Raw genomic sequence first — 57,671 nt, 5'->3', positions numbered from 1 at the left:
GCCTTCAACTTTGGCGTCATTCTCATCTTCCGCATCACGGGCATGACGGGAGGTTGTTACATGGTAGTCACTGTTGCTGTTGTCATTTACATCAGCATCGTTGGACCATTTATCCTTATTCTCTTCTGCCATGCGACGTGCTTCTTCTGCTACACGTTTTGCTTCTGCTTCAACTTTACGGCGCATCTCTTCTTCAGCTTTGCGTTTTAAATTTGCTGCTTCAGCTTCACGGCGCGCTTTTTCATTTTGCGCTGCTGCCTCAGTTTGCACTGATTTAGACTTGGTTTCGGTATGTTGCTTAGTAGTCACTTTTTCTTTTTCCGCTGCCTCACGCTGAGCCTTTTCAGCCTCTTCACGTTTGGCTTTTTCTTCTGCTTCACGTTTAGCTTGCTTTTCTGCTTCGCGTTTTGCCTGTTCTTCCGCTTCACGTTGAGCTTGCTCTTCCGCGAGTTTCTTCGCTTCAGTTTCAAGCCGCGCTTTCTCTTCTGCCTCGCGCCGAGCCTGCTCTTCCGCTTCACGCTGCGCCTGTTCTTCCGCTTTAGCCTGTTCAATCGCGTCACGGTTCACATATGTGCGTTTTTTGCGGACTTCAATCGCTACCGATTTACTTTTGCCACCGGTGCTAGGGACGTTCAGTGTACTGCGCGTTTTACGCTGTAGTGTCAATTTACCTGGCTGGCCACCAGTACCGCCTTGTTCGCGGTTCAGGTGGGCCAGCAAAGCTTCTTTTTCTTTCTGGGAAACAGAGTCAGTTGCGGTTTTCTGAATGCCAGCATCAGTGAATTGCTGGATCAGGCGTTCAACCGATGTCTGGATCTCTTCTGCCAGTAATTTTACGGTTACCTCTGTCATTCTGTTCCTTCCTGCTACAGTTTATTTATGCATCATCGCCAAACCAACAGATATTTCGGGCTGCCATAATGAGTTCTCCTGCTTGCTCATCACTCAGTCCTTCGATATCAGATAAGTCGTCGATACCCTGTTCGGCAAGATCTTCCAGAGTACAGATGCCACGGGCAGCCAGATTAAACGCTAAAGCACGTTCCATGCCAGGCAAATCCAGTAAATCTTGGGCTGGCTGCTGATCACCAAGACTCTCTTTCTGAGCCAGTTCCAGCGTTGTCAAGGCCGCTTTCGCACGTTCACGGAGAACTTCAACGGTTTCTTCATCAAGACCTTCTACAGCCAGAAGTTCATTAACTGGTACATAGGCCAGTTCTTCCAGTGTAGAGAAACCTTCTTCGACCAATAAGGTGGCGAAATCTTCATCAATGTCGAGATGCTTGGTAAATGTATCAATAGAAGCGTGAGCTTCTGCCTGATGTTTTGCTTGCAACTCTTCCGCAGTCATGACATTCAGTTCCCACTTGTCATCACCACGATGTTTTTTCAGCAATTGTGCAGCCAGACGGACGTTTTGACCATTACGGCCAATCGCCTGAGCAAGATTACTGTTTTCCACGGCAACGTCCATCGTGCAGTTATCTTCATCAACAACGATAGAGGCAACATCCGCCGGAGCCATTGCATTAATGACAAATTGCGCCGGGTTATCATCCCACAACACAATATCAATTCTTTCACCGCCCAGCTCGCTGGAAACCGCCTGTACCCTTGCACCGCGCATGCCTACGCAAGCACCAACCGGGTCAATACGCTTGTCGTTAGTTTTCACTGCGATTTTAGCGCGGGAACCCGGATCACGGGCAGCAGCTTTGATCTCAATGATCTCTTCGCCAATTTCCGGCACTTCAATACGGAACAGTTCAACCAGCATTTCAGGGCGGGAGCGGGTGATAAATAGCTGTGCACCACGAGCTTCCGGACGTACGTCATATAAGACACCACGTACACGGTCACCAGGACGGAAGTTTTCACGTGGCAGCATATCTTCACGCAAAATAACCGCTTCAGCGTTATTACCCAGATCAAGCGTAATGTTTTCACGGTTTACTTTTTTAACCTGACCGGTCACGATCTCACCCTGCTGTTCGCGGAATTGATCAACGACCATTGCGCGCTCAGCTTCACGTACTTTCTGTACGATAACCTGTTTTGCGGTCTGAGTTGTGATACGGTCAAAAGTTACCGATTCAATCTGGTCTTCAATATAACCACCCAGTTCAACTTCCGGGTCGTCAAATTTTGCCGCTTCCAGTGTGATTTCGCGAGTAGGCTGGGTGACTTCTTCTACCGCAACCCAGCGGCGGAAGGTATCAAAATCACCGGATTTACGATCGATGCAGACACGAACATCGATTTCTTGCTCATATTTTTTCTTGGTGGCTGTCGCCAGTGCAATCTCTAATGCTTCGAAGATTTTTTCGCGAGGGAGAGATTTTTCATTAGAAACCGCTTCAACAACAGCCAGAATTTCTTTATTCATCCTAGTTGCCTCATCCGAACTTTAAAAGTGGGGTACCAGGTTCGCTTTCTGGATGTTGCTCAGTGCGAACACTTCGTCTTTTCCATCCACCGTAACCGTAATCATTTCACCATCAACGGCTTTGATAATACCTTGCCATTTACGACGATTCTGCATTGCCATGCGTAACATCAGGCTGATTTCTTCCCCCATGAAACGCTGGTAGTGTTCAGCCTTAAACAGTGGACGCTCAAGCCCCGGAGAAGATATTTCCAGGTTGTAAAGCCCTGGGATCGGATCTTCGACGTCGAGTACTGCACTGACCTGATGGCTAACATCAGCACAATCATCAACAGTGATACCCTCCTCACTATCGATATAGACTCGCAGTGTCGATACGCGTGCGCGAATAAACTCCAGGCCCACTAATTCATAACCTAAAGCTTCAACTGGTGCTGAAATCATCGCTGTTAATTTTTGCTCTAATGTGGACAAGCCCACCCCCAAGACATAAAAAAAGGGCTATATTAGCCCAGTAGTTCTGCTGTCAAATAACAAAAAACCCCGATACGCGGGGCTTTATGTAACTGGACCCTGTTTACTGCCAGTGGTCTCAACCAACTTCTTGTAATACCTATCAAAGCTATACCTCATGAAGCAACCTGTCAAATCAGGGTTAATACCTCTATGGTTGCTAAGCTTATAACTGTTTGAAAAGGTACATAGTTGTTAAGAAGTGGTTGCGGGAGCCGGATTTGAACCGACGACCTTCGGGTTATGAGCCCGACGAGCTACCATGCTGCTCCATCCCGCGTTCGAAAACGTGGCAAATCTTACGCTGATAATACTAAAAACGCAAGTTTCTAGATTAATGGTGCCGAGGACGGGACTTGAACCCGTACGCCCGTTGTTTAGGCACTACCACCTCAAGGTAGCGTGTATACCAATTTCACCACCTCGGCACTGATTATAGGACTGTTATCTTAAGCGGCTAATAATAACTGTTTAAATAAACAACCCTACTTCAATTCTTTTACTGACTATTTCTGACAGAAAACTTTCTATCAAAAATTACTGAGGGATATCACTATTTGGTTTAGCTGGAGCTGCCGGTATTGCCGGAGTCTCTACCTGTTTTTCAGTTTTTACAGGCTCACTAAGGTTTTCCCATTTGCCGCTTGAACCAGTTCTATTCGTGGTCATATTTCCCAGAATCAGACTGATAACAAAAAACAATGTTGCAAAAACCGCTGTCATACGGGTCATAAAATTCGCAGAACCCGATGAACCAAATATTGTTGCAGACGCACCCGCACCAAAGGAAGCACCCATATCAGCACCTTTCCCCTGCTGCAACAGAACCAGAGCAATTAGCCCGATACCGACCAGCAAGAATATACCTAAAAGAGCTTCATACATATGTTGTACCCGTTTCCTCGTGGGATTTACCATAACTGTGACGTTATACTACGGTAACGTTATTCTGCATCACCCACTCAATTAGAAAAATTAACTGATTGAGCGGGTGTGAATACTAACCAAAGCGTCTCAGACAAGCAAGGTTAATTTTAAATACTGACGCTGATTGAGGAAAAAATCAACAAATCAGCTCATCCCTTTCACTGAATCAGCGATACGATGCGCCAATGTAGTGACCTGTTCTTCATCTTCCCCTTCCACCATAACGCGGATCAGAGGTTCAGTGCCTGATTTACGCAGCAGAACACGACCTCGGCCATTTAACTCGTTTTCAACCTCTTTAACTACTTCCAGTACCTGTTCTGATTGAAGTGGATCGTTATTGCCCGCAAAACGCACATTAACCAGTACCTGGGGCAACAGCTTCATGCCACTACACAAATCATGCAGGGTCATGTCATTACGTACCATTGCGCTCAAAACCTGCAAACCAGCAACAACACCATCACCTGTAGTGGTCTTATCCAGCAAGATGATATGGCCTGAGTTTTCTGCACCCAGACGCCAGCCTTTTTCCTGTAATTTTTCCAGTACATAGCGGTCACCCACTTTTGCACGTTCAAATGGAATGCCAAGCTGCTTCAATGCCAGCTCCAGTCCCATATTGCTCATCAAAGTACCAACAGCTCCGCCACGCAGCTGCCCTTGGCGTAATGCTTCACGTGCAATGATGTAAAGTATCTGGTCTCCGTCCACTTTATGGCCCAGGTGATCAACCATGATAATGCGATCACCATCGCCATCAAATGCCAGACCGACATCAGCCTGTTCTTCCAGTACCCTCTTCTGTAATAGACGGACATCCGTTGCACCGCATTCTTCATTAATGTTAATGCCGTTTGGCTCGCAGCCAATGGCGATCACCTCAGCACCCAGTTCTCTGAGAACATTTGGCGCAATATGGTAAGTCGCGCCATTAGCGCAATCCAGTACAATTTTCAATCCATTCAGGCTTTGTTCACTAGGAAATGTACCTTTACAGAATTCAATATAACGACCAGCCGCATCAACAATCCGATTAGCACGCCCTAACTCAGCGGATTCTACGCAAGTCAGTGGTTTTTCCATTTCAGCTTCAATCGCTTCTTCCACATCATCAGGAAGTTTGGTGCCATCAATGGAAAAAAATTTAATTCCGTTATCATAGTAAGGGTTATGGGAAGCAGAAATCACAATTCCGGCTTCAGCACGAAAAGTGCGTGTCAGATATGCCACGGCAGGTGTTGGCATAGGACCGGTAAATGAGGCGGATAACCCGGCAGCTGCAAGGCCTGCTTCCAGAGCAGATTCCAGCATATAACCAGAAATACGGGTATCTTTACCAATAATAATTTTGCGAGAACCATGGCGCGCCAGTACTTTCCCCGCAGCCCAGCCAAGTTTTAAGACAAAATCAGGGGTAATCGGACTGTTACCGACTTTGCCACGGATACCATCGGTACCAAAATATTTACGGTTACTCATAAACTTCTTTCTTCCTTTGCTGAACGTATTCGTTGTTCACAGATCGTTATTTGTTCAAAAATTGTCTGTTGCTGACAGCGTATTTTTCTCTGACAAGGTTGCCTGAACAATCTGCATTGCCTGCACAGTTTCTTTTACATCATGCACACGAATAATCTGAGCGCCTTGCATTGCTGCAATGACAGCACAGGCAACACTTCCCGTGACTCTTTCCTGAGGGGGTACATGAAGTAACTGCCCAATCATTGACTTACGCGACATGCCAGCCAAGATGGGTACACCAAGATGATGAAATGCTTTCAACTGAGCCAATAACTGATAATTATGCGATAAATTCTTACCAAAACCGAAGCCCGGATCGATTATTAGGTTATTTTTTGCAATACCAGCCGCGATACAGCGCTCAATCTGAGCTTCCAAAAATGCTTTTACTTCCGCTATAACATCAGTGTAATGGGGTTCTGCCTGCATCGTTCCGGGCTGTCCCTGCATATGCATCAAGCAAACGGGTAAGCCTGTTTTGGCTGCCTCTTCCAGAGCATTCGGCTCCTGTAATGAGCGAATATCATTGATAATGTGAGCGCCGGCTTTTGCAGATTCCTGTATCACGATAGCTTTTGAAGTATCAACCGATATCCAGACATCAAAACGCCGGGACAAAGCCTCGATTACGGGCACAACACGATCCAGTTCTTCCTGTTCACTGACCTCATCTGCACCGGGGCGTGTCGATTCCCCGCCGACATCAATAATAGTGGCACCTTCTCCAATCATACTGACAGCATGGCGTAAGGCTGTATCTAGGGTATTGTGTGTACCACCATCTGAGAAGGAGTCAGGGGTGACATTCAAAATCCCCATAACCTGTGGATGGGAAAGATCAAGGATACTTCCTCTGGCTGTCAGTTTCATTGCTAGGGAGCCTTAATGTTAAAAACCCCAGGTTTACCCCGGGGTTTAATCAGTACGGTCTGTCAAAACCAGAGGCAACCTGTGTTACTTATAGTTGCCTTTGGTTTGAGTAGATTATGCGGTTGGGTTACCATCCGCAGGTTTCGCAGACTGCTGCTGAGACGATGTATCCTGACGGTTATTACTATTATTGCTATTACCGCCATTTCTGTTATCGCCTTCCCAGCCTGCCGGTGGACGAACGGTAGTACGGTTCATCAGGTCATCAATCTGAGGCGCATCAATGGTTTCATACTTCATCAACGCATCTTTCATCGAGTGCAGGATGTCCAGATTATCCATCAGAATCTGACGTGCACGCTGGTAGTTGCGGTCAACGAGAACCTTAACTTCCTGATCAATTAAGCGAGCAGTATCTTCCGACATGTGTTTCGCTTTAGCGACTGAACGACCAAGGAAAACCTCACCCTCTTCTTCCGCATACAGTAATGGCCCCAGTTTTTCTGAGAAGCCCCACTGCGTGACCATGTTGCGGGCAATGGATGTTGCTACTTTGATATCGTTCGATGCACCGGTAGAAACATTCTCTGGGCCGTAGATGATCTCTTCTGCAAGACGTCCGCCGTATAAAGTAGAAATCTGGCTTTCCAGTTTCTGGCGGCTGGCGCTGATTTGATCACCCTCTGGCAGGAAGAAAGTCACGCCCAACGCACGACCACGTGGGATAATCGTCACTTTATGAACCGGATCATGCTCAGGAACCAGACGACCAATAATGGCATGCCCTGCTTCATGATAAGCAGTAGATTCTTTCTGCTCTTCCGTCATGACCATTGAGCGACGTTCTGCGCCCATCATGATCTTATCTTTGGCTTTCTCAAATTCCACCATTGAAACAACACGTTTGTTGCCACGGGCAGCAAACAGAGCAGCTTCGTTCACCAGGTTCGCCAAATCGGCACCCGAGAATCCAGGTGTACCACGGGCAATGATGGAAGCATCAATGTCGGTATCCAGCGGGATACGACGCATGTGAACTTTCAGAATTTGTTCACGACCACGTACATCAGGCAAGCCAACAACCACCTGACGGTCAAAACGGCCAGGACGCAGCAGCGCAGGGTCCAGTACATCAGGACGGTTGGTTGCAGCGATAACGATGATACCTTCATTACCTTCGAAGCCATCCATCTCAACCAGCATCTGGTTCAGTGTCTGTTCACGTTCATCGTGTCCACCACCCAGACCAGCACCGCGCTGACGGCCTACCGCGTCGATTTCATCGATAAAGATAATACAAGGAGCGGCTTTTTTCGCCTGTTCGAACATATCACGAACACGGGAAGCACCAACACCAACAAACATTTCAACGAAGTCAGAACCAGAAATGGTAAAGAATGGTACTTTAGCCTCACCTGCAATTGCTTTCGCCAACAGGGTTTTACCTGTACCCGGAGGCCCAACCATCAGGATGCCTTTCGGGATCTTACCACCCAGTTTCTGGAAACGGCCGGGTTCACGCAGGTATTCCACCAGCTCACCCACTTCTTCTTTTGCTTCGTCACAACCAGCAACGTCTGCAAATGTCGTTTTGATCTGATCTTCCGTCAGCATACGGGCTTTGCTTTTACCGAAAGACATCGCCCCTTTACCGCCACCACCTTGCATTTGACGCATAAAGAAGATCCAAACGCCAATCAGCAGCAGCATTGGGAACCATGAAATAAAGATAGACGCTAACAGGCCCTGTTGTTCTGGTGGTTCACCAACAACTTTTACCTGTTTGTTTAGCAGTGTATCCAGCAGCTTCTCATCTGGAACTGGCATATACGTGCTGTATTTTCCACCGTTGTCTTTCTTAGTGAAATCAATGTCACGACCAGAAATACGTACTTCACTTATTTGATTCTGTGATAACTCACTGATGAAGTTAGAGTAATCCACCCTACGACCACTAGAATCGCCGGGACCAAAACTCTGGAACAATAACATCAAGACAACTGCGATGACTAACCAGAGAATCAGGTTTTTCGCCATGTCACTCAAGGGATTAACCTCTTATTACAACTGTGTTAACAAATAGCAGCAGGGTACTATACTTTCCGCCCCGTCGCTACAATGTATACTTCACGCGAACGTGCCCGCGAAGCGTCCGGTTTACGAATTTTAACCTTCGTAAAAAGGGAGCGTATTTCCCTCAGGTATTCATCAAAGCCTTCTCCCTGAAACACTTTGACAATAAAACTGCCCCCAGGGGCCAGCACATCACGACACATATCCAATGCTAATTCAATCAGATACATGGATCGAGGAATATCGACCGCGGGGGTTCCACTCATATTGGGAGCCATATCCGACATGACGACCTGGACTTTATTATCACCAACTCTCTCAAGTAATGTTTTCAATACCTGCTCATCACGAAAATCCCCTTGCAGAAAATCAACGCCGACAATGGGATCCATTGGCAAAAGATCGCAGGCAATGACCCGCCCACGCCCACCAATCTGACTGACTACGTATTGAGACCACCCACCTGGAGCAGCGCCTAAATCAACAACGGTCATGCCCGGTTTAAATATTTTGTCGCTTTGCTGTATCTCATCAAGTTTAAACCAAGCGCGGGAGCGAAGCCCTTTTTTCTGCGCCTTAAGAACATATTTATCACTAAAATGTTCTTGTAACCAGCGACTTGAGCTTGCTGAGCGTTTTTTATTGGCCATTGTTCTTTCCAACTGTTACTAACAGAGAGTCTTATTTTTTCACTCTCTTATCAAACCACACCACACACTTATGGTGATAGATAAGAGATGGCGGTAGAATAGGTCGTTTTCAATCCCAACTAAGCAAAAAAACGATGACTCTTAACAAGAAACAAGTGCAATACCTGAAAAGTCTCGCTCATTCATTAAAGCCTGTTGTCATGATCGGTAACAACGGACTGACTGAAGGCGTATTGGCCGAAATCGAACAAACCCTTTCGCATCACGAGCTTATCAAAGTCAAAGTTGCAGGCGAAGACCGTGAAATCAAAACTTTGATCGCGGAAGCTATTGTTCGTGAAACTGGTGCATATAATGTGCAAATTATTGGAAAAATGCTAGTTCTCTATCGCCCTTCTGAAGAGCGTAAGATTAGTTTACCGAAATAATCTCAATATCTTTATACAAAAGTGCCATTTTATCATGACAAAAAAAGACCTCCTCGGGCCTTTTCATTATCATTACCGGTATTATGACCACTTACCATTTTCCCTCCCGCACACATCGTGTGGGAAGGAAAACTTAGCTTTTAAGCTGAATATCAAACATACTCGACGTTCAGAACTTCATATTCCACTTTACCGCCAGGTGTTTCAATCACAGCTACATCATCCACTTCTTTGCCAATTAAGCCACGAGCAATAGGTGAATTAACCGAAAGCAGATTTTCTTTGATATTCGCTTCATCGTCACCCACAATGCGATAAGTCTGTTCTTCATCAGAATCAACATTCAGCACCGTTACCGTCGCACCAAAAATCACACGGCCATTGTTGGTCATCTTCGTGATATCTATCACCTGCGCATTAGAAAGTTTAGCTTCAATTTCTTGAATACGGCCTTCACAAAACCCCTGTTGCTCACGGGCAGCATGATATTCGGCATTTTCTTTCAAATCACCGTGTTCACGTGCCTCAGCGATTGCAGCAATAATTTGAGGGCGACGTACATTTTTCAAATGTTCTAATTCTTCGCGCAATTTATCCGCGCCACGTACCGTCATCGGAATTTGTTTCATTTATTAAACCTCTAAATCAATCCTAAGCCCAGACAACATCTTCCTGATTTTTGCAAAAAGGTAACTTATTTTGCAATAACAGTAGATTGCAATATATTGCAACACAATGAGCACACCCTATCAGGTGGGCTTCCAGACAATAAAAGGGGCGTAAACTACAGAATAGTCTGATAGTTCACATACACATTCTACCTGCTAATCTATCATTTTAACGTAGAGTTGGTGATGGATCATCGTTTACTTTTTCCTGAATTGCGTCTTAGTATTATTAATACAAATTTTATTGAAATACACCCACATTATATATGCGAGATCTATGGCTCTTTTAAAAGTTACCAGCAAAATAGCTTGTATGCTCAGTTTGAGCCTGAGCGTTTTTGGTGCAAATGCTTCTTCAATTGAGAAGAATATTGAATATTTGCCAGCAGGGGCCAATGTTTCATTTATCGCCCAAAAAATCGGTGAAAAAGCACCAATTATTGATTATCGTGGGCAACAACTGGCATTACCGGCCAGTACTCAGAAAATAGTGACAGCATTAGCTGCCTTATTACAGCTTGGCAAAGATTTTCGTTTTGTCACAACGCTGGAGAGCAATGCCAATATTGAAGATGGCAAATTAAAGGGTAACCTTATTGCCCGCTTTGTCGGCGATCCATCACTGACGCGCACGCAACTACGCAATATGGTTGAGAAGCTGAAACAGTCGGGTATACAACAGATTAACGGCGATCTCATCATCGACATTTCTATTTTTTCCAGCCACGATAAAGCGCCAGGATGGGTATGGAATGATATGACCCAATGTTTCAGCGCGCCGCCCGGCGCTGCCATTGTCGATAAAAATTGCTTTTCTGTCCTACTCTATAGCGCAGAACAGGCAAATGAACCAGCTATTGTTCACACGCCTTCTTATTATCCCGTCAACGTCTTCAGCGAAGTTAAAACACTCGCTAAAGGCTCATCGGAAGCAAAATACTGTGAACTTGATGTAACCACAGGCGAATTAAACCGATATACCCTGACTGGCTGCCTGTCCCAGCGCGATGAACCATTGCCACTGGCATTTGCTGTCCAGAATGGGGCAAGCTATGCTGGAACTATACTGAAAAATGAATTACGTCTCGCCGGAATTGAACTGAAAGGCCATCTACGGCGCCAATCATTTCCTCAGCAGCCCGAAAAAACGCTGGCAATGAATCAATCGGCACCTTTACCTGATTTGCTCAAGGTGATGCTAAAAAAATCAGATAACATGATAGCAGATACGGTTTATCGCACTCTGGGCCATTATTACTTTAATGTTCCCGGTACATGGCGTTCCGGGTCTGATGCTATCCGCCAAATTCTAAAACAAAAAGCCGGTATTGATATCGATAATGCGGTCATCGTTGATGGTTCTGGTCTTTCACGTCACGATCTCATCACTCCTTCAACAATGATGGAAATCCTGCAATTCATTGCGCAACACAACAATGAGCTGGATATCATCTCGATGTTGCCTAAAGCAGGTTTTGACGGCACGTTAGCCTATCGTCCGGGACTCCATACTGCGGGTGTGGATGGTAAAGTATTTGCAAAAACAGGTTCACTGCAAGGGGTGTATAATCTTGCTGGCTTTATGACAGCCGCCAGTGGGCAACAGATTGCTTTCGTCCAATTTATTTCATCTTACTCTGTTACTCCAGAAAATCTACGGAATCGTCGAGCTCCTCTGGTCCGTTTCGAGCATCATTTATATAAATCTCTCTATCAGAATAATTGATATACCTGTCGTCTTTCAAGTTGCCTCGTTGTTGGCTACGCTCACTCACCCCGGTCACATAGTTATCTATGCTCCCGGGGATTCATTCCCTTGCCGCCGTGAAGCAACTCGAAATCCATAAGGTATAAGTAATTCATAAAAAGAAATTCCAGAAAAAAAGGGCGCCTTAACAGCACCCTTTTCATCATTAAAGCATCTGAAATAAGCGATTAGCGTTTATAAATAAACTCAATGCCTTCTTCATCTTCTTCGTCCCAGTCGTCATCCAGATCATCTTCCTCAGATACCTGTTGCAACTGTTCCTTATGATAGTCATCCCACATGAATTCAACTTTTTCCGGCTGAGCGTCTTCTTCAGCATTCATCTGGCGAGGCTGAACTTTAATGAAGTCCATGATATCCCAGCAGAGTTCTTTCACCCCCTGACGATTCACGGCTGAAATCATGTAGTAATCGCCTTCCCAACCCAGTTCATCCGCAATTGCTTTTGCTTTCAGCTTAGCTTCTTCTGGATCAGTCAGATCAACTTTATTGAATACCAGCCAACGTGGTTTTTCAGCCAGTTTCTCACTGTACTTATGCAGCTCGTTGATAATGATACGGGCATTTTCTACTGGATCAGATTCATCGATCGGGCACAGATCAATGAGATGCAACAGAACACGGCAACGCTCCAGATGTTTCAGGAAACGGATACCTAAGCCTGCACCTTCTGATGCACCTTCAATCAGACCCGGGATATCAGCGACTACGAAGCTCTGCTCATTATCCATACGTACAACGCCAAGGCTTGGTACCAGCGTCGTAAATGGATAATCAGCCACTTTAGGTTTGGCTGCTGAAACCGCTCGAATGAAGGTGGATTTACCCGCATTCGGCATACCAAGCATACCGACATCAGCCAGCAGCATCAGCTCCAGCATCAGGTCACGAGTTTCTCCCGGTGTTCCCATTGTTCTTTGACGAGGAGCACGGTTAACCGAGGATTTAAAGCGGGTATTGCCCAGCCCGTGGAAGCCGCCTTTGGCAACCATCAGACGTTGCTCATGACGCACCATATCACCCAGAATCTCTCCTGTAGCGATATCGCGGATACGGGTTCCTACCGGAACTTTAATGGTAATATCCTGACCACGTTTGCCGGTGCAATCACGGCTCTGACCGTTTTGCCCACGTTCAGCACGGAAGGATTTTTCAAAACGGTAGTCAATCAGGGTATTAAGGTTTTCATCTGCCAGCAGATAGACGTCACCGCCGTCACCGCCGTCACCGCCGTCCGGCCCACCTTTTGGAATATATTTTTCACGACGGAAGCTGACACAGCCATTGCCACCATCTCCCGCTGCAACCAGTATTCTGGCTTCATCTACAAATTTCATCACTTTTCTCCGTAGGATAGCCACTATAAAGCTGGATGGCAGATCGTACCCAGAGATGGCGTAATCCAAAATATAAAAAGCCCCGCAACACACATTGCAGGGCTTCCGATTCGATCGAAGTTCAAAAAACTTATTCAGCTACTATGCTGATAAATTTACGGTTTTGTGGACCTTTAACTTCGAATTTAACTTTTCCGTCAGCTAATGCGAACAGGGTGTGGTCACGGCCACAACCTACGTTGTTGCCTGCGTGGAATTTAGTACCACGTTGACGAACGATGATGCTGCCTGCTAATACAGACTCACCACCAAAACGTTTTACACCCAGACGTTTACTTTCGGAATCGCGACCGTTACGAGTCGAGCCGCCAGCCTTTTTGTGTGCCATTTATCTGCTCTCCTAATATCTTAAGCGATGCCAGTGATCTTAACTTCAGTGAACCACTGACGGTGGCCCTGCTGCTTACGGCTGTGTTTACGACGACGAAACTTAACAATTTTAATTTTCTCGCCACGACCGTGTGCAACTACTTCAGCTTTAACTTTAACGCCTTCGATTACTGGAGCGCCGATCTGGATATCTTCGCCATTAGCGACCATCAGAACCTGGTCAAACTCAACAGTTTCACCTGTTGCGATGTCCAGCTTTTCCAAGCGAATTGTCTGACCTTCGCTTACTCGGTGTTGTTTACCACCACTTTGGAAAACCGCGTACATATAAACTCCGCTTTCCGCGCACCCCCTAAAATTCTTTCCAGAGCGCGCTATAAAATATTCACAATAGGGCGCGAATTCTACGCAAAAACCGTTTGGAAGACAAGAGCAGAATTAGAACAGATGAGAAAAAAGCGGAGTTTTTCGATTGTCATTTATTTGAACGGTTTTTCAAGTACAATCAATAAAACGTGATATCTATTGATATACTAATTAATGAGCACAGCTCTGAATCAGAGTCCGAAGCCAAAACATGAACTTAGAATCGATAATTAAACTTACAGCTGATGATATGGCAGCGGTTAATGAAACCATTCTTAACCAATTAAATTCTGATGTTGCGCTTATCAACCAGCTTGGCTATTACATTATTAGTGGCGGTGGCAAACGCATTCGCCCAATGATTGCCGTGCTGGTTGCTAAGGCACTGGGTCATGAGGGAGAGAAACATATCAAAGTTGCTGCCCTGATAGAATTTATTCATACAGCAACCCTGCTTCATGATGATGTCGTAGATGAATCCGATATGCGTCGCGGTCGGGCAACAGCTAATGCCATGTATGGCAATGCAGCCAGCGTACTGGTCGGTGATTTTATCTATACCCGTTCGTTTCAAATGATGACTGACCTCAACTCAATGCGCGTGCTGAAACTGATGTCCGATGCCACGAATGTCATTGCAGAAGGCGAAGTGATGCAGTTGATGAATTGTAATGATCCGGATATTTCAGAAGATGATTACATGCGCGTCATTTACAGCAAAACGGCGCGCCTGTTTGAAGTGGCCTCACATTCTTCCGCTATTTTGTCCAATGCAACCCCGGATCAGGAAGCAGCACTACGCGATTATGGTCGCTATCTTGGTACTGCATTCCAGTTGATCGATGATCTTTTAGATTACGATTCCGATGATAATACGCTCGGAAAAAATACCGGGGATGATCTGAATGAAGGTAAGCCGACTCTTCCGCTCTTACATGCGATGAATCACGGAACTCCTGAGCAGTCAGCATTGATCCGCGAGGCGATTGAAAAAGGCAATGGCCGCCATTTGTTGGATACTGTGCTTACAACGATGAAACAGTGTGGTTCACTCAATTACACCCGCCAACGGGCCGAGGAAGAAGCTGATAAGGCAATTTCAGCGTTACAAGTACTTGATGAGTCTCCATACAAAGCGGCCCTTGTGGGACTTGCCCATATCGCTGTACAGCGACTTTCCTGAGCTTATGCAATCAGTATCTCAGACTGTTCAGTCTGAGATACTGCCTTTGTTTTCAACTTCTTGAATTCCTGTGTATTGTACAAGGCTGGCTAACCCTTTCCGTAAAATGAACTTAACCATGCGCTCCCTTTCGGGCTTGGTCAGTTGATAATAAGCTTCCACCCAAATCATAAACGGATCTTGCCGTTTGTTCCGGTAGTACTCAACCGAGCTTTCACTCACGGCCAGTACATTCAGAACATCTTCGGGCAGGCTGTTGACATGATATTCGAGCGCTTTTCCCTGCACCCCACGCTTACGACGCTGTTCCCAACCTTCACGTCTTGCCATCAGGTTTACCCCTTGAGGGGATGATGGCAGACCAGCGAGGCCAATGAGCTCCTTTGCAGAATACCATTCTTTTTTCATCTCTCTCTCCTCGCTTATTACCGGAGCAGTAAAGAGAAAACCAAATCTTATACCCTTTGTTTTTCAATTTGGCTTTTCAAAAGCTGGCTCAGGTAGCTAGAATTTTTTCCAAAAAACTTCTTATACCATCTCTTAGTATCACTTCTGTAATTACCTCCTTTTCTTCATCCGTGAGTAAATTAAATGCACTTACCCAAATAGATAGAGGGTCTTGTTTCTGAACCTGATATTCAGGCGATATTTCATTAAGTTCCAGAGCCGATAAAGTTGATTCAGGAAAACAAGAATAGTGATATTCAATTGCCCTACCCTGAACACCCGCTCGTTTTTGTCTCATCCATTCTTCACGTTTCGCTCTGGCATTCACTCCTTGTGGTGATCTAGGTAACTCACCTACACCGGTCAACTCCATTGCCGTATACCACTCTTTTTTCATAATGTTTCTCTATTTTTGTAACCAAGTTCAAAAAAGAAGTTATTAAGAAAAAATAAGAAATATTTTTAGAAAAAATAATGTTATTTTATTTTCTTAATAACAGATCCATGTTCGTTATTAATTTCACTCTAACGCTTTAGTTATACCACTAATGTGGCTCTAAATTTAATAGGAAAGGATTAAAAAAATGATTTCTATGAAATCGGATTGGCATCCTGCTGATATTATTGCTGCTTTACGTAAACGTGGAACAACTCTGGCCGCTGTTTCCCGTGAATCAGGATTAAGCTCATCAACTTTGGCGAATACTCTTTCTCGCCCATGGCCCAAGGGAGAATGGATAATAGCAAATTATTTAGGTATTCATCCGTCTGAAATATGGCCCAGCCGTTATTTCGATCCCCATACCGGGGAATTATTAGAAAGGAAAGTCAGAGAGAAAAAAGAATAATTAGCTATCAATATAATTATTGAAAAGAAAAACCGCTAACTGTATTTAAGTTAGCGGTTTTAGTTATCTAATATATTTAAGTTAATTCGTATATTAATAAATTAAGAATTAATTGAATTAACCATTAATAAATTTTTCGCCTAATTCAATATCTTTTTTCAGAACGTCTAACATATTATTCAGGGCGTTTTGTTCAAACTCACTCAGCTGACCAATATCTAAACGTTCTTCAATACCATTTTTACCTAAGCGAATAGGTTGTGCGAAGAAGCGAGCGTGTTTGCCATCACCTTCTACATAGCTGCATTCGATAACATTGCTGTCACCCTGCAGAGCACGGATCAGGGAAAGACCGAAACGGGCAGCTGCTTGTCCCATAGACAGAGTCGCAGATCCGCCACCCGCTTTTGCTTCAACAACTTCAGTACCGGCATTCTGGATACGTTTTGTCAGAGCTTCAACTTCTTCAGCAGTGAAGCTAACACCAGGGATCTGAGACAGTAATGGCAGAATAGTTACCCCAGAGTGACCACCGATAACAGGAACTTCCAGCTCTTCTGGTTTTTTGCCTTTCAGTTCAGCAATGAAGGTATTAGAGCGGATAATATCCAGCGTTGTTATACCAAACAGACGGTTTTTATCGTACACACCCTCTTTTTTCAGCACTTCAGCAGCGATTGCTACAGTCGTGTTCACAGGGTTAGTAATAATTCCGATCAATGCTTTCGGGCATGTTTTAGCAATCTGCTGAACCAGATTACGGATAATGCCTGCATTAATGTTAAATAGATCTGAGCGATCCATACCAGGTTTACGCGCTACACCAGCAGAAATCAATACAACATCTGCGCCTGCCAATGCTGGAGTTGCATCTTCACCCGCAAAACCAGTGACCTTAACTGCTGTCGGGATATGGCTCAGATCGGCAGCAACGCCTGGGGTTACCGGGGCAATGTCATACAAAGAAAGTTCTGAACCTGAAGGAAGCTGGGTCTTGAGTAGAAGGGCAAGTGCCTGACCAATACCACCGGCTGCACCGAGAACTGCAACTTTCATCCTGATACTCCTTTAAAAATTAAGTGCTGTAATAAACTGAAATCTGTCTGGTTAAGAGGCTCAATTTACCATATTCAATACAGGTATGGGATAAGCCTTCTGCCTTACTCATCACTACGTATTAAAAACAATCTGTTAACAGCCAGATTATCTACCGAATAGCCTGAGGATGGAACACCAAAGTTCTTTATTTTAGACAAAATGCTTATCTGTTAATGAGATAACGGACACTTTTTTAGGAATTATTCTTGCTATCTTATGAATTAATGAGTTAATTAATCTGTTCTTCTCTTTTACTGCTAGTGACTCCATTTTATTAACAATACATTTACCTTGTTCAATCATGTAATTATGCATCCTGTCACGGTCTTTCCGTCCCTTCCTTGCATAAAAATTCACTCTTTTGCATAATATTGACTTCATAACGGATTTAACGATGGTGAAATATGCGAATTCCTTCGAAACAGGAAGATTTGGTAAAAGCTTTCAAAGCATTACTAAAAGAAGAAAAATTCAGCTCTCAGGGCGAGATTGTTGTAGCACTTCAGGAAGAAGGCTTTGAAAACATTAACCAGTCTAAAGTTTCCAGAATGCTGACAAAATTTGGTGCAGTCAGAACCCGCAATGCAAAAATGGAAATGGTCTACTGTCTGCCAGCTGAATTAGGTGTTCCTACTGCCACCAGCCCATTAAAAAATCTGGTATTGGATGTCGATTATAATCATTCAGTCGTGGTTATTCGCACTAGCCCCGGCGCAGCACAATTAATTGCACGCTTACTGGATTCATTAGGTAAAGCTGAAGGGATCCTTGGCAGCATCGCAGGGGATGATACGGTTTTTTCTACCCCGACAAAGGCCGTTACAACGGCACAGCTCTATGAAGCTATACTCAATTTGTTTGATCAAGAACTGTAAATTAATAATAGGTTAAACGCTATTTAGCCACACAGAGGATCGCCCGATCATTGCGATCCTCTCACATGAACAATCAGGCCGCCTGATCCTTTTTGTTCAACGCCGCCAGTAATTTCTCATGAATACCACCAAAACCACCGTTGCTCATAATCAATATATGATCACCGGGCTGTGCTGATTCAACGATCATCCGTACCAACGCATCAATATCAGAACACCAACGGGCGGGTTGAATACACTGTTCAGCTATCTCAGCAACTTGCCACGGAATATTACCGGGCTGAAACAGAAATACTTCATCTGCACGGCCCAGAGAAGGAGCTATCTCATTTTTGCTCATGCCGAGCTTCATCGTATTTGAGCGAGGTTCCAGAACAGCAAGGATACGAGCCATGCCCCCTGCCTTACTTCTCAACGCTTCCAGCGTTGCCAGAATGGCTGTTGGGTGATGAGCAAAATCATCGTAAATCGAGATGCCATTCACCTCACCGACTAACTCCAGACGGCGACGGGCATTAATAAAGTCACCCAATACCTGACAAGCGTCCGCAGGTTGCACTCCAACATGGTAAGCTGCTGCAATGGCCATCAAGCCATTATGCATATTATGTTCACCCACTAATGACCAGCTAACTTCACCGACCAACTCACCATGATGGAACACCTGATAAGTACTGCTGTCCTGAGTCGTTTTTTTGGTCTGCCAGCTCCCTGTTTCACCGGTATATTCCAATTCACTCCAACATCCCATGCCGATAACCTGTTTCAGATTAATGTCATGGTCGGGGGCCAGGATCTTACCGGTTCCCGGCACAACTCTGACAAGGTGGTGGAATTGTTTTTGAATCGCAGCCAAATTTTCGAAAATATCAGCATGATCGAACTCAAGATTGTTCATAACGAGCGTGCGGGGGCTGTAGTGAACGAATTTTGAACGCTTGTCAAAAAAAGCGCAATCATACTCATCCGCTTCAATCACGAAAAACGGGCTTTCACCCAGTTGTGCTGAAACTTCAAAATTACCCGGTACGCCGCCGATCAAAAATCCCGGTTTATAACCACAGGCTTCGAGAATCCATGCCAGCATTCCGGCTGTTGTCGTTTTGCCATGTGTTCCTGCAACAGCCAGAACCCAACGCTCCGGCAAAACGTGATCATGCAGCCACTGCGGGCCTGATGTATAAGGAATACCACGATCCAAAACCGCCTCAACACAAGGATTGCCCCGTGTCATGGCATTACCGATGATCACCATATCTGGTACAGGATTGAGTTGTGAAGGATCGTATCCCTGGATCAGTTCAATACCCTGATTTTCCAACAGAGTACTCATAGGAGGATACACATTGGCGTCAGAACCGGTCACTTCGTGGCCTAACGAGCGAGCGAGGATGGCCAGCCCTCCCATGAAAGTTCCGCAAATGCCAAGAATATGAATACGCATTTATTTCTATCCGATATCATGAAGTGTATCACTATTCTAACCATCAAATCATAGATTAGAAATGCAATGACCTATCAATCATTCTATTCTTTAGCTAAACTGCCCGCACTTAAGTGCAACACGCATGTGATGCACTCTTTTAAAATCATAACCAAATCAGGGCCTTCGTCATGAAAACATTAGGCGAATTCATCGTCGAAAAACAGCACGACTTTCCTCATGCTACAGGTGAATTGACCGCATTACTTTCTGCTATCAAACTGGGTGCCAAGATCATTCATCGGGACATCAATAAAGCAGGTCTGGTGGATATTCTGGGCACTAGCGGTGTTTCAAATGTTCAGGGTGAAGTTCAGATGAAGCTGGACTTGTATGCCAATGAAAAACTCAAGGCAGCACTGAAAGCTCGCGGTGAAGTAGCTGGTATCGCTTCTGAAGAAGAAGACGATATCGTCATCTTTGATGGCGATCGGGCAGAAAATGCAAAATATGTTGTTTTGATGGACCCACTGGATGGTTCTTCGAATATTGATGTAAACGTTTCCGTTGGTACTATTTTCTCCATTTACCACCGGATTACACCAATCGGGCAACCGGTTACTGAAGAAGACTTCCTGCAACCGGGCCATCGTCAGGTTGCGGCTGGTTATGTCGTCTACGGCTCATCCACCATGTTGGTTTACACCACTGGCTGTGGTGTTCATACCTTCACTTATGATCCTTCTCTGGGTGTATTCTGCCTGACTCATGAAAAAGTTCAGTTCCCGGCAAAAGGCAATATGTACTCCATTAACGAAGGGAACTACATTAAATTCCCTCAGGGTGTGAAGAAATACATCAAATATTGTCAGGAGCAGGATGAAGAGACTCAGCGTCCTTACACTACCCGTTATGTCGGTTCACTCGTTGCTGACTTCCATCGCAACCTGCTGAAAGGCGGTATTTACATTTACCCAAGTACAGCCAGCCATCCGACCGGTAAATTACGCCTGTTATATGAGTGCAACCCGATTGCATTCCTGGCTGAACAGGCTGGCGGTAAAGCCAGTGACGGTACAAGCCGGATACTGGATATCAAACCAAGCGAGTTGCACCAGCGCGTTCCACTGTTTGTCGGAACCAAATCGATGGTGGAAAAAGCCGAAAGTTTTATGGCTGAGTTTCCCGAAGAATAAATCGATTTATTAAATGGCTAATTGAAGAGACGAAGTTTCGTCTCTTCTTTATAAAGAAATACACCTTTCATAAATTATGGTTCACTCTACGAATCAGAAAAATGGAATTACTTTAGGCCTGTTTTGGCTATAATACCCCGCACTCCATTTTGGTTTGAAATTGAAGGAAACCTTTTATGAGCCTGAACAACGTACCGGCGGGTAAAGAACTGCCAGAAGACATCTACGTTATCATTGAGATCCCGGCAAATGCTGATCCAATTAAATATGAAGTCGACAAAGACTCCGGCGCTCTGTTTGTAGACCGTTTCATGTCAACGGCTATGTTCTATCCGTGCAACTACGGTTACATCAACAACACTCTGTCCCTTGATGGTGACCCGGTTGACGTACTGGTTCCAACTCCATACCCATTGCAGCCAGGCTCCGTTATCCGCTGCCGCCCGGTTGGTATGCTGAAAATGACCGATGAATCCGGTGAAGATGCTAAACTGGTTGCTGTTCCTCATACTAAACTGAGCAAAGAATACGATCACATCAAAGATGTGAACGATCTGCCAGAACTGCTGCGCTCTCAGATTACCCATTTCTTTGAACACTACAAAGATCTGGAAAAAGGCAAGTGGGTAAAAGTTGACGGCTGGGAAAATGTTGAAGCAGCTAAAGCTGAAATCCTGACTTCTTTCGAACGTGCTGCCAAAAAATAATCCTGACGGATAACAGCAAGTTTTGATCGTAAAAAACCTCTGTGTTCTTATCGGCACAGAGGCTTTTTTTAGTTAGTCAATTAGAGTGATCCTAAAAAAACACAATACAGATCGTTATTTTTCTTCGTGACGTTTCAGCCAGTCACCACTTTCTATTCGGGTAAGACCCTCGACAGATAACATATATAAATAAATCCATGCGCTGCCGTAGGGGGTTTGGATCAATTCCCTTTGATATTCCTGAGTGTTCTTTTTCAAATCATCCAGTTCAGTCAAAATGGATGATGTAATGCGATAAACTTCACATTCAAGAGTGCCTTCGCCGCGGACTACCGCGGGATAATGCCCCAGGTCATAAATTTCATACCCCTCAAGCCGATGCTCTCCTAAAAGTTGGGCATAGGTCATCCAGTGGTGATTGCCTTGTTTGCGCCTCAGGCTACCATAAACAATAACTCGCATCGTTAAAACTCAAACTCATAGAGCAGATCTAAAGCCTGATCAATACCAGATACCGCTTCCAGATACAATCTTGGCATCACCCGGTAACGTAGGGTCAGAGTTGCCAGTGAGTCAAAAATACCAACGCCATATTTCACCTGTAAGTCGTTGGTAATCTTACCACTCACAACAACCTGCGATTTATCGCCAATTCCCTGTGTATCCAGAGCCAGATCAGAGACACCAAAGGTTTCACCTATTTTGCCTACTAATTTACCGCTCTGGGCAACGCCGAGGCCGATCAACATAGAAGTCATCTGGGAGTTGTCAGAGCCTCCCTTTTCTAAGCCTTCACCACGCAACAAGTAAGAAAGTGCTTCCTGTTGCGATTTCACCGGCTCAGAGAAAATTTCAATTTTAGGCTTATCTGCCAGCCCCATCACCCTCACACCAGCGATGACATTATTCGCTGTCGATTCAGGATTGCGGATTGCTTCAATATTCAACAGTGGTTGATCCGGTGGGCCAGAGAACATAATCAGCCCCTTGCGCACCTGTAAATCCTGCCCATAAGCACGAAATTGACCATCCGGAATATCAATTTGACCATTCAGCGCCAGACCTTGTTGATCCTGAATAACTTTCAGATCTCCTTTCAACTGGGCATTCAAGCCAAATGCATTCAAGCGAACATCATTACCTATGTGAATATTTAAGTCACTTTGAATCAAAATGGAAGACTTTTTCTTTTCTATCGGCTGAAGATTTTTATCCAACATTACTTCGTCAGAAGAAATACCTACGGCAGATTCAGGCAACTCCTGAACAGTAATCCGGGCCCATGGGATACCCACATTACCATTGAGTTTCAGTAAATGAGGTGTTGCCTCAAAAACCAAATCAGGACTTACATCTATTTTAACCATGGGTGGCACAGTAACCCGCAGTTTATCCCCATAGGCAGTGACTCTGGCAGACCAGGCATTTAAATTACGCCAGTCTGCATTACCGTGAAGATTAAGCTGTCCCTGAGGTGTTTTAATGATCCCTTCCAAATCAGAACGAACACCATCAAAATAAACGGATAACTGACTCTGGTTAATATCAAATGGCAACCAGTGGCTATTAACCTGAAAAACATCTGCCTTCAGGAAACCATATAACAATGGATTCTTGGCACTCCCGCCAAGATTCAAGTTTGCATTCAAAGTTCCGTCAGCTTTTTCACCTTTGTCCAAAATGGGCTTAATCAGATTAAGAGAAAGAAAACGGGCATCGACATTACCAGATAATTTACGCCGTCCATCCAGATCATCTATCTGAACATGACCATCTAATTGGCCATTGCCGACCAGTTTAAACAACCACGATAAATCAACCTTTCCGTTTTTCAGGCCTGCATTCAGAGTCAGCCTTTCGAAATCAACGGGTAGCGTCGAGCCTTCCACAACCTGTCGAAGCTGAACACCATCACCTTCAAGCGCCATTTTTACCTGTGGTAATTGATGTCCTTCCGTCCATTTAACATTAGCATTACCACTGAATATCCCTTTTAGCTGAGTTGTCTTATCCAGATATGGCTGGATCATGGCAAGATCAAAACGCTCCAGTACTATATCAGCCTGCCCGCTGCTACCTGCTTCTATCGGTTTCGGGATACAGAGCTGAGCATTCGGATTCAGCCAACAATGAGTACCAACGATCACTTTCTGCTGTAAATTTTGGTAATCAAACGTCACTGCTTTACTTAAACGCCACTCGCCAACAGGCGTATCAAAATAAGTATTATTGATATTACCTTTCCAGCGTTCCTGTTTGCGGTCAAAACTGCCATTCAGGGCCAAACGGCCTGATACAGGGTTGCCATCCACCCGTAATTGCAGTTCGTGCTGTCTTTCTGTGCCCTTGGCGTTAAGCTCCAGATTATTGATAGCCAAATCGGCCTGTTTCAGCTGCTGAATGATGACTGATAACCGGCCTTCAATTTGATCCGTTGACCGTAAATCCCCTTTAATAACCGCGCTATCTACCGATAAATCATTTTGCCAGCGCACACCACGCGCGTTTAAGTCTGCAACGACCTGAGGTGCTTTGAGGTTGCCACGTAGTTTCAAATCCCCCATAACCACACCAGACAGCCCCGGCAACAGGCCATTTAGTTGTGGCGCATGAATATCGCCATCTAACTCCCATTTTTCATCAGTAAGACGGCCTTTAACATCCAGCGTATTACGACCAAAGATGACGTTAAATTGGGGAATATCCCATTGCCCCGCTGCATTACCGGAAACTTTGCCATGCATTTTGATACTGTTCTGCTTTACATGACCATCAAGGGCTATTTCAGGAAGCTGAAGCTGCCAGCTCCCGCCATATAAGCTACCCCGAACCGCTACCTTGCCATCTATTCTGGCAGGCCATTCCGGCCACTGTTTTTCAGTGTCAATACCATGCAGGTGCAACTGAGCATTCCAGCTAATGGCTTTACTCCAGTCAACCACACCTGTGAGCTCGGCATTACCCTGTAATGCCGACAGGCGCAAACGTGTGAGCCGGAGCAACTCCTCATTTCCCTTCGCATCCAGAACCAATAATGCCGGAGGAAGTTCATTCCCTTTAATATCAGAGCGTAGGGAAAGGTCATAATCACTGGCTTTACCATTCAGGTGTAACCTGACATCATTCAGCTGATATTCCGCTTTTTCCGTTAATGGCCACTGTAGGTGATGACTTACCAGTGTCAGGCGCATAGGTAGATTTGCTTTAGCTAATTCCGTCTGAACATTCAGGTCCGCATCCACGGGCCCTGCAAGCTTTAATGCCAGATTAAGTTGCTGTAACAAAGCACCATCCAGTTTTGCCTGAAAATGTTGCCCTTTTACGGGTTCCAGCGTAGTACTACCCTTAACTGACAATTTAACCGGCCACTGTTCAGCAAGTTTTGCCGTTCCCTGTATTACCAGAGAGCCTTCCGGCGCACTCACGCTAAAGTTTTTGATATCTACATCCTGCCCCTGATTACTGGCTTTCAGCTCCACATCATTGATGGTGATATCATTATCTCCCGCCAAACGAAGCTGGCGACCGTGAATATTTTCTACCGTGATATCAAGAGGAATAGGAATCGCAGGTAAGTCTGCCAAAAGTGGCTTGGCAAACAGCGTCTTTAAAACTTCACCCAATGATTGTTCAGATTCAGTTTTTGACCGGGGTTTTTGTTCAGTAGGTTCAATAGGCTTTTTGGGTAGTGCAACCAAAAGATTACTGATTTGTATTGGTTTTAACGTCAGATGCTTTTCCTGCCACTGTGCTCCCGCATTAAATTCACCTAAATCAATCGCGATATCATCGACTTTGACGTGAATATTCTTTAAGGAAAGGAGATCCAACTCGATAGGATACGGCGTTTTCAATTCAGTTAATGGCTCAGAATCCGGCGATTTTTCTGACGGCGGAAGTTCAGCGGTATTAATCAGAACAGAGACGCCTTCCGTTGTCAGGGCATTGGCGCAGATATGGCTGCGATGTAAACAGGAAAGCCGTAGTGAGAGGTGAAAATTATCAGCATTAACATCAACACCCGGCATCTTATATTTAATGCCTTTCAGTGTTAAATCGCGCCAGCCGCCACTGACATTTGCTATCTCCAGCCCCGGAACCAAACGCGTTGCACTGTTGATCATAAAATGCAGGCCGGTTTGTGTTGTCACTAATCCCACAACCGTGATGAGCAACAGGCCAACAATCAGCAGGAAAGCAATACTAACTCTTTTTACCCACCTCATAGTTCAGCCCCTAAGCCAATGTAAAACTGAACCTCATGATTATTTTTGTCCCCTACAGGAGAAGCAAGGTCGAACTTAATCGGCCCGACGGGAGAAGCCCAGCGCACGCCAATACCTGCACCGGTTTTGAAGTTACTCCTTTTGATATCATTGACTGCTTCGCCGGTATCCACAAACATAGCTCCCCACCAATTACCATGAACATTGTATTGATACTCCAGCGAGCCAATAACCAGTTTTGATGCACCTGTCAATTTACCATCACTGTCTTTAGGTGAAATTTTCTGATACTTGTAACCACGAATACTGCGATCACCCCCAGCGAAGAAACGCAAATCAGGTGGCACTCTCTCAAATTGATTAGTTTCTATCCAGCCAAGATCGCCGCGCACAACAAAACGATGTTTATCACGTAACGTCCTGACCCAGACGTGGTGAGCCTGTAACACCATAAAGTCGACATCTGAATGCCAGGTTGTATCAGAGATATCAATTGAGTAGCGCTGGCTATCCCCCCAGTAAGGCATCGTGCCTCCACGCTGGCGGATTCGGCTGACATTAGCTCCCGGATAAAGCAACGCAGTGGTATTTGTCACATTAGCCTGCGTAAAGTGACTGAGGCTCCAGCGCAGGTTGACACCATACCGCCATCCGGTGGAGAGATCCCAGTTGCGGGAGAGGTTTAAAGTTGCTGTATCAGAAGTGGTATCGTTAAGTTCTTTACGTTTATAACCGGTTTGCAATTCGTAGTACTGCTCAAGCGGGTTAGCCTTAAGTGGCATTTTATAAGACGCATCAATCACCTGATCACGTCTGGAAACATTGATACTGGTGCTTAAACTATGCCCTCGGGAATTCAGCCACGGCTTTTTCCATTTTACCTGAACACGGGGACCAACATCTGTTGCATATCCTCCACCTAACTCAACATAGTTGGCAGAGCGGGGAACTAATGAAGCATCCAGTGGTAATATTTTATCTTTACTCCCGCGACCCGTTTTAAAATCAGGTACGACAACCGCAGAGTTGAACCAGCCAGTATCTGCCAACCGACGGTTAAGTTCTGCCAGCTCTTCCGAAGAGTAGTAATCACCTTCTTTAAATGGCACCAGATTATTCAGGTAGTTTTCGCGGATTTGTGAACCCTGAAATTTAACAGGGCCAAAACGATAACGTTGCCCGCTATCAAAATCAAAATCCCAGTAAGATATATGCCGTTCTTTAGAGACTTCCAGCTCACTTTTTTTCATTTCGGCATCAAAATACCCTTTCCTGAGAGCAAGATTATTCAGCGCATTCTTAAAACTTTCATATTCACCATGATTCAGGATCGTCCCATCTTTCGGCATATTTTTTTTAATCATTGTCGCATAATCAGGATCGGTTCTGGCTCCCCCTTCCAAATCAACCTTAACACCGGCAATCCGAACCGGTTCTCCTAAAGTGACTTTTGCTGTTAAAACCGGACGGGAAGGAGGCGTATTTTCCTGATAAGTGAATTCAATTGTAGGCTCATAATATCCCAGTGGCCTGAGTCCTTTTCGTATCGCTTTCTCGACACGGGCACGAAAACGTCCATCGGGAGAAACTTCATCAGTACTAATGTTTGAGAGCTGCACTCTGGCATTTTTTTCCAGTTCGCCAGAAAGTCCTTCCACTTTCAATCGTAAATTTGCACTATAAACCGATGGAGTTGCGATAGACACACAAAGTACAAATATGAAAGAGTATCGTGACACGCTAACTCCTAATACATTTATTTAGGGGTAATATTCAGCAGTATAAAAATTCTGCCATAAATTAATTTTGGTAAAGCTTTATAGATATACAAGCAACTCTATAACCATAAAATAGATGATAAACAGGAGAGAATCTTGCCAAATTCAACTAACGAAAGCCAACATGTTTCTGAACAAAGTGCATTACCCGGTAGAGAATTACCATTAACTGTATCACCCTATCATTACGTTACACAGCATGCGATAGATAACATCCCTGAAAATATGGAAATTGCTTATGTCGGAATGGGGTGTTTCTGGGGTGTCGAACGCCTGTTCTGGCAACAAGAAGGGGTTTATACCACTTCAGCCGGCTACAGTGGTGGCATCACTCCAAATCCGACCTATGAAGAGGTTTGTTCAGGATTAACCGGACATTCTGAAATTGTCAGAATTGTGTTTGACCCGACAAAAATTACCTATAGCCAATTATTAAAACTGTTCTGGGAAAATCACGATCCGGCACAGGGGATGCGTCAGCATGGTGATATTGGCACACAATATCGTTCAGCTCTTTATACCGTTTCTCCTGAACAATATGCGCAGGCAGTCGCTAGTCTCGAACAATATCAGCTAGCGATGGATGAGAATGGCGATCAGCGCACGATCACCACAGAGATCCGGGCAGCCGGACCATTCTATTTTGCGGAAGATTATCACCAGCAATACCTGATGAAAAACCCTGAAGGGTACTGTGGGCTGGGAGGAACGGGGATCTGTTTCCCGCCTACGTCCAGAAACTAGCCAGTTTAGTCAACCCAATGTTATAATTATTTGACTAAATTCATTTAACTTACGGCATATTACCTTTGCCGTAAGTTTTTATTTGTGTAATTTTTCACTCCTTTCTTCAGTGTTATTCAAATAAAAAACTACCCTGCCACTGAAGATAAGACTTGGATACTTTATGTTAAACAGTTTATTAATCATACTTTTGCTTTGTGCTATCAGCGCATTTTTTTCGTTATCTGAAATTTCTCTGGCCGCTTCAAGAAGAATAAAACTAAAACTGATGGTGAACGAGGGAAATATTAATGCTGCCCGCGTTCTTAAGTTACAGGAAACTCCGGGCCGCTTTTTTACCGTCGTACAAATTGGTCTGAATGCTGTAGCAATCCTCGCGGGTGTTGTTGGAGAATCAGCATTTTCGCCTGCCATTAAGTCACTACTGACCAGTTTCATGCCCCATGACTGGGCAGAGCAACTCGGCTTTATCTGTTCTTTTATTATCGTAACCAGCCTTTTTATTCTACTTGCTGATCTAACACCCAAACGTCTTGGGATGATTAAGCCTGAAGCCGTTGCTATCCGGATTGTTAACCCAATGCGTTTTTGTCTGGCAATATCCCGGCCTTTAGTCTGGCTGTTCAATGGCCTTGCCGACTGCATATTCAAGATTTTTAAAATCCCAATGGCCCGTAATGAAGATATTACCTCTGATGATATTTATGCTGTGGTTGAAGCTGGAGCTGTCGCCGGTGTATTACGTAAACAAGAGCATGAGTTGATTGAAAATGTTTTCGAGCTGGAATCCCGTACAGTTCCGTCTGCCATGACCTCCCGCGAAAGTGTGGTTTATTTTGATAAGAATGAAGACGAAAACAGTATCAAAGAAAAGATTTCTACTCATCCACACTCGAAATTCCTTGTTTGCGACGGCGATATCGATCATGTCATGGGCTACGTTGATTCCAAAGATTTACTGAACCGTGTTCTGAGTGGGCAAAGTCTCAACCTGAAAAATGGTGTTCAAATCCGCAATGCACTGATGATCCCAGATACCCTTTCGCTATCTGACACACTGGAAAGTTTCAAGGCTGCCGGAGATGACTTTGCCATCATTCTGAATGAATACGCACTGGTAATGGGTGTGATAACACTGAATGACGTTATGACGACTTTAATGGGAGATTTAATCGGTCAGGGGCAGGAGGAACAGATTGTTGTCCGTGATGAAAATTCCTGGTTAGTCGAAGGCGGCACGCCCATAGAAGATGTGTTACGAGTTCTGGATATTGAAGACTTCCCCGATTCCAGCAATTATGAAACGATTGCTGGTTTTATGATGTTCCGCCTGCGGAAAATCCCGAAGCGTACTGATTATGTGAAGTTCAGCGGATATAAATTCGAAGTGGTAGATATTGATAATTATAAAATCGACCAATTACTGGTAACCAAAATTGTTGATACCCCAACGCCTTCCAGTAGCCCAACAGAACCGGCAATATCTGAATAAATCCCAATAAGAAACACCAACAAAAAACGGCCGAAAGGCCGTTCATTCAGTTCCCAAAACTATTTTATTTTGGAACTACCCCATTTCGGCTTGTAGAAGCAACACCTGCTGGTTAACTTCACTCATGACATTGAAATGGCGTTTATCTTTTATTTTGGGAGGCAGAATTTTCCCATAATTAAATTCAAAGGCACCCATGTCTTTGATATATAACCTTCCACGGAATAGGGTTTTTACGTAGAGAGCAATTTTTAGTGGATTATAGCGCTGAAAGATTTTCATCTCTTTTTTACTCCTCCATGCTTCTTACGATACTATTTTTCTGTACTGCGCAATTAGTGAATCAAAAGGTACATCACGGCTGTGTACGTTCTATAGACTCTGCATCTGGAAATTCGTTCCCGAATACTGAAGATTCAACCGCTGTTTTGGCGTAACATAATGAAAAAATAGAGCATTATGTTATCCTTGTTGAAGGTTTACTTATATTTTATTTTAAATGTTACCAAATTGTTTTATTTTATGAGAGCAGACCAGTTAACAGTCGCTATGCTGGGTATGATACTCCCTGATAACATGTCACATCATGCTAAGTAAGGAATAAATATGCTAAGAAACATAGTGTTAGCTTTAATATTGAGTTTAACTTCAATTACTGCATTTGCTCATAACATTACTGTCGGGCAACCTGTGCCTGCCGTAATTATAGCAGACAAAGGTGAACTCCTTCTCAACAACGGTAAGTTTAGCTATCAACAATGGAGCAGTGCAGAACTGCCGGGAAAAGTCAGAACTATCCAGCATATTGCCGGACGCAGCTCTGCCAAAGAAATGAATGACCCTCTTATTCAGGCCCTAAAAGCCGCTGATCTTCCGAAAGATAAATATCAGACAACCAGCGTTGTAAACACTGATGATGCTATCTTCGGCACCAGTGCTTTCGTCCGTAGCAGCCTTGAAGACAGTAAGAAAGAATTCCCGTGGTCACAATTTATTGTCGATAGTGATGGTGTTACCAAACAAGCATGGGGTCTGGAACCTAAAAGTTCAGCAATTATTGTGCTGGATAAAAACGGTATCGTACAGTTTGTCAAAGATGGCAAGTTGAACAATGAAGATATCAAGCACGTCCTTGCTTTGATCAAAGAAGAACTGAAAAATTAATTGGTTATATTAAAAATATCCGATGATATTGGCTGGTGATAATGGTTTCGTCAGGAACCATTATCACTTTACCCCATTAAAAAATCGTCACCCTAAATCCCGGGTTTAAAAACGATTCACGCGGCGTATAGTCCAGCGTTTTACCTGCCCAGTCAGTAACATGCCCGCCTGCAGCAAGTGCAACGGCGTGGCCTGCAGCAGTATCCCAGATATTTGTCGGCCCGAAGCGAGGATAAAGCTGGGCTTTCCCTTCAGCTACCATACAAAATTTAAGTGATGATCCGACTGACAGTGTTTGGTGAGCCCCTAACTGAGTAAGATAATCCCTCAGCTCATCATCCATATGAGAACGACTAACCACGACAGTGGGTGGTGTTGCAGAGACAACTTTGATAGGGAATTTCTGCCCGTTAGTTTCCTTCCACGCATGCCGCTCATGCCCTGAATAAAGGACGTCACGTACTGGGACATACACAACTCCCATGACAGGAATACCCTCTTCAATCAGTGCGATATTGACCGTAAATTCACCATTCCGATTAATGAATTCTTTCGTGCCATCCAATGGGTCAACCAGCCAGTAACGACGCCAGTTTTTCCTCTCATCCCATGTCGGTGGATCTTCCTCTGATATCAATGGAATATCAGGCGAAATGCGTGTCAGCCCTGCTTTGATGATCTTATGAGCGGCAATATCCGCAGCAGTAACGGGTGAATCATCGGTTTTATGCTTTATTTGCATCGGTTGCTCATCATGATAAACGGACATGATGGCTGCGCCTGCTTCCCGTGCAAGTTGGCAGATCTGTTGTAACATATACACCTCTGCATTTTCTAAAATAAAATAGCCGGTTATCCAGCTATTTTATTGTTCAGAATTACAGGATCTCAAGTAGTTCTACTTCAAAGATCAGAGTGCTGTAAGGAGGAATGGAAGCACCTGCACCGCGTTCACCGTAAGCCAGGTTGTGAGGGATATAGAGTTCCCACTTGGAGCCAACAGGCATCAGCGTCAGAGCTTCAATCCAGCCAGGGATAACGCCGCTGACAGGAAATTCTGCTGGCGTTCCACGCTGTACAGAACTGTCAAATACAGTGCCATCGATCAGACGGCCAGTGTAGTGAACACGAACACGGTCACTGCGAGCCGGGATTGCGCCATCACCCTGAGTCAGAACAGAGAACTGCAAACCAGACTCAGTGCTACTCACACCTTCACGCTGTACGTTTTCTGCCAGGAACTTTTTGCCTTCTTCTGCCATCGCCTGCTGACGCTCACGACGAACACCATCGGCACGCTCATGTACTTCACGCAGAGCACGATGCAGTTCTTCTACAGGAAGCGCCGGAGCACGGCTTTCCAGTGCATCACACAGACCTGCCAGTAAAGCTTCTGGCTCCAGCCCTTGCAAACCGGATTCCTGCAATTGTTGTCCAACCTGCAAACCAATACCGTAGCTTGCACGTGCTTCAATAGATTCAAAAGAAGGTTTTGTCATGAAATTACCTTTATTGGATAAATAAAGGCTCAAGCATAACAGCCCTGCCTGAATGGGTAAACGCACGAAGGAATTAAAAAGAGGGAGTTTTACTTTTGTAAAACATTGTCTATTGCTATACTAGAGCATAAATTAAGCAGGAGGAGACACAATTATGGCTGCTGTCGTTATTCGTCAATCTGGAGGAGCTAACATTGTTAGTATTCCAAAAGCTATTGTGAAAACACTAAATCTGCATACTGGCTCAAAGTTAGAACTGTCTATTCAGGATAACAGAATTGTACTCACACCAATTGAAGAAGAGTTAACTCTGGAATCACTATTAGCAGGAAGTCCCAAAGAATGTTTTACAATAACAGAAGAAGATAAAGAGTGGCTTAACTCCAAGCCTGTTGGTAAGGAAATACTCTGATGTATATACCAGAAAAAGGAGACATTGTTTCATTAGATTTTGATCCAAGTGCAGGTAAAGAAATCATGAAACGTCGACCTGCATTTGTACTCTCTCGCAAAATGTTCAACGAGCATACAGGATTTGCTATTGTAGCCCCGATTACCAGTATGAAAAGAGGGATGAATATGGAAGTGATCTTACCAAAGGATCTATCTACTCAAGGAGCAATTCTTATTCATCAGATAAAATCCTTAGATTTTGCCAATCGCCAGATCAAATTTATTGAGAGAGCACCTCAAGATATCATCGAAAAAGTAAGTGAAATAGCTAAGGTAATCATTTCATAAGAAAACAAAAAACGCTGGCATTGCCAGCGTTTTTTGTGCACATGTTCTTGTAGCTAATCAGAGATTAAGCTTCTGGAACAATGCTAACGTTCAACTGTGCGAATACATCGCTGTGTACCTGAAAGTGAACTTCGTGCTCACCAACAGTACGCAGAACGCCGTTAGGCAGGCGAACTTCGCTCTTAGATACAGCAACACCAGCAGCAGTAACTGCATCAGCGATGTCACGAGTACCGATAGAACCGAACAGTTTACCTTCGTCACCCGCTTTAGAAGCGATAGTCACAACGCCCAGTGCTTTGATTTGCTCTGCACGAGCTTGTGCTGCTGCCAGAACGTCAGCCAGTTTAGCTTCCAGTTCAGCACGGCGAGCTTCGAAAAATTCGATGTTTTTCTTAGTTGCAGGAACAGCTTTGCCCTGAGGAACTAAGAAGTTACGGGCATAACCCGCTTTAACGTTAACTTGATCACCCAGGCTACCCAGGTTCGCTACTTTATCAAGCAGAATAACTTGCATTACCTTATCCTCTCAAAGTCGTGAATGGACTGTGCCTATTACTGATGACGATCAGTATAAGGCAACAAAGACAGGTAGCGTGCACGCTTGATAGCACGAGCGAGCTGACGCTGATATTTTGCACGAGTGCCGGTGATGCGGCTAGGTACAATTTTACCACTTTCAGTGATATAGTTTTTCAGCGTAGCAATGTCTTTATAATCAATCTCTTGTACGCCTTCCGCTGTGAAACGGCAGAACTTGCGACGACGGAAATAACGTGCCATTTGGCTAGTCTCCAGAATCTATCAATTCAATCTGCTCGGCATGAAGAACCAGTTTACTAAGACCATTGCGCCCATGATGGGAGTTAATGAATCCTGAAACGGTTATTCGACTACCGACCGTTATACTGTGAGTATATTCTTGTAACAATTGTCCGCTGGCAATAACGGGCATTCTGCACCATGACTGCCTGCTGAATCCGGCTTCCTGCTGCTGTGAACGATGTTCGAGCACAAACTGACAATGTGGAATACCGGATGGACTGACTTTTCGTATCGGTGTCTTGCACACTGTGCCAGAAAGCACCAAACGATTAGCTGTCACAGAGATTACTCTTCAGAATCCCCAGCTTCATCAACATCATCAACCAGGCCTTCTTCCAGGACCAGGTCACGGCTGCGACGTTCGTCTTTAGCCTTAACCATTGGTGATGGTTCAGTTACTGCGTGCTTAGTACGCATAACCATGCTGCGGATAACGGCATCGTTGAAGCGGAAGTTAGTTTCCAGCTCATCAATCGCTTCTTGTGGAGCTTCAACGTTCAACAGAACGTAGTGAGCTTTGTGCAGTTTGTTGATTGGATAAGCCAGTTGACGGCGGCCCCAGTCTTCCAGACGATGAATCTGACCTTGTGCGTTAGTGATAGTTGCACTGTAACGCTCGATCATGCCCGGAACCTGTTCGCTCTGGTCAGGATGGACCATAAAAACGATTTCGTAATGACGCATTATCATTGCTCCTTACGGATTATTCAGCCTCCTGTCAGGGTCAGCCGTGGCCCATGGAGGCAAGGAACGTGTTAAGTACGGCTGAAAAATCGACGCGTCACTATACCTGCGTAGTAGAAAAAACTCAAGTAATACCCGCCGTCTTTCAAGTGGCCTCTTTGTTGGCTACGCTCACTCACCCCAGTCACCGTTTTTATAAACAGACGATTGTCTATGTTCCTGGTGATGAGTTCCCTTGCTGCCGCGACGCATCTCGAAATCCATAGGGTATATTTTTAAGCGCTTCTCTGACGCATGATTTCAAACAGACAAACGCCCGTTGCAACTGAAACATTCAGAGAAGAAACAGAACCTGCCATAGGAATACTGACCAGCTCATCACAATGATCGCGAGTCAGACGGCGCATGCCTTCACCCTCAGCACCCATGACCAGCGCCATCGGGCCAGTCAGTTTGCTTTGATACAGGGAATGAGTAGCTTCTCCCGCTGTACCCACAATCCAGACATTGTGTTCCTGCAATAAACGCAAAGTACGGGCGAGGTTAGTAACACGGATCAGAGGTACGCTTTCTGCGGCACCACAGGCAACTTTTTTCGCAGTTGCATTCAGCTGTGCCGAACGGTCTCGGGGAACGATAACGGCATGAACTCCTGCGGCATCCGCAGTACGCAAGCAGGCTCCCAGATTATGTGGGTCAGTCACACCATCCAGCACCAGCAGGAAAGGACGCTCACACTGAGCCAGTAAATCAGGCAGGTCATTCTCCTGATATTGACGTCCGGGTTTAATCCTCGCGATGATCCCCTGATGTACCGCATTTTCTGTCTGTGTATCCAGCCATTGACGGTTAGCCAGTTGAACAGAAATGCCGATACTTTCCAGTTCCTGCAACAGCGGGGTCAAACGGCGATCTTCGCGCCCTTTCAGAACATAAACTTCCATGAAGCGCTGTGGGTCGCGCTCCAATAAGGCTTTAACGGCATGAATACCGTAGATAATTTCACTCATGACGGGATGATACCTAAAAAATGGAGGGCGGCGAAAACCGCCCTATTATCTCTATTTTTTGCTAGTTAACTATCAACTGTTTTCCGCGTTTTTTTCGCGCGTTTAGCTTTCAGCTTTGCCGTGATCTTTTTGGTTTTGTCTGAAATTTTTTTCTTTTTGCCTGCTTTTCCTGACTGGCTGTCTGACGTTTTATCTGACTTATTTCCTGAACTGGCTTTTTCCGTTTTTTTCTTCTTACGGAAACCGCTATCTGGCTCAAAATTATCTGATTTTTTACAATCACGACCTTTTTTGGCACCTTTACGCTCAAATGCGCCTTTTTTCGCTTTATCCCGTGCTGTTTTGCCTTTATTACGGGCTTTGCGGGTCGTAGAAAGCAAAGCAAAGTCAATCTTACGTTCATCCATGTGAACCGCTTCTACACGGATTTCTACTTCATCGCCAAGCCGATAAGTCTGCCCGGAAGATTCACCTATGAGACGCTGACCAACATTGTCATGACGGTAATAGTCATTATCCAATGTGGAAACATGTACCAAACCATCAATGAACAGATCATGCAACCTGACAAAGAAACCGAAGCCCGTCACACTGGTAATCAGGCCGGTGAAAACATTACCCACCTGATCCTGCATGAAATCACATTTCAGCCAGTCAGCCACATCTCGTGTCGCTTCATCAGCACGGCGTTCAGTCATTGAGCAGTGATCGCCCAATTGCAGCATCTGCGCCATATCGTTGTGCCAGCCACCGGTTGGTGTCCAGTGCTGTTCAGCAGTACCGTTTTCCTGTGCCAGCAGATACTTAATTGCCCTGTGTAAAACTAAATCAGGATAACGACGGATCGGCGATGTAAAATGTGCATAAGCGCGCAGGGCCAGACCGAAGTGACCGCGATTTTCCGGATCATAAATGGCCTGTTTCATGGAACGCAACAACATCGTTTGCAACAATTCATGGTCGGGACGTTCAGAGACAAGTTTCATCAGTTCAGCGAAATCTTTCGGCTCTGGCGTCATGCCACCCGGCAGTTCCAGTCCCAGTTCATTAAAGACCGAACGCAAATTCAGAATACTTTCTTCTCGTGGTCGATCATGAATACGATACAGAGCAGGTTCACGATGTTTTTCGACAAAACGCGCAGCCGCAATATTTGCCAGAATCATGCACTCTTCGATCAACTTATGAGCATCGTTACGCACAACCGGTTCAATGCGCTCAATTCTCCTTTCCGCATTGAAGATAAATTTCGCTTCTTCAGATTCAAACGAAATGGCTCCCCGCTCGTCACGGGATACATCCAACGCCTGATAAAGTTCATGCAGATGCTCAATATGCTTCACCAGCGGCTTGTAATGTTCTCGCAGTTCCTGATCGCCCTGCAGGATTTTCCCTACTTTGGTATAAGTCAAACGGGCGTGAGAATTCATCACCGCTTCGTAAAATTTGTATGAAGACAACCTTCCCTGAGCGGAAATCGTCATTTCACACACCATACACAAGCGATCAACCTCTGGATTTAGCGAACATAATCCGTTTGATAACACTTCCGGCAGCATCGGTACAACCTGCGACGGGAAATAAACGGAGTTACCACGGCTACATGCTTCGGCATCCAAAGGCGTTTGTGGGCGAACATAGTAACTGACATCAGCAATGGCAACCCATAAGCGCCAACCGCCACCGCGTTTTCTTTCACAATATACTGCGTCATCGAAATCACGGGCATCTTCACCATCGATAGTGACTAATGGCAGTGCTCGTAAATCAACCCGGCCTTCTTTCGCTGATTCCGGGACATTTTCATCCAGACCAGCTAACTGTTTTTCCACTATCGGTGGCCAGTTATAAGGGATTTCATGGGTTCGAAGGGCAATATCAACCGCCATGCTCGTTCCCATCGTTTCACCGAGTACTTCAACAATTTTACCGATGGCTTTAGTACGGCGGGTTGGGCGATTCGTCAGTTCCACAACAACGACATTCCCCATCCTTGCTCCGCAAATTTCTTCTTTCGGGATCAGGATATCGAAACACAAACGGCTGTCATCAGGAACCACAAAACCCATACCGGCATCGATAAAATACCGCCCGACTATCTGGCTGGTCTTTGGCTCCAATACCCGGACGATACGCGCTTCAATACGGCCTTTACGATCCGGACGTAAAGGTTGGGCCAAAACAACATCACCGTGGATTGCCATCTTCATCTGTTCTGCTGACAGATAAAAATCCTCTTTGTGACCTTCCACCCGTAAGAATCCATAACCATCACGATGCCCAATGACAGTTCCTTTTAATAGATCCAATCTTTCCGGCAACGCATAACACTGGCGACGAGTGAAAACTAACTGTCCATCACGCTCCATTGCGCGCAAACGGCGACGCAATGCTTCCTGCGCCTCTGCGCTGGTTAACTGAAGTTCTTGTGCTATTTCCTGACGACTTACCGGAGTGGTGTGTTTAGAAAGGATATCCAAGATATATTCCCGACTTGGGATAGGAGATTCGTATTTTGCAGCCTCTCGTTCCTGAAAAGGATCTTTTGACATCGCTATTCCTCTGTTGTCATCAGTAAGCTGTTTATCCCCGCGCTTTATTTCCTGCTTCATTTCGTCAGCAACAATTGATAAAGGGGACGATTGTCTTCAACCATATCGGCCAAAGAATATTGATTTAATTCTTCCAAAAAGTTTTCCACTGCCTGATTCAATACTGATTTTAGACGACAGGCTGGAGTAATATGGCAGCTGTCGCAGTTAACTAATCCAAGTGGCTCCAGTAAACGCACCACATCACCAATTTTAATTTCACTGGCGGATTTTCCCAGACTAATGCCGCCGTTTTTTCCTCTGACAGCATTCACTAATCCCAGATTACTCAGTTGATTAATGATTTTTACCATATGATTACGCGATACACCGTAAACTTCTGTTACTTCAGTAATATTTGTCATCTGGCCTTCAGGTAAAGAAGCCATATAAATCAGGGCACGCAAGCCGTAATCGGTAAAACTGGTTAACTGCACACTTACCTCTGGGTGGCTGGATATAACGGGGATTATTGGAAACCAAACAAGTAAAGATTATTGGTTTATCATCATTAACTGGTCACATTATGTGGGTATTTTAAAAATTAAGCAAAGCAAGCTGTCACCAGAAAAATGATAGAGGTACGGCTGTCTGCGTCCCCAAAATGCAAAAACCGGGCATAAAGCCCGGTTAGAGATACTTAGTGATTAAAAATAATCAGTTAAGCATCAAATGGATCGCGCAGGATCATCGTTTCAGAGCGATCAGGGCCTGTAGAAATAATATCAACAGGAACACCAGACAGTTCTTCTACACGCTTAATGTAGTTCAGAGCAGCTTCTGGCAACTGACTGTGCTCTTTCACACCGAAAGTGCTTTCATCCCAGCCCGGCAGGGTTTCATATACCGCTTCCAGACCTTCCCAGTTCTCTGCTGCCAGTGGTGTAGTGTCGATGACAGTACCATCAGCCTGACGATAACCTACACAGATCTTAACTTCTTTCAGGCCATCCAGTACGTCCAGTTTGGTCATACAGAAGCCGGACAGGGAGTTAATTTGAATAGCGCGGCGGATAGCAACGATATCCAGCCAGCCAGTACGACGGCTACGGCCTGTGGTAGCACCAAATTCCTGACCTTTCTGGCGCAGATATTCACCGGTTTCATCAAACAGTTCTGTTGGGAATGGACCTGCACCAACACGGGTAGAGTAAGCTTTGACAATACCCAGTACATAATCAACGTAACGCGGACCCAGACCTGAACCCGTTGCAACACCACCAGCGGTGGTATTAGAGGAGGTTACATAAGGATAAGTACCGTGGTCGATGTCCAGTAATGTACCCTGAGCACCTTCAAACATTACCAGCTCACCTTTCTGAGTTGCTTTGTAAAGCAGGTCAGAAACGTCAACTACCATGCCAGTCAGGATATCCGCAATCGCCAGAATATCATCCAGAGTTTTCTGGAAATCAACGGCAGGTTCGTTGTAATAGTTAACCAGCTGGAAGTTATGATAATCGATGATTTCTTTCAGTTTAGCTGCGAAAGTTTCTTTATCGAACAAATCACCCACACGCAGACCACGGCGAGCCACTTTGTCTTCGTATGCAGGACCGATACCACGACCGGTTGTACCGATTGCCTTCGCACCACGCGCTTTTTCACGAGCATTGTCCAATGCAACATGATAAGGCAGGATCAATGGACAAGCTTCAGAAATAAGCAAGCGCTCACGTACAGGAATCCCACGTGATTCAAGCTGGTTCATTTCTTTCATCAAAGCATCTGGTGCTAAAACGACCCCATTAGCGATAATGCTAATGACATTTTCACGCAGGATCCCAGATGGGATTAAGTGGAGAACGGTTTTTTCACCGTTAATGACTAATGTATGGCCCGCATTATGGCCCCCCTGATAACGGACAACATATTTAGCCCGTTCAGTCAGCAAGTCGACGATTTTACCCTTGCCCTCGTCACCCCATTGGGTGCCCAATACGACAACGTTCTTACCCATTTCAAAAGTTCACTCGGTTGCTTAAAAATGGATTCTACCATCTCATTTAGCACCTTTCAGTATTTTTTCTCACTTCTGTTATTTCGTTTCGTCATATTAACGGGCTGATAAGTCAGCATTGGTAATGACGGAATAACTCATAAGAGCTACAAAAGAAGCAATTTGAAAGACTGTGGGTATAAAAAAGGACGTAAAAAGCCACTGTAAGTTTTCTTACAGTGGCTCAGAAATGACGTTTATTTCTGCTAATTCAGGCAAATATCAGACAATTTATCTGTAATCAATTTACCTATCAGAAACTATCAGTCATTAGCACGACTATGAGTGCGCTGTTTAGATGGATCTTTCATGTAGCGGAAGAAGTCTGTATCAGGGCTGAGAACCATGATATTCCCTTCATTCCTGAAGCTATTCTCGTACGCACGCAGGCTACGGATAAAGGCATAAAAATCAGGATCTTTATTGAAAGCATCAGCAAACAGTTTTGTTGCTTCCGCATCACCTTCACCGCGTAAAATCAGAGCCTCACTATATGCTGCTGCTTTGATTTCAGTCGCCGACTTATCAGCCGCTGCGCGAACCTTCTCAGCTTCTTCCAGCCCCTGTGAACGGTGACGACGCGCTACCGCTTCACGTTCTGCACGCATACGCTGGTAGATTGCTCCTGAAACTTCATCCGGCAGGTTGATCTGCTTGATACGGACATCCACAACCTCAATCCCCAGTGCAGCCATACTGTTCGGATTGAAAGCAGGCTGTGCACCTTTAGTTTCTTTCTTCACACGGGCAGCAGCAGAAGCGATTGCATCGTCTGCGGAAGAGTCTTCATCACTCGTTCCCAGGTTCAGAGCATTACGTACATCCGTCGTCAGACGACCACGGGAGTCGGTCACGATACCACGAACATCCAGACGACCGATTTCAGAGCGCAGACGGTCACTGAATTTACGTTTTAACAGAACTTCAGCCTGAGAAATTGAACCATTACCGGTAGCCAGATAATAGCTGCTGAAATCTTTAATGCGCCATTTCAGATAAGAGTCAACAATCAAGTCTTTATTTTCACTGGTAAGGAAACGGTCTGCCTTGATATCCATTGTTTGGATACGGGCATCAAGCGTTTTAACAGTTTCAATAAATGGGATCTTGAAATGTGGGCCCGGCTGATAAACCACTGGCTTATTTTCAGCATCACGTACTACTTTACCAAAACGCAGTACGATCCCACGCTGGCCTTCATATACGATAAAGATTGATGAGTAGAGCACAACCAATATGGCGGCAATAACAAAGACGAACGACTTACGCATTATTATGGTCTCCCTTGTCTTGTCGTATCACCACGCAGGTCGCTTGAATCACCATAGCCAGAACTGCCATAACCTGATTGCCCGTGTGCTGGTGTGGAATGTGTCGTGCTGCGATGCTCTGGTGTTACTTTCACTTCTGGTGATTTAGCCTTTGCTGCTTCAGCCTGACTACGAAGAACCTGATCCAGTGGCAATACCAGCATATTATTGCTCTTTTCATTGGCAATCACTTTGCGGGTATTACTCAGAACTCGTTCCATTGTCTCGATATAAAGACGCTCACGGGTAATTTCCGGTGCCGCTTTATATTCAGGCAGGATTTTGGCAAAACTTGCTACTTCACCCCGTGCATTCAATACCGCACTGACCTTATAAGCTTTGGCTTCTTCGATAATACGCTGAGCATTACCTTTGGCAATTGGTAAGACAGAGTTTTTATAGGCTTCTGCTTCACGAATGGTTTTTTGTTCTTCTTCACGGGCTGCGATAACGTCATCAAATGCCGCTTTCACCTCTTCAGGCGGACGCGCAGTCTGGAAGTTAACATCCAGCAGGGTGATCCCCATGTGGTATGGACGAATGGTTTCTTCCAGTACCTTTTGGGTATCATTACGCACAATAGTACGATCCGCTGTCAGGATTTTTTCCATTGTGTATTTGCCGACAACCCCGCGCACAGCACTGTCAGTCGCCTGACGAAGACTGTTATCTGGATTGGTGACATTGAAAAGGTAGGCTTCAGGATCAGTAACACGATACTGAACGTTCATTTCAGCACGCACTACGTTTTCATCCGATGTCAGCATGACACCCGTTGTTGCCAGTTCGCGAACAGATTCAACGTTAACAGCACGAACGCGGTCGATAAATGTCATCTTCCAGTTCAGACCGGGCTGTACGATATGGCTGAATTTACCCAAACGGGTAACAACACCACGTTCTGTTTCCTTGATTGTATAGAAACCACTGACAACCCAAACAACAACTACAACAGCAATGGCGAGACCAATAAGACGTCCACCAAATTTAGGGTTCTGCCCAGAACCATTTCCACCTTTGTTTCCACCGAGGCCGCCGAGTTTTTGGCTCAGTTTACGGAACAGATCGTCGAGATCAGTTGCCCCACGGTTTCGACCACCTTTATTGTTGCCGCCGGAGTTGCCGCCATTATTCTTGCTGCTTCCCCACGGGTCGCGGTCCTGTCCGTTATTACCGGGCTGATTCCACGCCATGTTTTAGCTCCACTTTTTAGTTTTTCACTGGTTTTTCAGAGGTGACTGCTCTTCCACCCACACGGGTGAGGCTTCCCACTTCACAGGCCGCTGTTACTGATATATCAGACACAACCTCCATGGGCAAAAACGATAAACTTCACCGTTTCATAAGCAACCAATATTTTTGGGTGATACCTTTTGACAGTGCTGATGACAGTGCTGATTTCGTCACTGCAATTCTGGCACAATCATTTCATCACCACCATTTCATCACGTTACTCCATAACGCTAAGTACCCTGAAATGGCGGCCAAAATAATACCTTGTTTGTCGCCCTGCGCCAATCAATCAGACAACATAGTCTGGTAAATTTGGCTCCTGCTTACACAGACGACGCCAGTCGATCATCGGCATCCTGACTTCTAGCCCCAGCTGACCGCTTTCTTCCATCCATTCACGCTCAATGGCCTGAAGCTGGTAAAAACGGCTACGCAGACGCCCGGCTTCCGGAGGCAAATGCAATTCATAATGTGCAATCTCACCGGAAAGAAGTTCAGTCAGTGCCTGCAATAGCAGGGGTATACCTTCCCCGCTCTGGGCTGAAAGCCAGACTCGCACCGGACGATTTTCTTCATCACGGTCAATCCGGGGTTCAAAATCGTCCAGCATGTCGATTTTATTCATCACCAGCAAAGAAGGGATTTCATGCGCTTCAATCTCTTCCAGAACACTGTCCACTGCAAGAATGTTCTCATCCAGCCGGTTATCAGCCGCATCAACGATATGAAGCAATAACCTTGCCTGCCTTGTTTCCTGCAAAGTGGCCTTAAACGCTGCCACCAAATCATGGGGTAAGTGACGAATGAAACCAACGGTGTCAGCCAGAACAACCGGGCCGACATCATTTACAGCGATCCGACGCAATGTCGGGTCGAGAGTAGCAAAAAGCTGATCAGCAGCATATACCTCAGCCGAGGTTATTCTATTGAATAAACTTGATTTTCCGGCATTGGTGTAACCAACAAGAGAAACGGTGGGAATATCTGCTTTGTTGCGCGCCTGACGCCCCTGTTCACGCTGTCTTTCTACTTTACCAAGACGCCCCAGAATCTGTTTAATTTTATCGCGCAACATACGGCGATCTGATTCCAGCTGGGTTTCCCCGGGGCCACGTAAACCAATTCCGCCTTTCTGGCGTTCAAGATGGGTCCAGCCTCTGACTAAGCGAGTCGATAAATGGCGTAACTGTGCAAGTTCTACCTGCAACTTACCTTCATGAGTTCTCGCCCGCTGGGCAAAAATATCCAGTATTACACCAGTACGATCAACAACACGACATTGGCACAAGCGTTCCAGATTACGTTCCTGAGCAGGAGAAAGTGCGTGATCAAACAGCACCACATCTGCACCACTGTTTTTGACTGCTTCAGCAATTTCTTCTGCCTTGCCTTCCCCGACAAAATATTTCGGATGCGGAGCCTTACGGCTTCCTGTCACAATCTGCACAGGAGAAACACCTGCGGAAGTCACCAATGATTCAAATTCACTGAGATTTTCCGTGTCTTTTTCCTGTGAGAAAAAAACATGCACCAGAACGGCTAGTTCTCCGCCTTCGTAACGATCAAACAATGGTGCAACCCTCAGGCTGAGTATCCCCTTCGTCTTTCAAGCTACCGAGATGCAACTCGAAATCCATTGGGTATAAAATTCCATAGGAAAAACATAGGTAAAGTCTCCCTACCTATGTTTTTATTTATGTCAGGCATTATCACTGATTTATTCAGCGATATCATTTTCCTGTTGTGCTGCCGGACTGTTACCAGCCTGATAATTTCCCACGCTGGATGCCATATTAGCATTGCTACCGTGGTGAGATACCGGACGGGAAGGCACAACAGTAGAGATGGCGTGTTTATAAACCATCTGGCTAACCGTGTTTTTCAGCAAAATGACAAACTGGTCAAAAGACTCAATCTGACCCTGCAATTTGATGCCGTTGACTAAATAAATAGAAACCGGGACCCTTTCACGACGTAATGCGTTCAGGAATGGATCTTGCAAAGATTGCCCCTTAGCCATTCTATATTTTCCTTATTTTGTTGTTTTTAACTAAGAACCCGTTGGTTCGAAAAAGTAACTACTCAAAAATGACGCTTTGTACTGATAATTGTACACAATCAACGAATTTATGTACCAATAACCTGCATGACTGTTTTCAGGGCCTGCTCAGGCTGGTCGCTGTCCAACCAGGCCACATCGTCCCACCCCCTGAGCCAGGTTATCTGACGCTTCGCCAGCTGGCGAGTTGCGCAGATACCACGATAAACCATCTCATCATGAGAAATCTCGCCTGCAAGGTAAGACCACATTTGACGATAACCAACACAACGAATGGAGGGTAAATCCGTATGCAAATCGCTACGAGCATAAAGCGCTTTAACTTCATCTTCAAACCCTGATTTGATCATCTGTTCAAATCGGGCTGCAATGCGCTTATGCAAAATTTCACGGCTTGCAGGCGCAATAGCGAACTGATGAACACGATAAGGCAATACTTCCCCAGACGTTTCTGTCAATGTAGTTAGAGTGTTACCCGAAATCCGAAAAACTTCCAGTGCACGAGTAAGACGTTGTGGATCATTTGGATGGATTCTTGCTGCTGCAACCGGATCAATCTCCTGCAATTGCTGATGCAATGACTCCCACCCGTGTTCCTCTGCCTCCTGCTCAATGACCGCCCTGACTTCAGGGTCTGCTGAAGGTAGTGGTGATAACCCTTCCAGTAATGCTTTGAAATATAGCATGGTTCCGCCGACCAGGAGCGGAATTCTCCCTGCTGCCGTAATTTCTGCCATTTGTTCCAGCGCATCGCGACGGAAATCAGCAGCAGAATACACGTCGGCAGGATCCAGAATATCAATCAAACGGTGCGGAGCCTGAGCCTGCTCTTCTGCAGACGGTTTCGCAGTACCAATATCCATGCCACGATAAACCAGTGCAGAATCAACGCTAATCAGTTCAACCGGAAGATGCTGACGCAAAGCGATTGATAATGCCGTTTTTCCTGAGGCTGTCGGCCCCATAATAAAAATGGCTGTGGGCAAATGTTGAGTTTTTAAATCACTCATGATTAAAAAGTGCCACCACTGCTTGTAAATCAATTAATTGTAATAAACCCTCTGGCGGAGATCCCACTAATTGAGGGCAAAGACGCTCAACATCAGCTAAAAGCTGAACAGCCTGTGCAATATTCCACGTTTCATGTTCACTGCCCAAATGGCGGGCAAGCCAGATTGCTACCTGCTGTACTGAAACTGATCGTGCTGAAACTGATGACTGTTCCATCAGATAACCCAACAACGCCGGAAAAAGTTTTGGCAGGTTTTGTTGGCGCAGAGGCAACGATACCGCATGAATGGTCACTTTTCCATGTGCGACAGTCGATTCAATACCAAAAGTCTTCAATAGCTCACTATTCTGTCGCAAAACATTGACCTCTGTCTCACTGAGAGACAACTTCAGTGGGATGAGAAGTGGCTGTGGTTTAAGCCCCTGCTCCCCCGGCGTTAATTGAGCCTGCCGCAACCAGCGTTCAGCAACAGGCAGTGACAATAATCCAATACCCGAGGTCGATTCAAGCAATGCATAGTGGGGAGCATAGATACTCAATACTTTACCGAAACTATAACTACTATTTTTTCCCTGTACAGGAGTTGAACGAGCAGACATTAATGGTGCTTTTTCTGTGACAGAAGCCGACTTTTCGGAAATTTTTCTTTCTGCGTCTGACCGTTCAGGAAAAAGTGGCTGCTTTTCTTCTGGCGCAAACTGCATCAATTTTTGATACAACTCGCCTTGTTTTTTCTGGTAACTTTCCCCCTGATAAGGCTGTCTGATACCACTATGTCCTGCCTGATGACCTGAAGATGGTGTTTCAGAGGCGGTACGGGGGGAGGATGACGTTTTTTGCGTTGACCCGGCCGAAGCTGTTTGTTTTTGTCGGAGAAAATGGTTTTCCCCCGCAGAAGGCCGGTTTTCGGGTATCCAGTCTGTTGTCTCTTCCTGACAATCTAGCCCCAGCTCAGTGCCGTTACTACGCTGTTTCAGCACCGCAGCAACACCCTGATAAATAAAATCATGTACCAGACGAGCCTGATGAAAACGTACTTCATGTTTAGCTGGGTGTACATTCACATCAACCTGATGCGGGTCTATTTCTAAATACAGGACATAGGCCGGTTGCTGTTCGCCTTGCAGTAAGTCCTGATAAGCCTGACGGATAGCATGATTAATCAGCCGATCCCGCATCATGCGCCCATTCACATAGCAATACTGAATATCCCCCGCGGCATGAGAACTTTTGGGATCAACAACCCAGCCCTTAATAGACAACATATCGTGCTGCCATGACAGTGCCAGCGCCTGCTGCATAAATGCCGTACCACAAATCGCTGCCAGCCTCCGTTCATGCTGGGATTCTTCTTTAGCCGGACGATACTGACGCACGAGCTTTCCATTGTGATTCAGATTAATCGCCACATCCAGACGAGCAAGGGCGATTCTGCGCACGACCTCATCAATATGACCGAACTCAGTTTTTTCTGTTCTCAGGAACTTACGTCGGGCAGGGGTGTTATAAAACAGGTCCAAAACCTCAACCGTTGTTCCGACAGGATGGGCGGCAGGTTTTACCGTCACTTCCATATCACGGCCTTCGGCATAAGCCTGCCATGCTTCTGCCTGTCCCTCAGGCCGGGAAGTCAGGGTCAGCCGTGAAACAGAACTGATACTGGCCAGCGCTTCACCACGAAACCCCATACTGACAATGGCTTCCAAATCATCCAGAGAGGCTATTTTACTGGTCGCATGACGGGCCAGCGCTAATGTGAGATCCTGGCGGCTAATTCCACAGCCATTATCACGTATGCGGATTAATTTTGCGCCACCACGTTCAATATCGATATCAATACGGGTAGTGCCGGCATCAAGGCTATTTTCCACCAGCTCTTTCACTACCGATGCCGGGCGTTCAACCACTTCACCAGCAGCAATCTGGTTTGCTAATTGTGGGGGTAATATCCTGATAGCCATATTCGACCTTACCTACTTTTTCTTGGTAATTTGCGATTTTTCTTAAATCACCGGGTTTCTTACGTACCGTTTAAAATTATTTTGGTGCTGTCTGCAACGGGTTTGCCTGAAAATAGTGACGCAACCCAAGATGAATCGCCTGCGCCAGCTTTTCCTGATACTGATTGGAGCCTAACAACTCTTCTTCTGATGTGTTACTGATAAATCCTGTCTCCACCAGAATGGAAGGAATATCCGGTGAGCGCAAAACCCCTAAGCTGGCATGTTCCGGCGTGCGCTTATGCAGAGAGCCAACCTGAGATAACTGTTGTAGCACCTTAACCGCAACGTCATAACCTACCCGCTGTGAATGCCCGAATTGTAAATCTAGCACTGCCTGACTCAAAAACGGATCTGTACCATTAGCCAGAGCATCTCCCGCGCCCCCCAATAATTCAGACTGTTTCTCATGTTGCTCCAGCCAGTTTCCCAGCTCGCTGTTTGCACGACGATTAGACAATACCCAGACAGAAGCCCCTCTGGCACTGCGATTAGGTGCAGCATCCGCATGAATAGAAACCAGCATATTTGCTTTGTGCTTACGGGCCACCTCAGAACGTCCGGCTACCGAGATAAAATAATCTCCGTTGCGTGTCAGAACGGGTTTAAACATCGGGTCATTACGTAAAAGTTCTTCCAGCCTGCGCGCCACACTGATAGTTATATTTTTTTCCCGTAATCCTCGCAGCCCGATGGCTCCCGGGTCCTGTCCTCCATGCCCGGCATCGATAGCAATCACAATCGGATATTTCCCCTGAGCAGTTTTATTTATCTGCTTTTTCACAACCGGGGCATTATGCGCGGACACAGGTTTTGTTTCCTGCATGACAGAAGTGACCTCAGCCGCTGCTTTACCTGTTAGTGATTGCTTACTTTTTTGTGGAATAGAATTCTCTTTGAATATTGAAGGGCTATTTGCAGCCCCCTCGGCCTTCAGGGTAAAAATAATCTGATATTGATTCCCGGATTGCTTTACAACGGAAGTGGCCGTTGCCTTCTTAGCCAGTTCCAGTACTACCCGCTTATGTTGCGCATCAGGCGGCTGGCTAGTTCGGACTATCTTCACCAGATTCTGACCAGATAAACGCATCGGCAATCCTGTGATACCGGCTGACTGACGAATATCCACAACCAGCCTTTCAGGATTATGAAGAGGAAAAAAGCGATACTCGGGATGACCGCCAGTGAACCCCAATGTAACAGTAGCTTCAGATGAATTGTTACTCACATGCACATTTGATAGTGTCGATGCGACCGCCGTTGTCATAACCAATTGGCTCAGAACAATAAACAGCATAAAAAACATTAGCCAATAGGATTGCCATTTTTTTATCGTCTTCACGCAGAAGGCATTCATCATGGTCAGGGATTCCTTCATAAGGATTTCAGATTATCCAGTAAACTTTCACCATATTCAGATAACGCCACAAAATGAGCCTGCCGCCCTTCATTGTTATAGGCTAGATGCAACTCAATATCAGCGTTAGGTAAAAACCCTGCTCCTTGTTGCGGCCATTCCACCAGACAAATGGCATCCTGATGAAAATAATCGCGGATCCCCATAAATTCCAGTTCTTCAGGATCTGCCAGACGATACAAATCAAAATGATAAACAGGGCGTGGCTGTAGAGCGTAAGGTTCAACCAGTGTATAAGTCGGACTTTTCACATGCCCCTGATGACCCAGCGCCTGTAAAAAACCACGGCTAAACGTTGTTTTTCCGGCACCAAGGTCGCCATATAGATAAATAACATAGCCGCGTTCGCAGGCTGCTGCCACTGAATTGCCCAATGCAACAGTGGCATTTTCATTCGGAAGTGATAAAACAAGTTCTTTCATAGAAAATTATCTATTGTTTTATTGAATTAAAGCCTATTGGAATATACCCATCATTTCCCAGACCATCGTCTGAAACCCATAGGATATATGAAAGACATATTAGTTAGATAGTTTAACCAATAACCATAACATAACTCAGCTATTATCATTTACTATCTTCTACCCGGAAACAAAGCAACCAGAAAGACGACGGGTATATACCCAATGGATTTCAAGTTGCATCGCGGCGGCAAAGGAACTCATCTCCGGGAGCATAGATAACTATGTGACCGGAGTGAGTGAATGCAGCCAACAAAGAGGCAACTTGAAAGACGACGGGTAAAACCTGTGTTAACCTATCCGCCCTTTACAGCAGCACTTAATATCCAATGGCAATCCCTCTCGACCTGAACCTTCTGGCAGCAAACATCAAACAATGGGGCCTTTCTCTCGGTTTTCAGCAAGTTGGTATCTGTGATACCGATTTATCCACAGAAGAGCCGAGGCTACAGGAGTGGCTCGATAAGCAATATCAGGGAGAAATGGACTGGATGGTACGCCATGGCATGATGCGAGCACGTCCTCATGAATTGCTACCGGGTACTTTGCGGGTTATCAGCGTGCGCATGAATTACCTGCCGGCCAAAGCCGCTTTTGCCAGCACCCTGAATAATCCTGAGCAGGGGTATGTTAGCCGTTATGCACTGGGCAGAGATTATCATAAACTGCTACGCCAGCGGCTTAAAAAGCTGGGTGAGCAAATTCAGGAATATTGCTCCGCCCATGAATATCAGGGAATACTGAATTTCCGGCCTTTCGTTGATTCCGCTCCGATTATGGAACGCCCGCTTGCCGCTAAAGCCGGAATTGGCTGGGTTGGTAAACACTCACTTATTTTAAACAGAGAGTCAGGCTCTTGGTTCTTTCTCGGTGAATTACTGGTTAACCTTCCCCTCCCTGTTGACTCCCCCCAGGAAGAGCAATGCGGGCGTTGTGTTGCCTGTATGACCACGTGTCCGACAGGCGCCATTGTCGAGCCTTATACCATTGATGCCCGTCGCTGCATTTCATATCTGACAATTGAGCTTGAGGGTGTGATCCCGGAAGAGTTTCGCCCATTAATGGGCAACCGGATTTATGGTTGTGACGACTGTCAGCTTATCTGCCCTTGGAATCGTTTTTCACAATTAACAGACGAAGCCGATTTTAGCCCTCGCGCAGCACTACATACTCCTGAACTACTCGATTTGTTCAATTGGAGCGAAGAAAAATTTCTGCGTATAACAGAAGGTTCAGCAATACGTCGTATTGGCTATTTACGCTGGCTGCGTAATATTTCAGTTGCATTGGGTAATGCCCCATACCGTGATGAAATCGTACTGGTTTTAGAAAAAAGAATTGGGCTAAGTGAGGTGTTAGATGAACATATCCACTGGGCTATTGACCAACAACTATCTCGCCGAAGTATTGATGCAATTAACGTTCAAACATCACAACAAAAACGGTTAATACGGGCAATTACCAAAGGGTTGCCCCGAGATGCTTAATATACAATCAGCCTGATTTTTGCTTAAAAAAAGCTTCTGTTTCCTTGTGAATAAAATAAAAATGCTTTTCTACTCAAAGTGCAAAGGAAAGATAAATATCAATTAAGATACTTTAAATAAAAGTCAATTATTCAAACTTATCAATTAGTTAATTGATATATCTTATTTAAGATAATAAATTAAAAAAGTTAGACGCGATCATATCGCCTGTGGATAACTCTGTGTAACAAGCAAATCAATACTGGGCAACTCAAAATGGTTGTTATGTTAAATTCTGTGGATAAAAAATAGAAATTGTACTTCACTGGAAAGCATCAGGGATCAACAGTAAAAATGGAAACTCTTCATCCATTCTAGACACTAGTGGAGAAATTTTCCTCTGCCTATCCAAAAATGAGGCGGCATTATGGACCTGTTAAAGCAGGATGGCAAGCGCTTTCAGAAAATTATTTTTGATGGGAATAAGATAGCAAATAATTGCTACTATTGCCCCACAGCTCAGTCACAACGGGGCAAGTATGGCAACAAAACGTGAGTTAAAGGGCTTTTATTTTTTCCACTAATTCTCTTGATAATCCCCAGTCGTATTGATTGTAAAGCCGTCCCAGTGTCTGATGAGGCGCTCCGGCGTAAAACAGTTCATATTGGTGGTGTCTTGAGGCAAATTCAGAACCAATAGCATCCCAGACCAGTTTCATGAACTTGACCTTCTCAGTAGGGGAAACGATAGATGAATATTGTGTTTTCTCAATAATACTCAAAATTTCAGAATTTTCTAAATCAGACTGACTTGATGGCATCATCAAAATTCCGCCACCTGCTAACTTTCTGATCGTCTCCAGTACATTTGGATATGTAGACTGCCCGATGACTCGATATGTATAAAGCAACGTTTTGTCAGGTAGATAAAATCCATTATCAATTTTTGGACAATGGATCACACTTTTAAATAATCCTTCAATATTCATGGCATAAGAAGCAAGCTGTGCCAGTGATTCTTTTACGGGTGGATATTCGCTGACACCATTATTTTCAGCCATTTCCTGAGCCATACCAGCCAGAAAATGTAATTTTACCGCGTAACGGGCAATACTCTGAATATCCATCAGGAGTTCCGTTGCGGTTGAATCCACCTGCTTAAAACACATCTCGATATCTTCGCAGACGAATACCCTTTCCCAGGGAACCAAAACATCATCGAAATAGATGGTGGAATCGTTCTCATCAAAACGGGATGATAGCGGATAATCAGCGGGATTAGCGCCCTGCTCGTAAGAACGTCTGGATATAATTTTTATGCCCTTTGTATTGATCGGCATAGCAAAAGAGAGCGCATAGCGTTCATCAACGCCTTTTTTCATCGGCTTATGCGAACCAACTAATATTTCATCTGCTAATGCTGCGCCGGTAGCAACCATTTTTGCTCCCCGAACCACAATACCTTTAGCATTTTTTTCCACAACCCCAAGAGTATGGTAAATATTCTTTTCATGCGCACCCGGTGTTTTTGAGCGATCGCCCTGTGGGTTAATCAGCGCATAGGCCAGATAAAGATCATTTTCACTCACATAGGCAAAATAATTCCGTAAAGCGTCAGCGCGTTCCTGAGAATAAGATTCGAACAACTCAATATGCGTGACCATTCCGGTAAGCACCGCTGCTGCATTATCCGGGCTTCTGCCAAGCCAGCCGACAGTCTGCTTCGCCCACTCATATGCAGCCTGACCACGCGCAATCAGCTTCTCGGGGGTGGAAGGTAACTGCCAGTACAGACTCATCTGCTCGTCGGTTTCCGTCCTGAAAGTCATTGTATCTGCATGTTGGATTTTATAATCATACAGGCTTGCTACAGATCTAATCGCATTCCTGAACGCAGGGTGATCCACATGATCTGTAACTTTTTCTCCATTAATAAAAATAGTGCGTCCATCACGCAAATTTTCTATATATTGCTTTCCGGTTCTTATCATACTTTCCATGCTCCTATCGATAATGATAATTTTAAAGGTCAAGCAGAGAAATCTTTTCAGTCAGCACTGGATATCAAATATACAAAAAAACTGTCCACAACTGGAAATAGTATAATTACCATAGCTCTCATTAAAATAAGGCAGAGAACAACAAGCTATAAACCGCACTAATACAGGCCGTGATTACTCTTTCTGGCAAAAAATATACTTTCAAAGAAATGGAATATTTTTATTCTAATTAACCAGAAAAGCCATATCAAATTACGGAACCTTCGTGATCAATAACATAAAAAGTCGGTTTCCACGCAAAAAAACCATATTAACTAATATTCAGCAACTCCCCTTTTCATTTTTTAATGTTATAAAACAAATAATAGAAGCCAACATTGTTATTCCCATTAATATATATATCAACATATTGAAAGCATCATTATAAATAATCAGGAGTTCCTGATCAGATAAATGAATAAACAGGCTGCTGGCATTGTCAAAATTACCTGTTGTCAAATTACTTGCCGCCGTAGAAATCACTTCGGTGGGCTGCTGTGAAACTCGCTGTAAACTTATTTGTAGTAAAAAATTGAGCATTGCTAATGCTCCTGCAACGCATATGGCTTCACCACAAGCTCGCATAGTTGTGAAAATACCTGTTGCCATTCCTGCCCGTTCTATAGGCACTACCCTAATAGCAAGATCGTCCATCAATCCCCACGGAAAACCTGTACCAACACCTATCAACATCAATGGCAATATTAACTCTGTCGGTTGTGTACCAACAGGTATGTTTGCTAACCATGCTAACCCAGCTGAGGCACATAATAAACCCAGACATGAGAGTACCGGCGATGAAAACCAGCGCGTTAACAAAGCCGCGAAAAAAGGAACAACAAGCATTGGTGCTGACAATGAAAGCATTATTTCGCCAGCTTCAATTGCACTGTAACCTTCAATACCAATTAATCGAATTGGAAACAAAATCAACAAAACAATAAAACAAACCGCAGTTGCCAGTGGCAAAAGTTGTACTCCAACAAACTTTTTAAAACGAAAAAGAGATAAATCCAGCATTGGGCGAGTATGCGTTAATTCGCAACTAATAAAAATACACAACATCATGACGGAAGCACCAAATAGTAAAAGAACAGAAATGCTTCCAAGGCCACTTTGTGGAATTTGCATAATACCAAATGTTAATAACACTAAAAATGCAGTGAAACTAATTACACCTTTAATATCGAGTTTTGCTGCATTAGGATCCCGTGACTCACGCATTTGGATACAACCAATTACCAGTGCAATTCCTCCAAACCAAGCCCCCAGTAAAAATACAGATCTCCAACCAAATATTTCTATCAAAGCACCTGAGATCACCGGCCCAAATGCTAAACCCACACCAAAAGCTGTCCCTAACAAACCAAAAGCCTTTGTTCTTGCTCTTCCATCAAATTCCTGTGCTAAAGCAGCATTCCCCCCCGCCATAGTCAGTGCTGCGAAAAAACCTTGTATTCCACGTAATAAATCAAGATAAACAACACTATTGGCAACAGTAACAAGAAGAGAAAATAGTGTGAAACCCGTTATACCGCTCACAAACATTTTCTTGCGTCCATATTGATCAGCTAACGCTCCTGCTGCCATTACAGCACTACCAAAACTTAATGCAAATGCATTAATAACCCAAGATAGTGCAATTGCACTCCCTCTCAACTCAGATTGAATCGCAGGTAAAGCTACAGCTGGCCCCGTATATTCAAGAGGTAAAATCAGCCCGGCAATACAAACAGCAGCCAATACCCAATACCGACGCCATGACTTCTTCGCCATTTGCAATCTATGCCCCCACAAAAGTTTTTAATAGCTTTATTTTACTTCTGTACCATCATAATAATATTGCTATATGTTCAAATAAAAATTGTGGAAATAGCATGAATCATGATTTAGCACTCTGGCAGCTCTTTTTTCGAATTGCCGAAAAAGGAAGCCTGATAAAAGCAGCAAAAGACTTACGATTAGATCCCTCTGTTGCTAGCCGACGTTTAGCGGCTCTTGAGCGGCAGCTAAAAGTTCAATTAATTAATCGTTCAACCAGAAAATTAAGCCTGACAGAAGCAGGAGAGTTAGCTTATTTCCGGATGTTACCTTTGCTTAATGAAATAGATAATACATTGAGTGATATCAGCGGTAATGCATTATCTGGAATAATTAAGATTACTGCTCCGGTGAGTTTGGGAGAACACTACGTCACACAATGGTTAACCGTATTTCAACATAAAAACCCAGACATTATATTTGATATAGTACTTTCAGATAGTTGCCTGGACCTCCGGCAGGAAGGGATTGATCTCGCGATCCGAATTGGCGAATTACCTGACTCAACCCTAATCGCTAAAAAATTGGGAAATATTTCTGGAGTATTATGCGCCAGCCCTAAATATCTGGCAAAGTATGGAACACCAATGTATCCACAGGATTTAACGAAACATAAGTCGATTATTTACTCACTACATCAAAATATCCATCCAACCAACCTTCAATTATCCCGCAATGAATTAATCGAACGAGTAGAGTTATTCGGTAGTTTTTATCTTAATAATGTAGGGGCAATTTATCAGGCTGTATGTGATGGAGCCGGTATCCATGCAGGACCAAAGTGGTTATTCAATAGTGCTATCAAAGATGGAATATTAATCCAATTATTACCTGACTGGACTCTCCCTTCACTACCGATTCATCTTTTAAGAGTACAAAATAGCTATGTTCTCAACCGGATATTAATATTAAGTGACTGGATAACGGAATGCTGGAAGCAGGTCGATAATATATAATAATATTCGATAGACACCCTATACTAATAGACTGTTACTTCTAAAATAACGTATTAATTTTCATTCCTTTTTATTATATATTCACTATAGAATAATTAAATATAAACTTATATAAAAATAACATATCAATCAACTCTAAATGAGGTTGTTACCTATGATTATTAATGATAAGTCAAATGTATCTCAGGTAGTTAATACAATTGATGATTTATCACTCATACATGAATGTTATCATTGCATACTGGGAATGAAAAGAAACGAAAAACTCACAAATATAAATTGGTTTCACTCAAGTGATATCTCTCTTTCAATATTACAAATACATATAGTTGACTTACTTCTCTCAATGGAGAAAAGTAAGTATAAACAGGCTAAATCACTCATCGAGATATTAGAAAAAATAAGTGAAAAAGAATCGGATAAACGCGCTGATTTGATCAACTCCGGGATAATTTCTTTAATTAATGAAAATTATTATCAAGCCAGAAATTATTTCTATAAATGCTTACTAAAAAACCCTAAAGATATATTCAGTTTTTATACATGTCATATGATTGAGTTCAACAATGGTATGACCGGAACCATGCTTGAAACGCTCAGTCTTGTTAACAAGCACTGGGAGATTAGCGATGAGTTTTATAGCTATTTCAAAGGTATTAAAGCCTTTATCCTGAATGAAAATGGGTATCATGATGAGTCTTATGACAGTGCAGCCAGTTCACTGAAAATAAATAGTTTCGATATTTATGCTATTCATGCCATCTGCCACTATTTTTATGATAAGAAATTATTTCATGAGGGAAAGGAGTGGATGGATGAAATGAAGGACATTTGGCATAACAACTATGGCATGAGAATCCACCTGTTCTGGCACTATGCGATGTTTCTCATGGAAATTAACGAAATTGATCAGGCATTAGATATATATCATCAAATTCGTCATAAAAATGACAGGTATGGACTTGAAGATTTAGACGCCACTTCTTTATTATTTAAAATGAAATTCACGCACGGAAGGGACAATCAATATATACAAAAACATGCAAATTTACTTTTTGAGTCATGGAATAATAAAGATGAGCTTGGTTTTTATTTCTTCAATGATTTCCATGCAGCGTTAGTCTTTGGCATTAATAAGCGATTCGATATGATAGATTTCTTGATTGAAAAAACAGAGAAAAGTAACCCGATAGGCTACTATAATACAAAAATAAATATCCTTGAATCGATAAGAAATTATAGTCAGGAAAATTATAAAAATGTAGTCTTACTTCTGCAAGAACCTATGAACTACCAATTCATGGGAGGGAGCCGAATTCAACGAAGTATTATCAATGAGATATTTAATGATGCGAAATTAAAGCTGGGAATAAAAAATAAACTTCAAAATATCTTATTAGCTTCTGAAATATAATTATATTTCTTTATGTGATTACGGCATTTACTAAACAAACCTTGGCCATATAG

The 57,671-nt window shown here is 44.4% G+C and carries 55 protein-coding genes and 2 tRNA genes (1 of these 57 running past the window's edge); 15 read left to right on the top strand and 42 right to left on the bottom strand.

Features of this window, described 5'->3' with window-relative positions; genetic code table 11:
* The 10 genes from infB to rlmE all read right to left on the bottom strand — a co-directional run.
* A protein-coding gene (gene infB, locus AACX38_RS05320) for a translation initiation factor IF-2 (RefSeq protein WP_099109402.1) crosses the window boundary here: on the bottom strand, window positions 1–852 show its 5' end (the start). 1,929 nt of this gene lie to the left of the window's left edge; the window shows 852 of its 2,781 coding nt (coding positions 1–852); it begins with the start codon at window positions 850–852; its stop codon lies beyond the left edge, outside the window.
* Window positions 853–877: 25 nt separating this feature from the next.
* On the bottom strand, window positions 878–2,386 hold the full coding sequence (gene nusA / locus AACX38_RS05315; protein ID WP_099120019.1) for a transcription termination factor NusA: 1,509 nt from the start codon (window positions 2,384–2,386) through the stop codon (window positions 878–880).
* 21 nt (window positions 2,387–2,407) lie between these two features.
* Window positions 2,408–2,860 carry a ribosome maturation factor RimP gene (gene rimP / locus AACX38_RS05310; RefSeq protein ID WP_228863680.1) on the bottom strand — a complete coding sequence of 151 codons (453 nt, stop codon included), beginning with the start codon at window positions 2,858–2,860 and terminating at the stop codon, window positions 2,408–2,410.
* Between the two features lie 242 nt (window positions 2,861–3,102).
* A tRNA-Met gene (locus AACX38_RS05305) sits at window positions 3,103–3,179 on the bottom strand.
* Between the two features lie 58 nt (window positions 3,180–3,237).
* A tRNA-Leu gene (locus AACX38_RS05300) sits at window positions 3,238–3,327 on the bottom strand.
* Between the two features lie 109 nt (window positions 3,328–3,436).
* Window positions 3,437–3,784, bottom strand: a complete 348-nt coding sequence (secG, locus tag AACX38_RS05295) for a preprotein translocase subunit SecG (RefSeq protein WP_228863679.1) — start codon at window positions 3,782–3,784, stop codon at window positions 3,437–3,439.
* Window positions 3,785–3,970: 186 nt separating this feature from the next.
* The gene (glmM, locus tag AACX38_RS05290; protein ID WP_099109398.1) at window positions 3,971–5,308 is read right to left on the bottom strand and encodes a phosphoglucosamine mutase; all 1,338 of its coding nucleotides are present in this window, start codon (window positions 5,306–5,308) and stop codon (window positions 3,971–3,973) included.
* 54 nt (window positions 5,309–5,362) lie between these two features.
* The gene (gene folP / locus AACX38_RS05285; RefSeq protein WP_228863678.1) at window positions 5,363–6,220 is read right to left on the bottom strand and encodes a dihydropteroate synthase; all 858 of its coding nucleotides are present in this window, start codon (window positions 6,218–6,220) and stop codon (window positions 5,363–5,365) included.
* A gap of 114 nt (window positions 6,221–6,334) precedes the next feature.
* Window positions 6,335–8,266: an ATP-dependent zinc metalloprotease FtsH gene (ftsH, locus tag AACX38_RS05280; protein ID WP_169926585.1), complete on the bottom strand. Its 1,932-nt coding sequence runs from the start codon at window positions 8,264–8,266 to the stop codon at window positions 6,335–6,337.
* A 47-nt stretch (window positions 8,267–8,313) separates the two neighbouring features.
* Window positions 8,314–8,943: a 23S rRNA (uridine(2552)-2'-O)-methyltransferase RlmE gene (rlmE, locus tag AACX38_RS05275; protein ID WP_099120015.1), complete on the bottom strand. Its 630-nt coding sequence runs from the start codon at window positions 8,941–8,943 to the stop codon at window positions 8,314–8,316.
* Between the two features lie 134 nt (window positions 8,944–9,077).
* On the opposite strand from rlmE, the gene yhbY reads away from it, so the two are divergent.
* Window positions 9,078–9,371, top strand: coding sequence for a ribosome assembly RNA-binding protein YhbY (yhbY, locus tag AACX38_RS05270; protein ID WP_038261477.1), 294 nt, complete (start codon window positions 9,078–9,080; stop codon window positions 9,369–9,371).
* 152 nt (window positions 9,372–9,523) lie between these two features.
* Here the strand turns inward: yhbY and greA are convergent, their stop codons facing one another.
* The gene (gene greA, locus AACX38_RS05265; RefSeq protein WP_099109394.1) at window positions 9,524–10,000 is read right to left on the bottom strand and encodes a transcription elongation factor GreA; all 477 of its coding nucleotides are present in this window, start codon (window positions 9,998–10,000) and stop codon (window positions 9,524–9,526) included.
* Between the two features lie 316 nt (window positions 10,001–10,316).
* On the opposite strand from greA, the gene dacB reads away from it, so the two are divergent.
* On the top strand, window positions 10,317–11,765 hold the full coding sequence (gene dacB / locus AACX38_RS05260; RefSeq protein ID WP_228863677.1) for a serine-type D-Ala-D-Ala carboxypeptidase: 1,449 nt from the start codon (window positions 10,317–10,319) through the stop codon (window positions 11,763–11,765).
* 209 nt (window positions 11,766–11,974) lie between these two features.
* On the opposite strand, the gene cgtA is transcribed toward dacB, so the two are convergent.
* The 3 genes from cgtA to rplU form a co-directional block, all read right to left on the bottom strand.
* Window positions 11,975–13,144 (bottom strand): Obg family GTPase CgtA, encoded by a 1,170-nt coding sequence (gene cgtA, locus AACX38_RS05255; RefSeq protein ID WP_228863676.1) that lies wholly within the window; start codon window positions 13,142–13,144, stop codon window positions 11,975–11,977.
* A gap of 130 nt (window positions 13,145–13,274) precedes the next feature.
* Window positions 13,275–13,532 carry a 50S ribosomal protein L27 gene (gene rpmA, locus AACX38_RS05250; RefSeq protein ID WP_086955134.1) on the bottom strand — a complete coding sequence of 86 codons (258 nt, stop codon included), beginning with the start codon at window positions 13,530–13,532 and terminating at the stop codon, window positions 13,275–13,277.
* 20 nt (window positions 13,533–13,552) lie between these two features.
* Window positions 13,553–13,861: a 50S ribosomal protein L21 gene (gene rplU, locus AACX38_RS05245; protein WP_099120012.1), complete on the bottom strand. Its 309-nt coding sequence runs from the start codon at window positions 13,859–13,861 to the stop codon at window positions 13,553–13,555.
* A gap of 250 nt (window positions 13,862–14,111) precedes the next feature.
* Between rplU and ispB the strand changes: the two genes are divergently transcribed.
* The gene (gene ispB, locus AACX38_RS05240; protein ID WP_099120011.1) at window positions 14,112–15,083 is read left to right on the top strand and encodes an octaprenyl diphosphate synthase; all 972 of its coding nucleotides are present in this window, start codon (window positions 14,112–14,114) and stop codon (window positions 15,081–15,083) included.
* A gap of 27 nt (window positions 15,084–15,110) precedes the next feature.
* On the opposite strand, the gene AACX38_RS05235 is transcribed toward ispB, so the two are convergent.
* Together AACX38_RS05235 and AACX38_RS05230 are read right to left on the bottom strand one after the other, a co-directional pair.
* Entirely contained in the window at window positions 15,111–15,491 is a 381-nt protein-coding gene (locus AACX38_RS05235; protein WP_099109389.1) for a DNA-binding protein, read from the bottom strand.
* An 88-nt stretch (window positions 15,492–15,579) separates the two neighbouring features.
* Entirely contained in the window at window positions 15,580–15,927 is a 348-nt protein-coding gene (locus AACX38_RS05230; RefSeq protein ID WP_099120010.1) for a DNA-binding protein, read from the bottom strand.
* 187 nt (window positions 15,928–16,114) lie between these two features.
* Here AACX38_RS05230 and AACX38_RS05225 point away from each other — a divergent pair, with 187 nt between their 5' ends.
* Complete coding sequence (locus AACX38_RS05225; RefSeq protein ID WP_099120009.1) at window positions 16,115–16,378, top strand: helix-turn-helix domain-containing protein; 264 nt, start codon at window positions 16,115–16,117, stop codon at window positions 16,376–16,378.
* Window positions 16,379–16,495: 117 nt separating this feature from the next.
* Here AACX38_RS05225 and mdh read toward each other — a convergent pair whose 3' ends face one another.
* Window positions 16,496–17,434, bottom strand: a complete 939-nt coding sequence (gene mdh, locus AACX38_RS05220) for a malate dehydrogenase (RefSeq protein ID WP_099120008.1) — start codon at window positions 17,432–17,434, stop codon at window positions 16,496–16,498.
* Window positions 17,435–17,880: 446 nt separating this feature from the next.
* Between mdh and argR the strand changes: the two genes are divergently transcribed.
* Window positions 17,881–18,351 (top strand): transcriptional regulator ArgR, encoded by a 471-nt coding sequence (gene argR / locus AACX38_RS05215; protein ID WP_099120006.1) that lies wholly within the window; start codon window positions 17,881–17,883, stop codon window positions 18,349–18,351.
* Window positions 18,352–18,424: 73 nt separating this feature from the next.
* Here the strand turns inward: argR and mpl are convergent, their stop codons facing one another.
* Window positions 18,425–19,795, bottom strand: a complete 1,371-nt coding sequence (mpl, locus tag AACX38_RS05210; RefSeq protein WP_228863675.1) for a UDP-N-acetylmuramate:L-alanyl-gamma-D-glutamyl-meso-diaminopimelate ligase — start codon at window positions 19,793–19,795, stop codon at window positions 18,425–18,427.
* 170 nt (window positions 19,796–19,965) lie between these two features.
* Between mpl and fbp the strand changes: the two genes are divergently transcribed.
* A complete protein-coding gene (gene fbp, locus AACX38_RS05205; protein WP_099120004.1) occupies window positions 19,966–20,970 on the top strand; it encodes a class 1 fructose-bisphosphatase in 1,005 nt (334 codons plus the stop codon).
* Window positions 20,971–21,146: 176 nt separating this feature from the next.
* Entirely contained in the window at window positions 21,147–21,677 is a 531-nt protein-coding gene (gene ppa, locus AACX38_RS05200) for an inorganic diphosphatase (RefSeq protein ID WP_099109382.1), read from the top strand.
* Between the two features lie 114 nt (window positions 21,678–21,791).
* On the opposite strand, the gene AACX38_RS05195 is transcribed toward ppa, so the two are convergent.
* Genes AACX38_RS05195 through tamA form a run of 3 tightly spaced genes read right to left on the bottom strand, consistent with a single transcriptional unit; the run spans window position 21,792 to window position 27,642 of the window.
* Window positions 21,792–22,139, bottom strand: coding sequence for a gamma-glutamylcyclotransferase family protein (locus AACX38_RS05195; RefSeq protein ID WP_099120001.1), 348 nt, complete (start codon window positions 22,137–22,139; stop codon window positions 21,792–21,794).
* A 2-nt stretch (window positions 22,140–22,141) separates the two neighbouring features.
* The gene (gene tamB, locus AACX38_RS05190; RefSeq protein ID WP_228863674.1) at window positions 22,142–25,903 is read right to left on the bottom strand and encodes an autotransporter assembly complex protein TamB; all 3,762 of its coding nucleotides are present in this window, start codon (window positions 25,901–25,903) and stop codon (window positions 22,142–22,144) included.
* Window positions 25,900–27,642, bottom strand: coding sequence for an autotransporter assembly complex protein TamA (gene tamA, locus AACX38_RS05185; protein ID WP_099119999.1), 1,743 nt, complete (start codon window positions 27,640–27,642; stop codon window positions 25,900–25,902). The genes tamB and tamA overlap by 4 nt, the downstream gene beginning before the upstream one ends.
* 135 nt (window positions 27,643–27,777) lie before the next feature.
* On the opposite strand from tamA, the gene msrA reads away from it, so the two are divergent.
* Window positions 27,778–28,425, top strand: a complete 648-nt coding sequence (msrA, locus tag AACX38_RS05180) for a peptide-methionine (S)-S-oxide reductase MsrA (protein ID WP_228863673.1) — start codon at window positions 27,778–27,780, stop codon at window positions 28,423–28,425.
* A 163-nt stretch (window positions 28,426–28,588) separates the two neighbouring features.
* Window positions 28,589–29,917 (top strand): hemolysin family protein, encoded by a 1,329-nt coding sequence (locus AACX38_RS05175; RefSeq protein WP_228863672.1) that lies wholly within the window; start codon window positions 28,589–28,591, stop codon window positions 29,915–29,917.
* Window positions 29,918–29,992: 75 nt separating this feature from the next.
* Here AACX38_RS05175 and AACX38_RS05170 read toward each other — a convergent pair whose 3' ends face one another.
* Window positions 29,993–30,199 (bottom strand): DUF1107 domain-containing protein, encoded by a 207-nt coding sequence (locus AACX38_RS05170; protein ID WP_099109376.1) that lies wholly within the window; start codon window positions 30,197–30,199, stop codon window positions 29,993–29,995.
* 324 nt (window positions 30,200–30,523) lie between these two features.
* Between AACX38_RS05170 and AACX38_RS05165 the strand changes: the two genes are divergently transcribed.
* The gene (locus AACX38_RS05165) at window positions 30,524–31,081 is read left to right on the top strand and encodes a YtfJ family protein (protein ID WP_228863671.1); all 558 of its coding nucleotides are present in this window, start codon (window positions 30,524–30,526) and stop codon (window positions 31,079–31,081) included.
* 76 nt (window positions 31,082–31,157) lie between these two features.
* Here the strand turns inward: AACX38_RS05165 and cysQ are convergent, their stop codons facing one another.
* Together cysQ and AACX38_RS05155 are read right to left on the bottom strand one after the other, a co-directional pair.
* On the bottom strand, window positions 31,158–31,898 hold the full coding sequence (gene cysQ / locus AACX38_RS05160) for a 3'(2'),5'-bisphosphate nucleotidase CysQ (protein ID WP_099109374.1): 741 nt from the start codon (window positions 31,896–31,898) through the stop codon (window positions 31,158–31,160).
* 61 nt (window positions 31,899–31,959) lie between these two features.
* A complete protein-coding gene (locus AACX38_RS05155) occupies window positions 31,960–32,580 on the bottom strand; it encodes a peptidylprolyl isomerase (protein WP_099109373.1) in 621 nt (206 codons plus the stop codon).
* Window positions 32,581–32,734: 154 nt separating this feature from the next.
* On the opposite strand from AACX38_RS05155, the gene AACX38_RS05150 reads away from it, so the two are divergent.
* Together AACX38_RS05150 and AACX38_RS05145 are read left to right on the top strand one after the other, a co-directional pair.
* Window positions 32,735–32,992 carry an AbrB/MazE/SpoVT family DNA-binding domain-containing protein gene (locus tag AACX38_RS05150; protein ID WP_099109372.1) on the top strand — a complete coding sequence of 86 codons (258 nt, stop codon included), beginning with the start codon at window positions 32,735–32,737 and terminating at the stop codon, window positions 32,990–32,992.
* A complete protein-coding gene (locus AACX38_RS05145) occupies window positions 32,992–33,321 on the top strand; it encodes a type II toxin-antitoxin system PemK/MazF family toxin (RefSeq protein ID WP_228863670.1) in 330 nt (109 codons plus the stop codon). Before AACX38_RS05150 ends, AACX38_RS05145 begins: the two co-directional genes overlap by 1 nt.
* A 64-nt stretch (window positions 33,322–33,385) precedes the next feature.
* Here AACX38_RS05145 and rplI read toward each other — a convergent pair whose 3' ends face one another.
* From rplI to tsaE, 16 genes are all read right to left on the bottom strand, one after another.
* The gene (gene rplI / locus AACX38_RS05140; protein WP_099119994.1) at window positions 33,386–33,838 is read right to left on the bottom strand and encodes a 50S ribosomal protein L9; all 453 of its coding nucleotides are present in this window, start codon (window positions 33,836–33,838) and stop codon (window positions 33,386–33,388) included.
* A gap of 38 nt (window positions 33,839–33,876) precedes the next feature.
* Window positions 33,877–34,104: a 30S ribosomal protein S18 gene (gene rpsR / locus AACX38_RS05135; protein WP_000135199.1), complete on the bottom strand. Its 228-nt coding sequence runs from the start codon at window positions 34,102–34,104 to the stop codon at window positions 33,877–33,879.
* Window positions 34,105–34,108: 4 nt separating this feature from the next.
* A complete protein-coding gene (gene priB / locus AACX38_RS05130; RefSeq protein ID WP_099109369.1) occupies window positions 34,109–34,426 on the bottom strand; it encodes a primosomal replication protein N in 318 nt (105 codons plus the stop codon).
* Between the two features lie 5 nt (window positions 34,427–34,431).
* Window positions 34,432–34,830, bottom strand: a complete 399-nt coding sequence (gene rpsF / locus AACX38_RS05125; protein WP_086955108.1) for a 30S ribosomal protein S6 — start codon at window positions 34,828–34,830, stop codon at window positions 34,432–34,434.
* A 275-nt stretch (window positions 34,831–35,105) separates the two neighbouring features.
* Window positions 35,106–35,840, bottom strand: a complete 735-nt coding sequence (gene rlmB / locus AACX38_RS05120; protein WP_228863669.1) for a 23S rRNA (guanosine(2251)-2'-O)-methyltransferase RlmB — start codon at window positions 35,838–35,840, stop codon at window positions 35,106–35,108.
* Window positions 35,841–35,905: 65 nt separating this feature from the next.
* Entirely contained in the window at window positions 35,906–38,392 is a 2,487-nt protein-coding gene (rnr, locus tag AACX38_RS05115) for a ribonuclease R (RefSeq protein ID WP_228863688.1), read from the bottom strand.
* A 56-nt stretch (window positions 38,393–38,448) separates the two neighbouring features.
* A complete protein-coding gene (gene nsrR, locus AACX38_RS05110; RefSeq protein ID WP_099119992.1) occupies window positions 38,449–38,868 on the bottom strand; it encodes a nitric oxide-sensing transcriptional repressor NsrR in 420 nt (139 codons plus the stop codon).
* Between the two features lie 224 nt (window positions 38,869–39,092).
* Window positions 39,093–40,391, bottom strand: coding sequence for an adenylosuccinate synthase (locus AACX38_RS05105; protein ID WP_228863668.1), 1,299 nt, complete (start codon window positions 40,389–40,391; stop codon window positions 39,093–39,095).
* Window positions 40,392–40,693: 302 nt separating this feature from the next.
* A complete protein-coding gene (gene hflC / locus AACX38_RS05100; protein ID WP_099119990.1) occupies window positions 40,694–41,701 on the bottom strand; it encodes a protease modulator HflC in 1,008 nt (335 codons plus the stop codon).
* Window positions 41,702–41,703: 2 nt separating this feature from the next.
* Entirely contained in the window at window positions 41,704–42,933 is a 1,230-nt protein-coding gene (gene hflK, locus AACX38_RS05095) for an FtsH protease activity modulator HflK (RefSeq protein WP_099119989.1), read from the bottom strand.
* A 329-nt stretch (window positions 42,934–43,262) separates the two neighbouring features.
* A complete protein-coding gene (gene hflX / locus AACX38_RS05090) occupies window positions 43,263–44,543 on the bottom strand; it encodes a ribosome rescue GTPase HflX (protein WP_228863667.1) in 1,281 nt (426 codons plus the stop codon).
* A gap of 147 nt (window positions 44,544–44,690) precedes the next feature.
* Window positions 44,691–44,993 (bottom strand): RNA chaperone Hfq, encoded by a 303-nt coding sequence (gene hfq / locus AACX38_RS05085; RefSeq protein WP_086955100.1) that lies wholly within the window; start codon window positions 44,991–44,993, stop codon window positions 44,691–44,693.
* A gap of 107 nt (window positions 44,994–45,100) precedes the next feature.
* Window positions 45,101–46,042 (bottom strand): tRNA (adenosine(37)-N6)-dimethylallyltransferase MiaA, encoded by a 942-nt coding sequence (miaA, locus tag AACX38_RS05080; RefSeq protein ID WP_228863666.1) that lies wholly within the window; start codon window positions 46,040–46,042, stop codon window positions 45,101–45,103.
* On the bottom strand, window positions 46,035–48,005 hold the full coding sequence (gene mutL, locus AACX38_RS05075) for a DNA mismatch repair endonuclease MutL (protein WP_228863665.1): 1,971 nt from the start codon (window positions 48,003–48,005) through the stop codon (window positions 46,035–46,037). Before mutL ends, miaA begins: the two co-directional genes overlap by 8 nt.
* 76 nt (window positions 48,006–48,081) lie before the next feature.
* Window positions 48,082–49,404: an N-acetylmuramoyl-L-alanine amidase AmiB gene (amiB, locus tag AACX38_RS05070; protein ID WP_370630603.1), complete on the bottom strand. Its 1,323-nt coding sequence runs from the start codon at window positions 49,402–49,404 to the stop codon at window positions 48,082–48,084.
* A gap of 14 nt (window positions 49,405–49,418) precedes the next feature.
* Window positions 49,419–49,883 (bottom strand): tRNA (adenosine(37)-N6)-threonylcarbamoyltransferase complex ATPase subunit type 1 TsaE, encoded by a 465-nt coding sequence (gene tsaE / locus AACX38_RS05065; protein ID WP_228858105.1) that lies wholly within the window; start codon window positions 49,881–49,883, stop codon window positions 49,419–49,421.
* 368 nt (window positions 49,884–50,251) lie between these two features.
* Between tsaE and queG the strand changes: the two genes are divergently transcribed.
* Window positions 50,252–51,409, top strand: coding sequence for a tRNA epoxyqueuosine(34) reductase QueG (gene queG, locus AACX38_RS05060; RefSeq protein ID WP_228863663.1), 1,158 nt, complete (start codon window positions 50,252–50,254; stop codon window positions 51,407–51,409).
* Between the two features lie 536 nt (window positions 51,410–51,945).
* Here the strand turns inward: queG and AACX38_RS05055 are convergent.
* Together AACX38_RS05055 and AACX38_RS05050 are read right to left on the bottom strand one after the other, a co-directional pair.
* Window positions 51,946–53,388 (bottom strand): 4-hydroxyphenylacetate 3-hydroxylase family protein, encoded by a 1,443-nt coding sequence (locus AACX38_RS05055; RefSeq protein WP_339385661.1) that lies wholly within the window; start codon window positions 53,386–53,388, stop codon window positions 51,946–51,948.
* A 321-nt stretch (window positions 53,389–53,709) separates the two neighbouring features.
* The gene (locus AACX38_RS05050) at window positions 53,710–55,203 is read right to left on the bottom strand and encodes an MFS transporter (protein WP_228863661.1); all 1,494 of its coding nucleotides are present in this window, start codon (window positions 55,201–55,203) and stop codon (window positions 53,710–53,712) included.
* 101 nt (window positions 55,204–55,304) lie between these two features.
* On the opposite strand from AACX38_RS05050, the gene AACX38_RS05045 reads away from it, so the two are divergent.
* Together AACX38_RS05045 and AACX38_RS05040 are read left to right on the top strand one after the other, a co-directional pair.
* On the top strand, window positions 55,305–56,204 hold the full coding sequence (locus AACX38_RS05045; protein WP_228863660.1) for a LysR family transcriptional regulator: 900 nt from the start codon (window positions 55,305–55,307) through the stop codon (window positions 56,202–56,204).
* Between the two features lie 154 nt (window positions 56,205–56,358).
* Window positions 56,359–57,618 carry a hypothetical protein gene (locus AACX38_RS05040; protein ID WP_228863659.1) on the top strand — a complete coding sequence of 420 codons (1,260 nt, stop codon included), beginning with the start codon at window positions 56,359–56,361 and terminating at the stop codon, window positions 57,616–57,618.
* Window positions 57,619–57,671: the final 53 nt, after the last annotated feature.

The sequence above is a fragment of the Xenorhabdus sp. PB30.3 genome, assembly GCF_963895965.1.
GTDB classification, from domain to species: Bacteria; Pseudomonadota; Gammaproteobacteria; order Enterobacterales; family Enterobacteriaceae; genus Xenorhabdus; species Xenorhabdus stockiae.
Note: the sequence above shows the minus strand (reverse complement) of the source record. Positions and strands in the feature narration are given on the sequence as shown.

Bases quoted from the DNA above. Each gene is read 5' to 3' on its own strand.
- nusA (WP_099120019.1), bottom strand. From the start codon at position 2,386: ATGAATAAAGAAATTCTGGCTGTTGTTGAAGCGGTTTCTAATGAAAAA.
- secG (WP_228863679.1), bottom strand. From the start codon at position 3,784: ATGTATGAAGCTCTTTTAGGTATATTCTTGCTGGTCGGTATCGGGCTA.
- glmM (WP_099109398.1), bottom strand. From the start codon at position 5,308: ATGAGTAACCGTAAATATTTTGGTACCGATGGTATCCGTGGCAAAGTC.
- folP (WP_228863678.1), bottom strand. From the start codon at position 6,220: ATGAAACTGACAGCCAGAGGAAGTATCCTTGATCTTTCCCATCCACAG.
- rlmE (WP_099120015.1), bottom strand. From the start codon at position 8,943: ATGGCCAATAAAAAACGCTCAGCAAGCTCAAGTCGCTGGTTACAAGAA.
- yhbY (WP_038261477.1), top strand. From the start codon at position 9,078: ATGACTCTTAACAAGAAACAAGTGCAATACCTGAAAAGTCTCGCTCAT.
- greA (WP_099109394.1), bottom strand. From the start codon at position 10,000: ATGAAACAAATTCCGATGACGGTACGTGGCGCGGATAAATTGCGCGAA.
- dacB (WP_228863677.1), top strand. From the start codon at position 10,317: ATGGCTCTTTTAAAAGTTACCAGCAAAATAGCTTGTATGCTCAGTTTG.
- cgtA (WP_228863676.1), bottom strand. From the start codon at position 13,144: ATGAAATTTGTAGATGAAGCCAGAATACTGGTTGCAGCGGGAGATGGT.
- rpmA (WP_086955134.1), bottom strand. From the start codon at position 13,532: ATGGCACACAAAAAGGCTGGCGGCTCGACTCGTAACGGTCGCGATTCC.
- rplU (WP_099120012.1), bottom strand. From the start codon at position 13,861: ATGTACGCGGTTTTCCAAAGTGGTGGTAAACAACACCGAGTAAGCGAA.
- ispB (WP_099120011.1), top strand. From the start codon at position 14,112: ATGAACTTAGAATCGATAATTAAACTTACAGCTGATGATATGGCAGCG.
- AACX38_RS05235 (WP_099109389.1), bottom strand. From the start codon at position 15,491: ATGAAAAAAGAATGGTATTCTGCAAAGGAGCTCATTGGCCTCGCTGGT.
- AACX38_RS05230 (WP_099120010.1), bottom strand. From the start codon at position 15,927: ATGAAAAAAGAGTGGTATACGGCAATGGAGTTGACCGGTGTAGGTGAG.
- AACX38_RS05225 (WP_099120009.1), top strand. From the start codon at position 16,115: ATGATTTCTATGAAATCGGATTGGCATCCTGCTGATATTATTGCTGCT.
- mdh (WP_099120008.1), bottom strand. From the start codon at position 17,434: ATGAAAGTTGCAGTTCTCGGTGCAGCCGGTGGTATTGGTCAGGCACTT.
- argR (WP_099120006.1), top strand. From the start codon at position 17,881: ATGCGAATTCCTTCGAAACAGGAAGATTTGGTAAAAGCTTTCAAAGCA.
- mpl (WP_228863675.1), bottom strand. From the start codon at position 19,795: ATGCGTATTCATATTCTTGGCATTTGCGGAACTTTCATGGGAGGGCTG.
- fbp (WP_099120004.1), top strand. From the start codon at position 19,966: ATGAAAACATTAGGCGAATTCATCGTCGAAAAACAGCACGACTTTCCT.
- ppa (WP_099109382.1), top strand. From the start codon at position 21,147: ATGAGCCTGAACAACGTACCGGCGGGTAAAGAACTGCCAGAAGACATC.
- AACX38_RS05195 (WP_099120001.1), bottom strand. From the start codon at position 22,139: ATGCGAGTTATTGTTTATGGTAGCCTGAGGCGCAAACAAGGCAATCAC.
- tamB (WP_228863674.1), bottom strand. From the start codon at position 25,903: ATGAGGTGGGTAAAAAGAGTTAGTATTGCTTTCCTGCTGATTGTTGGC.
- AACX38_RS05175 (WP_228863672.1), top strand. From the start codon at position 28,589: ATGTTAAACAGTTTATTAATCATACTTTTGCTTTGTGCTATCAGCGCA.
- AACX38_RS05170 (WP_099109376.1), bottom strand. From the start codon at position 30,199: ATGAAAATCTTTCAGCGCTATAATCCACTAAAAATTGCTCTCTACGTA.
- AACX38_RS05165 (WP_228863671.1), top strand. From the start codon at position 30,524: ATGCTAAGAAACATAGTGTTAGCTTTAATATTGAGTTTAACTTCAATT.
- cysQ (WP_099109374.1), bottom strand. From the start codon at position 31,898: ATGTTACAACAGATCTGCCAACTTGCACGGGAAGCAGGCGCAGCCATC.
- AACX38_RS05155 (WP_099109373.1), bottom strand. From the start codon at position 32,580: ATGACAAAACCTTCTTTTGAATCTATTGAAGCACGTGCAAGCTACGGT.
- AACX38_RS05150 (WP_099109372.1), top strand. From the start codon at position 32,735: ATGGCTGCTGTCGTTATTCGTCAATCTGGAGGAGCTAACATTGTTAGT.
- AACX38_RS05145 (WP_228863670.1), top strand. From the start codon at position 32,992: ATGTATATACCAGAAAAAGGAGACATTGTTTCATTAGATTTTGATCCA.
- rplI (WP_099119994.1), bottom strand. From the start codon at position 33,838: ATGCAAGTTATTCTGCTTGATAAAGTAGCGAACCTGGGTAGCCTGGGT.
- rpsR (WP_000135199.1), bottom strand. From the start codon at position 34,104: ATGGCACGTTATTTCCGTCGTCGCAAGTTCTGCCGTTTCACAGCGGAA.
- rpsF (WP_086955108.1), bottom strand. From the start codon at position 34,830: ATGCGTCATTACGAAATCGTTTTTATGGTCCATCCTGACCAGAGCGAA.
- rlmB (WP_228863669.1), bottom strand. From the start codon at position 35,840: ATGAGTGAAATTATCTACGGTATTCATGCCGTTAAAGCCTTATTGGAG.
- rnr (WP_228863688.1), bottom strand. From the start codon at position 38,392: ATGTCAAAAGATCCTTTTCAGGAACGAGAGGCTGCAAAATACGAATCT.
- AACX38_RS05105 (WP_228863668.1), bottom strand. From the start codon at position 40,391: ATGGGTAAGAACGTTGTCGTATTGGGCACCCAATGGGGTGACGAGGGC.
- hflC (WP_099119990.1), bottom strand. From the start codon at position 41,701: ATGCGTAAGTCGTTCGTCTTTGTTATTGCCGCCATATTGGTTGTGCTC.
- hflK (WP_099119989.1), bottom strand. From the start codon at position 42,933: ATGGCGTGGAATCAGCCCGGTAATAACGGACAGGACCGCGACCCGTGG.
- hfq (WP_086955100.1), bottom strand. From the start codon at position 44,993: ATGGCTAAGGGGCAATCTTTGCAAGATCCATTCCTGAACGCATTACGT.
- miaA (WP_228863666.1), bottom strand. From the start codon at position 46,042: ATGAGTGATTTAAAAACTCAACATTTGCCCACAGCCATTTTTATTATG.
- mutL (WP_228863665.1), bottom strand. From the start codon at position 48,005: ATGGCTATCAGGATATTACCCCCACAATTAGCAAACCAGATTGCTGCT.
- amiB (WP_370630603.1), bottom strand. From the start codon at position 49,404: ATGATGAATGCCTTCTGCGTGAAGACGATAAAAAAATGGCAATCCTAT.
- tsaE (WP_228858105.1), bottom strand. From the start codon at position 49,883: ATGAAAGAACTTGTTTTATCACTTCCGAATGAAAATGCCACTGTTGCA.
- queG (WP_228863663.1), top strand. From the start codon at position 50,252: ATGGCAATCCCTCTCGACCTGAACCTTCTGGCAGCAAACATCAAACAA.
- AACX38_RS05055 (WP_339385661.1), bottom strand. From the start codon at position 53,388: ATGGAAAGTATGATAAGAACCGGAAAGCAATATATAGAAAATTTGCGT.
- AACX38_RS05050 (WP_228863661.1), bottom strand. From the start codon at position 55,203: ATGGCGAAGAAGTCATGGCGTCGGTATTGGGTATTGGCTGCTGTTTGT.
- AACX38_RS05045 (WP_228863660.1), top strand. From the start codon at position 55,305: ATGAATCATGATTTAGCACTCTGGCAGCTCTTTTTTCGAATTGCCGAA.
- AACX38_RS05040 (WP_228863659.1), top strand. From the start codon at position 56,359: ATGATTATTAATGATAAGTCAAATGTATCTCAGGTAGTTAATACAATT.